The 57,671-nt window shown below is 38.9% G+C and carries 44 protein-coding genes and 1 pseudogene (1 of these 45 running past the window's edge); 8 read left to right on the forward strand and 37 right to left on the reverse strand.

Going from position 1 to position 57,671, the window contains the following annotated elements:
* The 3 genes from G4P69_RS15345 to G4P69_RS15355 form a co-directional block, all read right to left on the reverse strand.
* Positions 1 to 3,855, reverse strand: a 3,855-nt coding sequence (locus G4P69_RS15345; protein WP_208350465.1) for a serine protease, incomplete at its 3' end; no start/stop codon positions are given.
* A 179-nt stretch (positions 3,856 to 4,034) separates the two neighbouring features.
* Complete coding sequence (locus G4P69_RS15350) at positions 4,035 to 8,342, reverse strand: tetratricopeptide repeat protein (protein WP_208350468.1); 4,308 nt, start codon at positions 8,340 to 8,342, stop codon at positions 4,035 to 4,037.
* Between the two features lie 164 nt (positions 8,343 to 8,506).
* Complete coding sequence (locus tag G4P69_RS15355; RefSeq protein WP_208344725.1) at positions 8,507 to 9,052, reverse strand: COP23 domain-containing protein; 546 nt, start codon at positions 9,050 to 9,052, stop codon at positions 8,507 to 8,509.
* A 666-nt stretch (positions 9,053 to 9,718) separates the two neighbouring features.
* Here G4P69_RS15355 and G4P69_RS15360 point away from each other — a divergent pair.
* Both G4P69_RS15360 and G4P69_RS15365 read left to right on the forward strand, forming a co-directional pair.
* Entirely contained in the window at positions 9,719 to 11,011 is a 1,293-nt protein-coding gene (locus G4P69_RS15360) for an AAA-like domain-containing protein (protein ID WP_208344726.1), read from the forward strand.
* Between the two features lie 154 nt (positions 11,012 to 11,165).
* Complete coding sequence (locus G4P69_RS15365; RefSeq protein ID WP_208344727.1) at positions 11,166 to 14,654, forward strand: WD40 domain-containing protein; 3,489 nt, start codon at positions 11,166 to 11,168, stop codon at positions 14,652 to 14,654.
* A gap of 44 nt (positions 14,655 to 14,698) precedes the next feature.
* On the opposite strand, the gene G4P69_RS15370 is transcribed toward G4P69_RS15365, so the two are convergent.
* The 4 genes from G4P69_RS15370 to G4P69_RS15385 form a co-directional block, all read right to left on the reverse strand.
* Entirely contained in the window at positions 14,699 to 14,995 is a 297-nt protein-coding gene (locus G4P69_RS15370; protein WP_208344728.1) for a hypothetical protein, read from the reverse strand.
* A gap of 198 nt (positions 14,996 to 15,193) precedes the next feature.
* Positions 15,194 to 15,391 (reverse strand): hypothetical protein, encoded by a 198-nt coding sequence (locus G4P69_RS15375; RefSeq protein WP_208344729.1) that lies wholly within the window; start codon positions 15,389 to 15,391, stop codon positions 15,194 to 15,196.
* A 104-nt stretch (positions 15,392 to 15,495) separates the two neighbouring features.
* Entirely contained in the window at positions 15,496 to 15,753 is a 258-nt protein-coding gene (locus tag G4P69_RS15380; protein WP_208344730.1) for a hypothetical protein, read from the reverse strand.
* Between the two features lie 505 nt (positions 15,754 to 16,258).
* Entirely contained in the window at positions 16,259 to 16,969 is a 711-nt protein-coding gene (locus G4P69_RS15385; protein ID WP_208344731.1) for an acyltransferase, read from the reverse strand.
* A gap of 761 nt (positions 16,970 to 17,730) precedes the next feature.
* On the opposite strand from G4P69_RS15385, the gene G4P69_RS15390 reads away from it, so the two are divergent.
* Positions 17,731 to 18,702, forward strand: coding sequence for an NAD-dependent epimerase/dehydratase family protein (locus tag G4P69_RS15390; protein ID WP_208350477.1), 972 nt, complete (start codon positions 17,731 to 17,733; stop codon positions 18,700 to 18,702).
* Positions 18,703 to 18,720: 18 nt separating this feature from the next.
* Here the strand turns inward: G4P69_RS15390 and G4P69_RS15395 are convergent, their stop codons facing one another.
* The 19 genes from G4P69_RS15395 to G4P69_RS15485 all read right to left on the reverse strand — a co-directional run bounded on the left by G4P69_RS15395 (position 18,721) and on the right by G4P69_RS15485 (position 43,874).
* Entirely contained in the window at positions 18,721 to 20,991 is a 2,271-nt protein-coding gene (locus G4P69_RS15395; protein ID WP_208345709.1) for a GumC family protein, read from the reverse strand.
* A 49-nt stretch (positions 20,992 to 21,040) separates the two neighbouring features.
* A complete protein-coding gene (locus G4P69_RS15400) occupies positions 21,041 to 22,210 on the reverse strand; it encodes a DegT/DnrJ/EryC1/StrS family aminotransferase (protein ID WP_208350481.1) in 1,170 nt (389 codons plus the stop codon).
* A 14-nt stretch (positions 22,211 to 22,224) separates the two neighbouring features.
* Positions 22,225 to 23,778: a Rieske 2Fe-2S domain-containing protein gene (locus G4P69_RS15405; RefSeq protein WP_208350483.1), complete on the reverse strand. Its 1,554-nt coding sequence runs from the start codon at positions 23,776 to 23,778 to the stop codon at positions 22,225 to 22,227.
* 23 nt (positions 23,779 to 23,801) lie between these two features.
* On the reverse strand, positions 23,802 to 24,581 hold the full coding sequence (locus tag G4P69_RS15410) for a class I SAM-dependent methyltransferase (RefSeq protein WP_208350485.1): 780 nt from the start codon (positions 24,579 to 24,581) through the stop codon (positions 23,802 to 23,804).
* A gap of 15 nt (positions 24,582 to 24,596) precedes the next feature.
* Positions 24,597 to 25,661, reverse strand: coding sequence for a peptidoglycan bridge formation glycyltransferase FemA/FemB family protein (locus G4P69_RS15415; protein ID WP_208350487.1), 1,065 nt, complete (start codon positions 25,659 to 25,661; stop codon positions 24,597 to 24,599).
* On the reverse strand, positions 25,658 to 26,662 hold the full coding sequence (locus G4P69_RS15420) for an ATP-grasp domain-containing protein (RefSeq protein ID WP_208350488.1): 1,005 nt from the start codon (positions 26,660 to 26,662) through the stop codon (positions 25,658 to 25,660). The genes G4P69_RS15415 and G4P69_RS15420 overlap by 4 nt, the downstream gene beginning before the upstream one ends.
* Complete coding sequence (locus G4P69_RS15425) at positions 26,659 to 27,408, reverse strand: PHP domain-containing protein (protein WP_243902968.1); 750 nt, start codon at positions 27,406 to 27,408, stop codon at positions 26,659 to 26,661. The genes G4P69_RS15420 and G4P69_RS15425 overlap by 4 nt, the downstream gene beginning before the upstream one ends.
* A 41-nt stretch (positions 27,409 to 27,449) precedes the next feature.
* Entirely contained in the window at positions 27,450 to 28,097 is a 648-nt protein-coding gene (locus tag G4P69_RS15430) for a sugar transferase (protein WP_243902969.1), read from the reverse strand.
* A 125-nt stretch (positions 28,098 to 28,222) separates the two neighbouring features.
* The gene (locus tag G4P69_RS15435; RefSeq protein WP_208350490.1) at positions 28,223 to 29,440 is read right to left on the reverse strand and encodes a glycosyltransferase; all 1,218 of its coding nucleotides are present in this window, start codon (positions 29,438 to 29,440) and stop codon (positions 28,223 to 28,225) included.
* Positions 29,441 to 29,547: 107 nt separating this feature from the next.
* On the reverse strand, positions 29,548 to 30,498 hold the full coding sequence (locus G4P69_RS15440) for an NAD-dependent epimerase/dehydratase family protein (protein ID WP_208350491.1): 951 nt from the start codon (positions 30,496 to 30,498) through the stop codon (positions 29,548 to 29,550).
* Between the two features lie 36 nt (positions 30,499 to 30,534).
* Positions 30,535 to 32,487, reverse strand: a complete 1,953-nt coding sequence (asnB, locus tag G4P69_RS15445; protein ID WP_208350493.1) for an asparagine synthase (glutamine-hydrolyzing) — start codon at positions 32,485 to 32,487, stop codon at positions 30,535 to 30,537.
* Positions 32,487 to 33,689, reverse strand: a complete 1,203-nt coding sequence (locus G4P69_RS15450; RefSeq protein WP_208350495.1) for a glycosyltransferase family 4 protein — start codon at positions 33,687 to 33,689, stop codon at positions 32,487 to 32,489. Before G4P69_RS15450 ends, asnB begins: the two co-directional genes overlap by 1 nt.
* Before the next feature lie 139 nt (positions 33,690 to 33,828).
* Positions 33,829 to 34,518, reverse strand: coding sequence for a class I SAM-dependent methyltransferase (locus tag G4P69_RS15455; protein WP_208350497.1), 690 nt, complete (start codon positions 34,516 to 34,518; stop codon positions 33,829 to 33,831).
* 129 nt (positions 34,519 to 34,647) lie between these two features.
* Positions 34,648 to 36,144 (reverse strand): hypothetical protein, encoded by a 1,497-nt coding sequence (locus G4P69_RS15460; protein ID WP_208350500.1) that lies wholly within the window; start codon positions 36,142 to 36,144, stop codon positions 34,648 to 34,650.
* On the reverse strand, positions 36,104 to 37,351 hold the full coding sequence (locus G4P69_RS15465) for a glycosyltransferase family 1 protein (RefSeq protein WP_208350502.1): 1,248 nt from the start codon (positions 37,349 to 37,351) through the stop codon (positions 36,104 to 36,106). The genes G4P69_RS15460 and G4P69_RS15465 overlap by 41 nt, the downstream gene beginning before the upstream one ends.
* 42 nt (positions 37,352 to 37,393) lie before the next feature.
* Complete coding sequence (locus G4P69_RS15470; protein ID WP_208350503.1) at positions 37,394 to 39,364, reverse strand: glycosyl hydrolase family 28 protein; 1,971 nt, start codon at positions 39,362 to 39,364, stop codon at positions 37,394 to 37,396.
* A gap of 108 nt (positions 39,365 to 39,472) precedes the next feature.
* The gene (locus G4P69_RS15475; protein ID WP_208350509.1) at positions 39,473 to 40,744 is read right to left on the reverse strand and encodes a lipopolysaccharide biosynthesis protein; all 1,272 of its coding nucleotides are present in this window, start codon (positions 40,742 to 40,744) and stop codon (positions 39,473 to 39,475) included.
* Between the two features lie 19 nt (positions 40,745 to 40,763).
* The gene (locus tag G4P69_RS15480) at positions 40,764 to 41,750 is read right to left on the reverse strand and encodes a methyltransferase domain-containing protein (protein ID WP_208350511.1); all 987 of its coding nucleotides are present in this window, start codon (positions 41,748 to 41,750) and stop codon (positions 40,764 to 40,766) included.
* A 78-nt stretch (positions 41,751 to 41,828) separates the two neighbouring features.
* Complete coding sequence (locus tag G4P69_RS15485) at positions 41,829 to 43,874, reverse strand: nucleoside-diphosphate sugar epimerase/dehydratase (RefSeq protein ID WP_208345064.1); 2,046 nt, start codon at positions 43,872 to 43,874, stop codon at positions 41,829 to 41,831.
* A gap of 389 nt (positions 43,875 to 44,263) precedes the next feature.
* Between G4P69_RS15485 and G4P69_RS15490 the strand changes: the two genes are divergently transcribed.
* The 3 genes from G4P69_RS15490 to G4P69_RS15500 all read left to right on the forward strand — a co-directional run bounded on the left by G4P69_RS15490 (position 44,264) and on the right by G4P69_RS15500 (position 47,234).
* Positions 44,264 to 45,127, forward strand: a complete 864-nt coding sequence (locus tag G4P69_RS15490; RefSeq protein WP_208345063.1) for a hypothetical protein — start codon at positions 44,264 to 44,266, stop codon at positions 45,125 to 45,127.
* A 447-nt stretch (positions 45,128 to 45,574) separates the two neighbouring features.
* Positions 45,575 to 46,090: a response regulator transcription factor gene (locus G4P69_RS15495; protein WP_208345062.1), complete on the forward strand. Its 516-nt coding sequence runs from the start codon at positions 45,575 to 45,577 to the stop codon at positions 46,088 to 46,090.
* Positions 46,091 to 46,754: 664 nt separating this feature from the next.
* On the forward strand, positions 46,755 to 47,234 hold the full coding sequence (locus G4P69_RS15500) for a response regulator transcription factor (protein WP_208350513.1): 480 nt from the start codon (positions 46,755 to 46,757) through the stop codon (positions 47,232 to 47,234).
* A gap of 172 nt (positions 47,235 to 47,406) precedes the next feature.
* Here G4P69_RS15500 and G4P69_RS15505 read toward each other — a convergent pair whose 3' ends face one another.
* The 3 genes from G4P69_RS15505 to G4P69_RS15515 form a co-directional block, all read right to left on the reverse strand.
* Complete coding sequence (locus tag G4P69_RS15505; protein ID WP_208350514.1) at positions 47,407 to 47,616, reverse strand: hypothetical protein; 210 nt, start codon at positions 47,614 to 47,616, stop codon at positions 47,407 to 47,409.
* A gap of 124 nt (positions 47,617 to 47,740) precedes the next feature.
* A complete protein-coding gene (locus G4P69_RS15510) occupies positions 47,741 to 48,763 on the reverse strand; it encodes an AI-2E family transporter (protein ID WP_208350515.1) in 1,023 nt (340 codons plus the stop codon).
* A gap of 141 nt (positions 48,764 to 48,904) precedes the next feature.
* Positions 48,905 to 49,975 (reverse strand): photosynthetic reaction center family protein, encoded by a 1,071-nt coding sequence (locus tag G4P69_RS15515; protein WP_208345424.1) that lies wholly within the window; start codon positions 49,973 to 49,975, stop codon positions 48,905 to 48,907.
* Positions 49,976 to 50,522: 547 nt separating this feature from the next.
* Between G4P69_RS15515 and G4P69_RS15520 the strand changes: the two genes are divergently transcribed.
* Positions 50,523 to 50,843 carry a hypothetical protein gene (locus G4P69_RS15520; RefSeq protein ID WP_208345425.1) on the forward strand — a complete coding sequence of 107 codons (321 nt, stop codon included), beginning with the start codon at positions 50,523 to 50,525 and terminating at the stop codon, positions 50,841 to 50,843.
* Between the two features lie 74 nt (positions 50,844 to 50,917).
* Complete coding sequence (locus tag G4P69_RS15525) at positions 50,918 to 51,904, forward strand: PstS family phosphate ABC transporter substrate-binding protein (RefSeq protein WP_208345426.1); 987 nt, start codon at positions 50,918 to 50,920, stop codon at positions 51,902 to 51,904.
* Positions 51,905 to 52,131: 227 nt separating this feature from the next.
* Here G4P69_RS15525 and G4P69_RS15530 read toward each other — a convergent pair.
* The 8 genes and pseudogenes from G4P69_RS15530 to hypF form a co-directional block, all read right to left on the reverse strand.
* A pseudogene (locus G4P69_RS15530) lies at positions 52,132 to 52,257 on the reverse strand (pentapeptide repeat-containing protein); the annotation flags it as partial.
* Positions 52,258 to 52,260: 3 nt separating this feature from the next.
* Complete coding sequence (locus G4P69_RS15535; protein WP_208350516.1) at positions 52,261 to 52,521, reverse strand: DUF7219 family protein; 261 nt, start codon at positions 52,519 to 52,521, stop codon at positions 52,261 to 52,263.
* Between the two features lie 288 nt (positions 52,522 to 52,809).
* Positions 52,810 to 53,676 (reverse strand): hydrogenase nickel incorporation protein HypB, encoded by an 867-nt coding sequence (gene hypB / locus G4P69_RS15540; protein ID WP_208350518.1) that lies wholly within the window; start codon positions 53,674 to 53,676, stop codon positions 52,810 to 52,812.
* Positions 53,667 to 54,008 (reverse strand): hydrogenase maturation nickel metallochaperone HypA, encoded by a 342-nt coding sequence (gene hypA / locus G4P69_RS15545; RefSeq protein WP_208346472.1) that lies wholly within the window; start codon positions 54,006 to 54,008, stop codon positions 53,667 to 53,669. Before hypA ends, hypB begins: the two co-directional genes overlap by 10 nt.
* 15 nt (positions 54,009 to 54,023) lie before the next feature.
* Positions 54,024 to 55,118 carry a hydrogenase expression/formation protein HypE gene (hypE, locus tag G4P69_RS15550; RefSeq protein WP_208350519.1) on the reverse strand — a complete coding sequence of 365 codons (1,095 nt, stop codon included), beginning with the start codon at positions 55,116 to 55,118 and terminating at the stop codon, positions 54,024 to 54,026.
* Between the two features lie 105 nt (positions 55,119 to 55,223).
* Positions 55,224 to 56,384, reverse strand: coding sequence for a hydrogenase formation protein HypD (hypD, locus tag G4P69_RS15555; RefSeq protein WP_208350520.1), 1,161 nt, complete (start codon positions 56,382 to 56,384; stop codon positions 55,224 to 55,226).
* The gene (locus tag G4P69_RS15560) at positions 56,381 to 56,623 is read right to left on the reverse strand and encodes a HypC/HybG/HupF family hydrogenase formation chaperone (protein ID WP_208346272.1); all 243 of its coding nucleotides are present in this window, start codon (positions 56,621 to 56,623) and stop codon (positions 56,381 to 56,383) included. Before G4P69_RS15560 ends, hypD begins: the two co-directional genes overlap by 4 nt.
* Before the next feature lie 228 nt (positions 56,624 to 56,851).
* Positions 56,852 to 57,671, reverse strand: partial view of a carbamoyltransferase HypF gene (hypF, locus tag G4P69_RS15565; RefSeq protein ID WP_208350523.1) — the final stretch only. 1,532 nt of this gene lie beyond the right edge of the window; 820 of the gene's 2,352 nt are visible here — the last part of the coding sequence; its start codon lies off the right edge, out of view; its stop codon occupies positions 56,852 to 56,854.

The raw sequence follows: 57,671 nt of genomic DNA on the forward strand, positions 1-57,671 counted from the left end.
AAGCTTTTCTCCTTCTGCAATTAGTTTTGTACCCCAAAGATTTTGTTTGAGAACTTCAACGTCAGCTAAATATTTATCTAACCGCAAGGTAGCTTGTGCCATATTTAGAGCCTTTTGTTGCTCTCCTCTGCTATGCAAAACTACTGCAAGTGCTAATTGCGCTCCTGTTAAGTCACTATTAACTTGAACTGCTTTTTGCCATTCCTGAATAGCTTCTTCAACATCTCCCCTTTCGTATTTGATATACCCAATTTTTGCGTTAGCTGCGGCAAATTTTTTATCTTTGGTAAGCGCCTGAGCATATTGAGATAATGCGGCGTTATCATCTCCTTGCTTTTGGTAAACTACACCCCGACAGTAGTAGCCCTTCGCATCATTAGGTTGAAGTATAATTACTTGATTGCAATCTACTAGTGCGGCTTGATAATCGTTTAACTCCTTAAGGACAAAACCCCGCGAGTAGTAGTTGTTAAAATCATTGGGTTGAATTTTAACTGCTCGATTCAAATCTGTTAGTGCTGCTTGATAATCTCTCAACAAATAGCTGAGATCACCCCGCTGGTAGTAAGCGTTGACATTATTGGGTTGAAGTTTAATTGCTTGATTGTAATCTGTTAGTGCAGGTTGGTAATTTTTCAACTCTTTGTGGACATTACCCCGCAAAACGTAGTATCTGCTATTATTGGGTTGAAGCTTAATCGCTTGATCATAATCTGCTAGTGCTGTTTTATAATCGTTCAACGCAACTTGGACATTACCGCGCAAAGCGTAGTTATCGGCATTATCAGATTGAAGCGTAATAGCTTGATTGTAATCGGTGAGTGCTTTTTGATACTTTTTTAACAAAAAGTGGACATTACCCCGCTGCTGATAGGCGTTGGGATAATTGGGTTGAAGCTTAATAGCTTGGTCGTAGTCTGTTAGCGCTGCTTGATAATCCTTTAAATATCGGTGGAAACTAGCCCGCAAAGAATATTTAAGATGATTGGGTTGAAGTTTAATCGCTTGATTGTAATCTACTAAGGCTTCTTTATACTTGTTCAAATTTTTGTAGACACTAGCCCGCAAAACGTAGTAGTTGCTATTGTCGGGTTGAAATTTAATCGCTTGATTGGCATCTGCTAGCGCTGCTTGATAGTCTTTGAGTTCTTGGCGGACAATACCCCTCAAAACATAGCTTTCGGCGTTATCAGGTTGAAATTTAATTGCTTGGTTCAAATCTGCCAGTGCTTCTTGATAATTATTCAACAGATAGAGAACATCACCCCGCAGCCTGTAGGCATTAGCATTATCAGGTTCAAGTTTAATTGCTTGAGTATAATCTGTTCGTGCTTCTTGATACTTGTTCAACTCTTTATGGACAGCACCACGCAAAATGTAGCTATTAGCAATATTAGAGTTATATTTAATCGCTTGATTAAAATCTGCTAGCGCTGCTGGATAATTTTTCAAATCTTTGTGGAACTTACCCCGCCAGTAGTAAGCAAAAGCATTATCAGGTTCAACTATAATTGCTTGCTTGTAATCTGCCAGCGCTGCTTTGTTATCTTTAATCTCAACGTATAAATTACCTCGCGAAACGTAAGCATCATAATTATCAGGTTCAAGATTAATCGCTTGCTTGTAATCTGCTAAAGCTGATTGATACTTTTTTAACCTAACCTGGATATCACCTTGGAGAACGTAGTTCTTGGCGTTATCAGGTTGAAGAGTAATCAATTGATTAGAATCTGCTAATGCTGCTGTATAATCTTTCGACAGATAGCGGATATAAGCGCGCATGAAATAGTTGAAATCAAAACCCTGAATATTAATCGCCTGGTTAATTGCTTCTAGTGCCTCTGGATATCTTTTTAATTGAGTTAATATTCCAGAACGAAGAACATAAAGACTCAAGTCTTTATCTGTATTGTACTCAATAGCTTTATCAACTGCTACTAGAGCCGCTGAATATCTTTTTAAATTATTTAATACACTACTTTTATATTTCCAAGCTTGATAATGATATGGCTTAATAGCAATTGCTTTTTCAAGCGCATCTAGAGCTTTTTCATATTTATCCTGTTCATTCGATAATACTAAACCAATTGCGTAATGAGCTTCATAAGAGTTTTTGTTTAACTTCAGTATTTGTTCTAAAACATCTACCGTTTTTGAATATTTTTTGATTCGCCATAGTTTATTAGCATATTGGAATAAATCATCCTCATTTGCGTTGGGTAGTGGCTCTTTAATAGCAAACAATGGATGTTCCCATAGCGCATTAATTTCTGAATCTTTGGTGTTTAGTGTATCTGTACTGACGAATAATTCTTCCTTTATTCCTGTTTGTTTGGCTAAATTCAAAATACTAATGCTAGGTACACCATACCCAAAACCTATTTCAGTAGAACAGCGTTTTTTTTCTTGGTTTTCTTCATTAGCGCAGGTTATTTTTTCATCGTCAATACCTCCATTAATACCAATGACTCGCCCCATAGCATCCAGTAATGGTCCTCCACTCATTCCGGGCTGGGATAAATTGGAGTAACTCAAAGCTAACCTATAACCATCGTTAAGGAAATAAGTCAATAAATCTTGGTTGTCTATATGTTCAAAGAAATTCTCTCTTATCTGAAGATACCCTGGATTTAATTTTGAGTTTTTACTCCCTGCGGGAAACCCAGATAAAAATACCCAAAATTGCTTCGTTTTTTGATTAATATAATCAAAAGCCGAGCGATTGTACGTAGAAATAGTTGCTATTGGATAAAATTTATTACTGGTAAACTTTATCAGTACTGCATGTGTTCTCTCTGACTTAATTTTTTCTGGTTGTACTGCATATCGCTTGCCGTCTGGGGTAATAATTTGATGTTGATAATCTGATTCTTTGAACAGATGACCTGCCGTAGCTACATAGTAAGTGTTTCCTTGCTTAGCAATTATTACTCCCGATCCATTCTCATTAGATTCCCGATTATGATTATCTTTTTTCGATTTAAAGTCTATTCTTACAGTAATTTGTTGAGCTATGTTATTAATTTTATCCGCTAATGTATTACCTACTGGCGGTTTTTCAGCTTGCTGCCGATTCCGCCACTCAGGAGGAATAACTGCTAAGTTAGGAGCAACTTTTGCTAAAGTTTGAATGGGAACAGCAAAACTAAATTTTTTCAATCGTTGAATTTCTTGTGCATTAGGAACCGTCCCATCTTGATAAGTGTAAGTATCGTTTAAAATCGCATTGTTATTTAAACCATTTATCCCAATTAATTTACCTTCTTGATTTAATAGTGTTCCTCCGCTCATCCCTTGTCGAACTTCATTGGTATACCCGATTTGATAACCACCGATTAATGGTTGAGGAGAAAGCACAGATATTTTTCCATTGGTGATGACTAAGTCTTTGCTATCATCAGGAAACCCAGCAGCAAATACTTCTTGATTTTCTGATAAATTCGAGTTAGTCGCTAAAGCAACAACTTGGTAGTTTTCCTGAGATTGAAATTGCAAAACAGCTAAATCATCACCTGATAAAGAATTACCGCGACTAATAACTGTAGCCCTATGGATATTACCATCAGGTGTTTGGATACGATGAGTCCCTTTAGTACTGATAACATGGGCGTTAGTTAGAATAGTGTATGTCTGTCCTTGTTTGCTAATTAATACTCCACTTCCACCTTTATTATTACTCAATACTTTAACATTGACCGCTTGAGCCAACTGACGAATTTTTTCCGGAGATAGGGTATTATTTGCAAGTATAGAATTGGTTTGATTAGATACTTTCTGAGATATTCCAGCGTAGCTGCTAGCAAACATCAGGAGACTACTTAAGCTAGCGATCGCAACAATCTTGTAGTGTTTCATTTTTTCCATTGCTCAAAAAACCTTGAGTAAACCCATAGATAAAAAATACTCGTAGTAAGCGTCCACCTGTAGGGGAGAACGCCGTACCCTATACCCGCGGGCTCGCTGCGCTAACAGGAACCCCTAAAGGGGAACGCCCCTACACACTCTATCTGTTATGTTATTTCAGGAAATTGGTATTATTTCTTGACTCCCAATGCTTGGATCTGAGGATGAGAGAGAAGCTTTTCTCCTTCTGCAATTAGTTTTGTACCCCAAAGATTTTGTTTGAGAACTTCAACGTCAGCTAAATATTTATCTAACCGCAAGGTAGCTTGTGCCATATTTAGAGCCTTTTGTTGCTCTCCTTTGCTATGCAAAACTACTGCAAGTGCTAATTGCGCTCCTGTTAAGTCACTATCAACCTCAACTGCTCTTTGCCACTCTTGAATAGCTTCTTCAATATCTCCCCTTTCGTATTTGATATACCCAATCTTTGCGTTAGCTGCGGCAAATTTTTTATCTTTGGTGAGCGCCTGAGCATATTCAGATAATGCGGCGTTATCATCTCCTTGCTTTTGGTAAACTACACCCCGACAGTAGTAGCCCTTGGCATCATTAGGTTGAAGTTTAATAGCTTGATTGCAATCTGCTAGTGCTGCTTGATAATCTTTTAACTCCTTAAGGACAAAACCCCGCCAGTAGTAGTTGGTAAAATCATTGGGTTGAACTTTAACTGCTCGATTCAAATCTGTTAGTGCAGCTTGATAATCTTTCAAGAAATAGCGGACAACACCCCGCCAATAATAAGCATTGGCATTATCAGGTTGAAGTTTAATCACTTGGTTATAATCTGCTAGTGCTGCTTGATAATCTCTCAACAAATAGCTGAGATCACCCCGCTGGTAGTAAGCGTTGACATTATTGGGTTGGAATTTAATTGCTTGATTGTAATCTGTTAGTGCAGGTTGATAATTTTTCAACTCTTTGTGGACATTACCCCGCAAAACGTAGTTATCGGCATTATCAGGTTGAAGCGTAATCGCTTGATTGTAATCCGTGAGTGCTTTTTGATACTTTTTCAACAAAAAGAGGACATTACCCCGCTGCTGATAGGCGTTGGGGTAATTGGGTTGAAGCTTAATTGCTTGATTGTAATTTGCCAGCGCTGCTTGATAGTTTTTGAGTTCTCTGTGGAAAAGACCCCTCAAAAAATAGTTTTTGGCATTATTTGGTTGAAATTTAATTGCTTGATTAAGATCTACCAGCGCTGCTTGATAATCGTTCAGCTTAGCAAGGACAATAGCTCGTGAAACAAGCGGTCTGGTATCATTAGATGGCAAGATTTTTAGGGCTTGATTAAAATCTTTTAATGCTGCTTGATAGTCTTTGAGTTCTTGGCGGACAATACCTCTCTCAATATAGTTCTCGGCGTTATCTGGTTGAAATTTAATTACTTGGTTCAAATCTGCCAGTGCTTCTTGATACTTGTTCAAAAGATTGAGAACACTACCCCGCCAGTAGTAAGCATTAGCATTATCAGGTTGAAGTTTAATCGCTTGATTGTAATCTGTTAGTGCAGCTTGATAGTCTTTATGTTTTTGGCGGACAATACCTCTCTCAATATAGTTCTCGGCATTATTTGGTTGAAATTTAATTGCTTGGTTCAAATCTGCCAGTGCTTCTTGATACTTATTCAACAGAGAGAGAACATCACCCCGCAGCCTGTAGGCATTGGCAATATCAGAGTTATATTTAATCGCTTGATTAAAATCTACTAGCGCTGCTGGATAATTTTTCAAATCTTTGTGGAACTTACCCCGCCAGTAGTAAGCAAAAGCATTATCAGGTTCAAGTATAATTGCTTGATTAAAATCTGCTAGCGCTGCTGGATAATTTTTCAAATTCTTGTAGATATTACCCCGCTTGTAATAGGCACCAGCATTATTAGGTTGAAGCTTAATCGCCTGATTAAAATCTGCTAAGGCTGCTTTATTATCTTTGACAACATCGTAATAAGTGCCTCGCCAAAAGTATAGAATTGCTTGCTCTGGTTGAAGTTTAATCGCGTAATTATAATCTGCTAGTGCTGCTTTATTATCTTTCAAACGCTTGTATAATTCACCTCGCGAAGCATAAGCAGTAGCATTATTAGGTTGAAGCTTAATTGCTTGATTATAATCTATTAACGCCGCTTTATTATCTTTAATATCGAGATAGAAATCACCTCGCCGAATGTAAGGATCAGCATTATTAGGTTGAAGCTTAATTGCTTGACTATAATCCGCTAATGCTGATTGATGCTCATTCAATTTAGCATAAATAATACCTCGTGCAATGTAAGCAGTAGGATGATCAGGTTGAAGTGTAATCAATTGATTCAAATCAGTAAGTGCTGCTCGGTAATTTTTTAAAATAATGTGGATATTAGCCCGTATGAAGTAGTTAAAATCCAAACTCTCAATTTTATCAGGATCGTTAATTTTAATTGCCTTGTTAATTGCTACTAGTGCTTCTCGATATTTTTTTAATTCAAGTAATATTGAGGAACGAAACACATAAAGACTAAAATCTTCACTATTAGACTTAATAGCCTTGTCAACTGCTGCCAAAGCCAATGAATATTTTTTCAAATTATATAATACATTACTTTTAAATTTCCAAGCAGTCTCAGAGCAGTGTGGTTCAATAGCAATTGCTTTATCAAAAGCATTTAGAGCTTTTTCTTTTTCATATTTTTCCTCTTTATTCGCTAATATTGAACCAATTACATAATAAGTTTTACAAGATTCTTTGCCCTGCTTCAGTATCTTTTCTAAAGCAGCCAATGCTTCTGAATATTTTTTGACTCGCGATACTTCATTGGCATATTCAAATAACTCATGTTCATTTGCATTTGCTGGCGGCTTTGCGATAGCAAATATCGGATGCTCCCACAGTGAATTAATTTCTGAATCTTTGATGTTTGGTGTCTTAGAACTGACAGCTAACTTTATTCCTGCTTGTATGGCTAAACCTACAATACTACTACTCGGTACACCGTAACTAAAACCTATTGGTAAATCTTTATGACTTCCATTAATCCCGTTTGGTGGAGTTTCAGTACCGCCATTAATTCCGATCACTTGTCCCATAGCATCTAGTACTGGTCCTCCACTCATTCCTGGTAGCGATAAATTGGAGTAACTTAGATTTAACCTATAGCCTCCATTCAGGTAATTATTCAACAAGCCAGGGCTGTCTGTACTTGCAAATAAATTTTCTTTTACCTGAAGATACCCTGGATTTAATTTTGTCTTTTTACTCCCTGCGGAAAAACCAGATAAAAATACCCAAAATTGTTTTGGTTTTTGGTTAAAGTAATCTAAAGCGGATTGGTTATAGTTAGAAATAGTTGCACGTGCGTAATTTTTATTACTAATGAATTTTATCAGTACTGCGTGTGTTCTCTCTGACCTAATTATGTTTTCTGGTTGTACTGCATATTGCTCGCCATCTGGAGTAATAATTTGATGTTGATAATCTGATTCTTTGAACAGATGACCTGCCGTAGCTACATAATAAGTGTTTCCTTGCTTAGCAATTATTACTCCCGATCCATTCTCATTAGATTCCTGATTATTTTTCTTAGATTTAAAGTCTATTCTTACAGTAATCTGTTGAGCTATGTTATTAATTTTATCCGCTAACGTATTACCTACTGGCGGTTTTACAGATCTCTGGTTGTTTCGCCATTCAGGAGGAATAACTGCTAATTTAGGAGCAACTTTAGCTAAAGTTTGAATGGGAACGGCAAAACTAAATTTTTTCAATCGTTGAATTTCTTCTACATTAGGAACCGTCCCATCCTGATAAGTGTAAGTATCGTTTAAAATCGCATTGTTATTTAAACCATTTATCCCAATTAATTTACCTTCTTGATTTAATAATGTTCCTCCACTCATCCCCTGTCGAACTTCATTGGTATACCCGATTTGATAACCACCGATTAATGGTTGAGGAGAAACCACAGATATTGTTCCATTGGTGATGACTAATTCTTTGCTATCATCAGGAAAACCAGCCGCAAATACTTCTTGATTTTCTGCTAAATTCGAGTTGGTTGCTAAAGCAACAATTTGGTAGTTTTCCTGAGATTGAAATTGCAAGACAGCTAAATCATCACCTGATAAAGAATTACCACGACTAATAATGGTAGCCCTATGCATCTTACCATCAGGTGTTTGGATACGATGAGTCCCTTTAGTACTGATAACATGGGCGTTAGTTAGAATAGTGTAAGTTTGCCCTTGTTTGCTAATTAATACTCCACTTCCGCCTTTATTATTACTCAATACTTTAACATTGACCGCTTGAGCCAATTGACGAATTTTTTCTGTAGATAGGGTATTAGTTGCAAGTATAGAAGTGGTTTGACCAGATACTTGCTGAGATATTTTAGCGTAGCTGCTAGCGAACATCAGGAGACTACTTAAGCTAGCGATCGCAACAATCTTGTAGTGTTTCATTTTTTCTATTGATAAAAATAGTGTTGACTAAACCCATAGATAAAAAACACTCGTAGTAAGGTACTTTAGCGGTTATGACGCATCTGTTTTTTGCTAGCACTGAAGCATCTACTACGAGAATATCTACTGACATAGCACCAGCGTGATATGAGCAAGAATTGATATTATTCTTTTTCTACAGGGGCTGTTTCCAGAAACTTCTTCATGTCGATTTTGTAGTATACTTGAGGTCTGGCAGAACTATGCTCTATCGGTTTAGTACTACGTCCTCTCAGGCGGTCTTTGAGTTCATCAAGAATCCGGACGGAATCATCTTCGCTTCGTAAAGTTAGCAATATAGTTTCGCAGGGACCATCTATTTTTTTTGCTGTACAAATTACCGATTGACCATTGGCTGTAGCATTAGTGATGTAAGACAAGCTTTGATTGTCAAAAGCACTTTGAAACCTTGATGATACTTCCTCACAGCGTTTGTCAGGAGTAATAGTTTGACTGTTGAACCAAGGGTACTTCCAACGGATAACTGCTATTTTTCCCCGCGATGTCCAACCATAAGTTGTGGGAAAGCGTTTATCAGCTTTTTGGTCGTAACCCGAAGCACAGATAAAGCGAACTCCGTCATCAGCTTTTGCTTGACTAAGCATAGAAGTCATGCAGATAGCAGTTAGGACGCAGCTGGTAAATAACAAACCTATTGACTTGAAGTTCATATTTTTCTCCTTTAACGCTAATCAAGAAAAATTTGGGGATAATTGCAAACCGGTTATTTCTTCAGAACAGTAAAATTAATAAATACTAAAATTACCGCTCTCGCTTTGTTAATATTCATCTTAAAGCCTGAGTTATAGATCTCTCTTTATTTGAGAATAAGTTCATCAATTTAACTTCAAGAGCTATCTTGGTGAAATTTTCTTCAACATCGTTAATGTCTATCTGGTTGCTGCTAAAGTAAAGTTGATAAGTCAGTTATGGCTTACGTAAATTAACCCGGTGTTTGGTGAAAATCTTTGCTTTAAACACTAGAGAGCCACGAAGAAACCAGTTTTCAAGCTTCCCGTGCATAATTCCTTTTGGTTTATAAATAAGTTCTTAAATGTTGTAAGAATTCAGTTAAGGGAAATCGTAGGTTGGGTAGAGCGTCAGCGAAACCCAACAAACGCTTATAAATTTTGGGTTACCCTGCGGGAAGCTATCGGCAGCACAATAAAAATTCGGTGCGTCATATAAAATCAAGTACTTTAAAAACTGTAGTTATTGAATTTATTCTGTAATTTGTAACAGAAGCCAAAAGATAGTATCATTTATGCACAGGCAAGTCAATAGTCTGTGTAAAATCAACACTAAGTATGTTCTCATGTAAAAGTTTATCATAATTTATGAACAAAGAAGCGTTTGAACACATTTATCAATATGAGTTAACTCCTAAGCAGAAGAAGGTATTGCCATTATTTTTACAAGGACAGACAGATGAACACATAGCCAGAGAACTTGGTGCTACGCATCGTTCTACTGCTAGTCATCAGCTGAGAAATATATCGACTAAATTTGGCTTTCCTCCGGAAATAGAACCAGATTACCGTTGTAATTTGATTGAGATATTTGCAAAATATAAGCCGGAGTTAGTCAGTCTTAAAGCTTTAGGAAAATGCGGGCATATCATTCATCAGATAAGGTTTCCAGAAGGTTCAGAGCCAGTTAATTCTGCCTTTTATCAAGAACGTTCTCCGATTGAATCTCGTTGTTATAGTGCTATCAAAGAACCAGGTGCGCTCATTCGGATTAAAGCTCCTAAACAGATGGGCAAAACTTCTCTTTTAAAAAGAATTAGATCTGAATCTAAAAAGAATGACTATAGCACAGTTTACCTAAATTTCAGCTTAATAGAAACAAATAAATTTACCAATGTCAATGATTTTTTGCGTTGTTTTTATGCTTATGTAAGCAATCAACTATCTTCCGCACCTTCTCTACAAGCCTGGGATGAAGATACTCCCAGTATGGTCAATTGCACTCGAACTTTCCAAAATTTACTCAAAAAATTAGATGGTGTTTTAGTTCTCGCTTTAGACGAAGTTGATAAATTATTTGAGTATCCTGAAATTTATGAAAATTTCTTCCCCATGTTGCGTAATTGGAATGAAAATGCCAATGAATCAGAAACATGGGAAAAATTGCGGTTATTAGTATCACATTCCACGGAGGATTATGGACGTTTAGATATTAATCAATCTCCTTTTAATGTAGGTTTACCGATAAAATTAGAAGAATTTAATGAGGAGCAGGTAAAAAGTTTAGCTATTCGACACGGTTTGGATAGTAAATCTATTCTTCCCATAATGTCTTTAGTTGGAGGTCATCCTTACTTAGTGCGATTGGCATTTTACTATCTAGTACGTCAGGATGTAAGTATTGAGCAATTAATCAAAGAAGCAACTACCGATACAGGAATTTATACTGAACATTTACGCCGACATTTGGAGACTCTTCAAGAAAATCAAGAATTAGGAACTGTCTTTAAAGCAATATTGAAGACTAACCAAATAGTAAAATTAGAACAAAAAAATCGCCAAATCTATCAATTAGACAGCATGGGACTAATTAAAATTAACAATAATATTGTTATACCACGCTGCCGTTTGTATCAGGAATATTTTTGCGAGCGTCTCTAATGAATGCAGCTTCAATAAGTGCTACTCCTAATTTAGGTTGAATTAGACATATTCGTGAAAATTAATTATGTGTTGGGCGAACGGCTTACTCTGCGAGAAGCCGGAGGTTACGCCCCTACATGACTATATCAAAAATTGAACTAGTATAAAAATCATGGAATTTGACAACTATTATAAAGTTGGTGGTAGTTTAAATCCTAATCATCGAACTTATGTATCACGAAAAGCCGATGCACAAATTTTTCAACAGTTGAAAGCTGGAGAGTATTGTTTTGTATTCAACTCGCGACAAATGGGAAAATCTAGTTTGCGAGTTCAAACAATCAAAAAACTCAGAGCAATAGGCATAAAATGTGCTTCTATTGATTTGACTATCCTTGGTAGTCATGTCAGTCCTGAAAAATGGTATAAGGGATTTGCCAATCAGTTATTAAGTAGTTTGGAAATTGATGATATAGATTTTAATAGTTGGTGGTTACAGCATGACTCTTGGACAGATGTGCAGCGATTAAACTTACTTCTTGAGTCTTTGGTATTGAATCAATTCTCAGCGAATATTATCATTTTTATTGACGAAATTGATACTTTGCTCAAAACTCAATTGAAAGATGATTTTTTTGCTTTAATTCGTGCTTGTTACAATCAACGTTCAGAATCTAGCAAATATGAACGTTTAACTTTTTGTTTGCTAGGAGTAGCGACACCAGGAGATTTAATTCAAGAGAGAGAACGTACCCCGTTTAACATTGGTAGTTCTATAGAACTAACTGGATTTAACTTTGTTGAAGCGAAAGATGCATTAATTCCAGGGTTAGTAGACAAAGTAGAGAATCCAGAAGCAATATTACAAGATGTATTGTACTGGACTGGTGGGCAGCCATTTCTAACACAAAAGGTGTGTAGTTTAATTGCTCTAGAAGGAGCAAATAGTTATTTAAATGTTAACGAATTAGTTGATAAATATATTATCAATAATTGGGAAGCTCAAGATGAACCAGAACATTTAAGGACTATACGCGATCGCCTACTGCGGAACGAACAAAAATCAGCTAGATTATTGGGATTATATCAGCAAGTTTTGCAATCTACTGAAACGGTAGTTGTAGATAGTAGCCAAGCGCAAACAGAATTAAGGCTATCAGGTTTAGTAGTTAAGAAAGACAGATATTTGAAAGTATATAATCCCATTTACCAAGCAGTTTTTAATCACGATTGGATTGAAAAAGAATTAGATAAACTTCGTCCCTATAGTGAAGCCATTAATAACTGGTTAAATTCTCATAAACAACCCTCCTGGCTACTACAAGGGAAAGCTTTAGAAGAGGCTTTAATATGGGCAGTTGGTAGAAATCTTAGTAACACTGATTATGAATATTTACAAGAAAGCCAAAAAATCACCACAAAATTACAAATTGAAGCTAATCAGAAATTGACGAAAAGTAATCAGAAATTAGCCGATGATAATGAAATAGCTAGCCAAAAACTGGCAGAAACCAATAAACAAGTAGCTAAAGCTAATCAGAAAGCAATATATATCATTTTCATAGGAGGAATAGTTGCGACTATTATGATTTTTGTAGGACAGTATTTACTACATCAAACAAAGGAAGCTACAAGACTGACACAGGTAGGGTATAAAGCCGAACAACAATCTAAATCCCAGCAAATTGAAGCTTTATTGTTAGCGATGAAAGCTAGTCAAGATTTAAAACAGCTTGTGCAAAATCAGTCTTCTTTAGCAGAATATCAAACAACTACTCCGTTATCAGCTTTACTAAATATTCTCGTCAATATTCGTGAATATAATCAATTTAATATTGGTCAAACAATAGGTGATAGTGCTGTGAGTTTTAGTCCCGATGGTCAGCTAATAGCTTTTGCCGCTGATGACGGTACTATTAAACTATGGAAGCGAGATGGTACTCAAATTAAATCCCTCTATGGGCATAAAGATACAGTGAAAAGCTTAAGCTTTAGCCACGATAGCCAATTCATAGCTTCTGCTAGTGATGACCGTACTATTAAAATCTGGAAGCGGGATGGTACTTTCACCAAAACCCTCTCTGGACATCAACGTTCGGTAGTCAGTGTGTCATTTAGCGACGATAACACTATCGCTTCTGCCAGCAAAGATGGAACCGTGAAACTTTGGCAATTAAATGGAAATCTGATTAAAACTATACCTATGAAAATGCAGAGTCATTTAATTAAAACTGCTGCAATCAGCCCTAATGGTCAAATTATTGCTGTCGGCGGAGAAGAAGAAAATATTGAACTTTGGAACCGCAATGGAAGCTTCATTAACACTCTTTCTGGTCATCAAGGTTTGATAACAAGGATCACTTTTAGCCCGGATGGAGAAACTATTGCTGTAGTTGATAATGACACTACCATTAAACTTTGGAAACTTAATGGCACTTTAAGACAAAATATCAAGGGAGATACAAGAATAAACACCGTTAGTTTTAGCCCCAATAGTAAAATTATTGTTTCTGGCAGCACTGACAAAACTATCAAACTCTGGCAACTAGATGGTACTTTAATTGATACCTTTGTTGGACATAGTGATTCGGTCGTCAGCGTCAATTTTAATTCCGATGGGAAAGCGATCGCTTCTGCTGACAAAGATGGGAACGTTAAACTTTGGCACTTAGATGTATCTCCGGTAACTAAATTAAATGGACATCAAAATATGATTATCAGCCCTAATGCGGATATCATAGCTTCGGGTGGTAATGGAACAGTAAAAATTTGGCAGAGAGATGGAACTTTAATTGATACTGTACAAGGATATATGCAAGGACATCAAGGTTTCGACAATAGCTTCAGTTTCAGCCCTGATGGTAACAGTATTATTGTTGGAATGAATCGAGGTGCTAAACTTTGGAAGAGGGATAAGACGCTCAAGCTAATTAAAGCCCTCCCTGATTATGAAGGTCTGCTAACAAGCGTCAGTTTTAGCCCCGACGGTAAAATTATAGCTTTTGGTACTGATAAAGGAATGATTAAAATCTGGAAGTTAGATGCTCCTACTCTTATTTCATCCCATATTAAAGATATTCATAAAAATTGGGTAAACAGTGTCAGTTTTAGCCCAGATGGTAAAACTATTGCTTCTGGTGGTGATAGTGACGATAGAACTATCAAACTTTGGCGTTTGGATGGAACTTTAATTACTACCCTGAATGGACATAGAAAAGATATTAATAGTATAAGTTTCAGCCCTGATGGAGAGACTATTGCTTCAGGTAGTGCAGATCAAACTATTAAACTTTGGAAACGGGATGGAACTTTAATTACTACCCTAAATGGACATAGCCGTTCAGTGACAAGCGTCAGTTTTAGCCCTGTTGATAAAATTCTTGCTTCTGCTAGTGATGACGGGACTATAAAACTTTGGAAACAGGATGGAACCCCGTTAACTACCCTCACAGGACATAAAAAGCCAGTGAAAAGCCTAATTTTCAGTCCTGATGCCAAGATTATTGCTTCTGCTGGTGAAGATGGCAAAGTAATTTTGTGGAACTTGGATTTGGATGATTTACTAGCACGAGGATGTCAATGGCTTCAAGATTATTTTGCTACTCATCCAACAGAGCGTGATGAGCTACGGAATCATTGTAAAAATGGGTTGCGTAAGTAATATCAATTCTTTAAAAGAACACGACGCTTACGCACGAACCCTGGCTATTGTTCTACTCTCCCTATACCAAGACTGAAGAAAGTTGCTTGAACATCCTCAATACTTAAGCCGCAGTAATAATATTTCTTTTCTTGTAGATTAGCTATGTAGTATCCTGCTAAACCGCCATTAATCCGAAAAAGGGAAACTAGCAGCGATTCAGTAGTAATTCCATAAGATTCAGCATTTTCTAATCCAATTGGTATGTGATTTGGGCTACAAAGCTTGGCTCCCTTAACGTACCACTTGCCACCCTCACATCTAATCACCCGGTAGTAAATTGGATAAATAACTGGACTCATCGCTCATAATTCGATTTAATAAAGTAATGTAGCCCCCCAGGTGCTAGCTGGGGAAGCTAATTGCTAGTTAGTTACGTTTAGGATTTGGTGAATCATCTTCATTTTCATCCATGCTAAGCTGATGCGCAGCTAGATTATATAAAACGAAGATGTGAAATTATTGTAGTGCGGGCATCTTGCCCGCGTCGCATATACAAATTAAATGCGCAACAGCTTATCCGGTCGAATTTCTTCCGGAATCTGTTGGTTGAAAACGATCTCGCTCTCACCAGTTTCTGCATCAGTCTTTGCCCATAATCCTGGATCTAGGTTTTCGTAGATGGATGATGGGTTAGTGTCCTTTGCGTCTCCGTTACGACTATGACTAGCATTGTTTGGTGAGTTGACCAATTGCATCACCTCCTTTTCTCACCTACACCTCATTATCCCATGTTTTCAAAGCTAAATAAGCAAAATGCATTGTTTTTATTGGAAAATAAGGCAAGGCATCGGAACATGATTCAAGAGGATTTTTCCAGATAGGGGGTACGACTTTCAGCGGTTAGCTTCGCTATTGCAGCAGAAAGTAACCAATCAGATAAAGTCTGACCCGAAGCAACGACCGCCGTATCAATTTGCTTTTCTAAAGAAACTGGAGGGCGAAATCCCATCATGCGTCCCTTTGGTTCTTTTCCAGGTTCAATAGTGAAACAAGTTTCATTCTTCTTTTTCGGATTTCTAATTCCTGGGTTTCCTGTCCGTCCTACAACTCCTGCCATCTTTTTTTTTATGCCACGTTTTCATGGCATTATTTTAGCAAATCTGCTCTTGGCTATCTGTAACTCTGTCGCACTACATAAAATTACAATAAGCTCTCGATAGAGCTAAATATTTTTATTTAAAAAGCGACGATCTCTTAAAGTCCAACAGAGAGTGATGAGCTACGGAATCATGTAAAAATAAGTTGCGTAAGTCACCTGGAATAGTACCAAGTATGTGAAGTTTTGTAAAACGACTGAAAAGGTTTGTAGTTGCACTTCGGTGCGCTAAAGCGCAACTACAAACCAAAGACATGATGTAGGAATTAATAGCGGTTCGAATACTGCACGGGTTTTGCCAAAAACTTAAATCTAATGTAGGTTGGGTTGAGGAACGTAGACGCCCTTGGCGGCTTCCCGCAGGGTAACCCAACATTTATCGGCATTTGTTGGGTTTCGCTGTCGCTCTACCCAACCTACAATTTTCCAAAACCCGTGCAGTATTAATAGGGGTTCAATGTTTGATTTAATTCCGTAGAGTATTTGCAGCTAAAAAAGAAGATTCTGTAAGTTGACGACTTTTAATCACTCGTGCTGGTACACCTACAGCGATTGAGTAAGGGGGAATATTTTTAGTGACTACTGAACCTGCACCAATGACACTTCCCTTACCAATAGTGACTCCATCTAATACTCTGACTCCAGTTCCGAGCCAACAATCATCCTCAATTACGATACCTTTGGTACTCACACCCTGTACTCTAAATGGGCGCTTTGGATCATCAAAAATGTGATTGTTTGCGTAAAGTGATGAGTGTGAAGCAATCATACAATCTTTTCCAATCCGGATGAAACCAGGACCGGCCATACAGACGTATGGACCAATGTAAGTATCTTCACCAATAGTGATGTGACCGTTATCCTGGTCATAAGCTCTAATATCTACTCCACGGTCAATTGATACATTATCTTCAAAGCGAATCCGGTTACCTTTATTACTGATATAAGTACCACTATAGATACGAACGTAATTTCCAATCTCAATTGTCCTAGTACCGATAAACCGCACATAGGGTTGAATATAAACCGATTTTCCGACTCTCGCAAAAATCGAGCGATAGGCGAGGTTTCGTAGCACTTTACCAATAGGAGTAGGTATACCTCCAAGTACTCCCGTGAGTATATATTCTTTTGCGTAAAGCTGTATCAATCGAAGAGTTGATTTTTTTCCATTCATGACAACAGTTCAAGTTAGTCCAAAATTTCTGGAGTACGGTTGAGGGGAAGAGGGTTGGAGGGGAAATGTTAGCGTTTCATGGATTAGTCAAGGTTCTATATCGACGCGAATCAAACTTACCAATCCGCAATTGAGTTCTCCTTTGTTACCCTGCTCCCGCTCTAGAAAGCTCTTCTTGCCTTTTATTGAATTACTAACAGATGTGCAAGAAATCAATCGAAGAAGATCCATGAAAAATTACACCTACATACCCAAAAGGCTTGCAAGCTCCTTCTACGCTTGTATTGATTCGATCTCCCTAGCCTTGTTGTGGGAGATAAGTTTCCTGACTTTTAGCTAAATATCGTTTAATAATTTTCTCGTATGATTTCCTGCAGCACGCTCTCTCCTCTAGGGTGGAGTATCACCGACTTCTGCCATGATATTGAAATCTACCATGGGAGCGAACAGGTAAACTCTTCCGCGATTGCCATAACGGCTCATTTGTAGCCTAGTTTTAGATTTTGCCGTTGCAACCATAATGTGTAAAGGTAGCTTGCATTTTTATCAAATTGCTTTTTTCTATATAAAAAGCAAATTTTTAGCCCTACTCATATTAAACAATCAGATAGCGAGGCCTTTTTAAAGTAATTGTATATTTTTAGCCAGAATTATGAATTTTATGTAAAGCCATTAAGAAAATCTCAGAATTCGGTAGTTAGAATGAGCACATAAATTTGTGTAGTTAATGTTAAAATTGTTCGGTTTCGGAAGGAAGTTTGATGAAAGCGTTAGTGACTGGAGCCAACGGATTTACAGGCTCTCACTTGGTGCGAGCCTTGGAACAACGAGGCGATGATGTGAGCGGTTTAGTACGTTCGTCAAGCAACTTAGCACGTCTTACTGATTGCCGTGCAAAATTAGTTTACGGGGATATCACTGATAAGGATGTCCTACGAGCAGCGATCGCTGGAGTAGACACAGTTTTTCATACCGCTGCTTATGTGGAGTTAGGGGTGGTCGATGAAGCTGAGATGGAGCGGGTGAATGTACAAGGAACTCAAGCAGTCTTGGAAGTAGCTTATGAAGTTGGGGTTTCTAAAGTCGTCTATTGTAGCACAATAGGTGTGTTTGGTGATACTAAAGGACAGGTCGTAGACGAAACATTTAAAAGAACACAGACTGACTTTTCCTCTGCGTACGATCGCACGAAATATCAAGCCCAACAATTGGTGGATCAATTTGCTGAGCGTGGATTACCAGTCGTTAGCGTTCTCCCTTCAGGAATTTATGGTTCTGACGATCCTCATTTCGGTCCGGTGATGCAGCAATTTTTGAAAGGACGTTTAAAGTTATGGGCTGGAGGCGATCGCATAACTGGCTTTGTTCATGTAGACGATTTGGCCGCAGCGATGATTCTAGCGGCTGAAAAAGGTGTACCAAAAGAACACTACATTATTTCTGCTGGTGAGTTGTCCACACGCGAAATGTTTGAGATCATTGGGCAACAAGCAAATATTCCAGTTCCTCTCGAAGCTCCTAAACCTTTAGTACGGCTTTTGGGGAACTTACTCGATCCTATCGGGCGCTTACTTAAATGGCAACCGCCCCTCAGCAGAGAGCGAGTTCACTATATTTATGATCGTTGTGTTCGGGTGGATGCAACTAAAGCCCGTCAGCAACTTGCTTGGCGTCACCGTTCAGTGTTAGAAACACTGCACGACATTATCAATGTCAAACAGACAGGTGGGTAGAGGATTGTCGAAGAACAATTACATAGGTAAATCTTTAGCTGGAAGGAAGTCCATAGTACTCGAACACACATTTCCTGCTTCCTCTACTCCGTCTAAGCGATCCTGCTTCTCCGTGACGTTGTTCATCAGATCTGCCCGTTTTTGCTGGTAGTATTCCTCTTTCATGTAGTAGCTGCGGCTTTTCTTCTGAGAAATGACTCCATTAACAACTTGTCCTAGAACATTCTGACCAGATTTTTCTAAAAGTTCTCTAGCAGAAGTAGCATCAACAGAATTAACTACACCTGGACGAACTATGAACAAAACCCCATCAGCCATTTGACCGAGAGTCGCAGCATCAGCTGCAACATTTAAAGACGGAGCGTCCACAATTACGAAGTCATAGTTATCAGTGAAATTTTCAATCAAAGTTGCCATGCGTTTTGAGTCTAGCAAAGATCCTGGACAGGGAGGAAGAACACCAGCCGTCAGGACATCTAAGCTATCCATAACTTTTTTAACAGCAGTTGTGATTTCAGCTTGTCCTACAATCACATTGCTTAAACCTTTAGCGTTAGGTAGTTCCCAAATGTGATGCTGAACTGGGGAGTACAGATCCCCATCTACCAGTAAAACTTTAGACTCCATCTGCGCCATTGCGATCGCTAAATTAGCAGCTACTGTTGACTTACCTTCCTTAGGGACAGAACTTGTGATGACTATCACTTTTAACTTTTTATCCGCCCTAATAAATTTCAAATTCGCCCGCAACATCCGGTAAGCTTCGCTACTCGGAGAACAAGGAGTATCTCTCATAATCAGTTTTGGACTATCAGATTCTGATTCTTCATTATGTTGAGTAGATTTTTGAGACTTACTAAACGAAGGAATAACCCCCAATAAAGTCATCCCCAATAATTCCTTTGCCTCGTCGATAGTCTTGACTGATTTATCTGTTACTTCCAAAATATAGATAGTTGCCAAAGCACCTAAAGTAGCAATTAAGCCTGCACTTAAGAATATAACTATAGGAGAAGAAACAGGGTCTTCAGGAACTTGAGCAGCAGATATAATTCGGGCATTTCCTACATTTTGATTTTCTGCAATACGGCTTTCTTGCAGCTTTTGTAGCAGCATAGAATATGTAGATTGGGCTGCTTGTAGCTTACGTTCTAATTCCCGTTGTTGTTGCTCCAGTTGTGGTAATCGTTTGAGCCTTTGTTTATAATCTGCTTCTAACTTTGATAAAGTACTCACTTCACTCACTAAACCAAGCCTGGTTGACTCTAATTCTGCAAGTTTTGCACTCAGTGTTTGTTGCAATTCTCCAATTTGCAAATTACCTTTCACTTTTGAGTGAGGACTTCCAACAACTTCTGAAATTCGGTTTTTCTGTAATTCTCTTAAGCCTGCTAATTGTGTTTTTAATTTAATAATTTCAGGGTGTTTATCCTGTAAAACAGTTTTTTTGGCTGTAATTTGGGACTCTAAATGTTGAATTTCTTTGAGAATATCTTGCACTCCTTCAGATTGACTGAGGGAAGTCATAGTTATCGCTTGCGGCGAATTCATTTTCAATTGTTTGCGGATGGATTGAGACTGCGCATTAACATCAGCAATTCTAGATTGAGTGTCGCTAATTTTCTTCTCCAAATCAGCAATCATTTCCACGCCTTTAGTTGCTTCCTCAGGCAAAACAACAATCTGGTTTTTTTCTTTGAATCGACGTAATTCAGCGTCTGCTTTACGAACAACTGTTTCTGCCGTTGGCAACTGTTTCTCTATAAATTTACGCGCAGCTGCTACTTCCACTCTATAAAAAGAAATGTTCTGCTCTAAATAGATGTGCATTAAAGTATTAACAACATCCGCAGATGTTTGAGGGTTACTATCCCTGTAAGAAACTTGTAGAACATCGCTTCCTTTAACCTCTTTAATAGTTAGATGTTTAAGAAATTCCTTCGATTTTAGAGTTTCACCTTTGTCGTTCTGCAATTTGAGTTTGTTTATAGTCTTTTGCACAACAGGGATAGAACGTATAATTTCCGCTTCTGTATTTACAGGATTACTTTTATCATGTACTAGTGGTTCTAATTTCCCGATTTCAGTTCCTACCCCAGTGAGGGAAGAAATTGTGTTGTTCCTTTGGAATGACAGTTTTCCTTCTGCTTCATAAGATGGCCTTTTGAGAGATAAAAGAAATAATGATATTACGAAAATGTGGATAAAGATTCCTAAAGCAGATAAACCATGGCGTTTGAGTAAATGCCAATATTTATCAAAATTTACAACAGGTGGTTGTGTTTCCATGAATAAATTCCTTCTGCCTTTTGCCTTCTGCCCTCTGCCTTCCCCTCTGTTAGCGATGACTCATGACCAGGGAATTATGTTTACTTTTATTGTTTTGGTGAACTGCATAAATTGCACTGATGACTCGTTCTAAGTCTTGAGTTGTAAGATTAGAACCAGAAGGTAAACAAAGACCGCGTGTGAATAAGTCTTCTGCTACTGCGCCGCCAATACATTCACAGTTCGCAAATACTGGTTGTAAGTGTAACGGCTTCCAGACAGGACGAGTTTCAATTTGCTGTTTAGCAAGTGCTAGACGGACTTGTTCTCGATCTGCACCAAACAATTCAGGGTCGATTGTCAAGCAAGTAAGCCAGCGTGTAGCACGTCCGAAAGCCGCTTCTGGCATAAATTCTACTCCTGGCAAATTTCCCAAAGCAGCAGCGTAAATTTCAAAGTTGCGTCGTCTAGCTGCTACTCGGTCATTCAACACACGTAATTGACCGCGACCAATACCAGCCAAAACATTACTGAGACGATAGTTGTAGCCTATTTCTGAATGTTGGTAATGAGGTGCGGGATCACGTGCTTGAGTTGCTAAGAAACGAGCTCTTTCAACTAGTTCTGGCTCGTTTGAGACTAACATCCCGCCGCCAGAGGTGGTGATAATTTTATTACCATTAAAGGAGTAAATACCAATGCGTCCCAAAGTTCCAGGAGAACGCCCTTTGTAGGTAGCGCCTAAAGATTCAGCCGCATCTTCAATTAAGGGAATCTCGTAGTAATTGCATATCTCTAGGATTGGATCGATATCAGCACTTTGACCATACAAATGTACTAGTAGAACGGCTTTAGGCAAATTGCCTTTTTGTATGCAGCGAGTTAATGCTTTGTAAAGCAAGTCTGGGTTCATGTTCCAGGTTGCGCGATCGCTATCAATAAAGACTGGTTTTGCTCCTAAATAAATAATTGGGTTGGTACTAGCAACAAATGTTAGGGTTGAACACAAAACTTCATCCCCAGATTCAACGCCAACTAATCGCAAAGCTAAATGTAGCGCTGCTGTACCAGAACTCAGAGCTGCTGCATAACCTGCACCAACCACTTGGCAAAATTCTTGCTCGAAAGCATGTATATGGGGACCAACAGGAGCAATCCAGTTAGTGTCAAAGGCTTCTCGAACAAATTCTAGTTCGCGATCGCCCATGTGAGGTGTTGACAGGAGAATTGGTTTATCCATTGTTTTTTTTGCAGTTATTGTGTCTGAAGTACTTGAGTTGGTTGGCTATTGAGTGATTTGCATTTCCCATTAAGGCATTTTCCAGTTTCTAGATCAAACTCGTAGTGATGACCCAAACACCGTAGTATACCTCCAGGTAAAATCTCTCCTACCTCTTGTAAATCCAGACCTGCATGTGGACAATAGCGCTGTATTTGATAAGTATGTCCCTCCGAATAAATGGTTATTTGCTCGTTTGAATTCATAGAAGTTTCGTAATCTTCTACAGCTTTGAGAGAATTAGGACAAGCAAATTTCAGCAATCCCAGAAGATGGTCGTTGTAGGTATCTGGGTTTCGCCAAGCTTGAAATCGCGCAGACAGAAAGAAATCTTCCCAAGGCAGTTCATCATTTAAAATGGGAAGAAGCCAACGAGATGCAAAACGATATCTGTAGCTACATTCCCCCATCTCTTCAAACACAGCTTCCAAGCCTGGTCGAAAATCCACCGCCCATTTTCCACCACCTGCTCCAACAATATCAAAACCTACTCGCATTCCAATTTTGCTGTTAAAGTAGGGACTCATTGCCAACAGACGTTGGAAATAATTTTGAAATGGTTTCCAAAGAGACTCGGTTGGTTCAGGATAGCGAGCTTTGAATGCTGTAATATCGTGAGCTTTTGCGAGAGCATACTTTTGCAAATAAGAGTCGCGGTCGCTGAAGGAAAACTCACTCCAAATCGGATCTGTTTCTTTCTTGTTTGTGGTGATATCAAAAGCATCCCCTGGTAATAGAAGCAGGGTGTTTTGAATTCCCCGTTTTGCCAACCAGTCTATAACTTGCTGCTGATCTGGAAAAATACCGTCTTCCATTTCAGTATTTACCCACGCCAGATCTGGATCTAAGAAACAAGGAGGACCAGCAAATGGAAGAACTTTTATTGGTTCTATAGTAGTCAGTACCCGCTCCAAGTATTTGAGCTTAGCAATACGCTTTCGCTTAGAGAGTTCCGTTTGTTTCTCTTGAGGGTATTCGTAGCACATTGGATACCAGGAAGCTCCTGCTCCTTGGATTGCTAGCAGATCAATCATTCCACCCACTTTGGTACTTATAGTGCAAAGTTGTGTTGCAGACAACCGCGCATCGTTAAGGTTAAGCAGTACTTCTCCATCACCAACAATTACCATAGCAGAGTCATGGTTCATGGGCGACTCTTCCGACACAAAAAACAAACTGATCCCCTCTGCGAGTTGTACCAATTCCCATTGGGGAACTTCGATAATTGTCTTTATACCTGCAGTGGCAATTTTTTTTCTTAATATCGGTGATGGATAATGAGGGATGATAACAGGTATGTCTTCTGGGACTTGGGCGAGGAACCAAGGGTCAACGTGATCTAAATGCTCGTGAGAGATTGCGATCGCCGTTGGGTGCAGTAGTGAAGGTGTCATTAAATGATGGTTATCAGGGTACTGAAACCATGACGCCAAGAAAGCTCCTTCTGGAGAAAGCCACGGATCGACAAGTATTGTCGCATTTTGAGTTTCTATCTTTAGACCTGCGTGACCGAGTGAAGTAATCTTCATAGTTATTTACCTGATATGTTCAATTATTTTTGACAAACAAAATACAACATTCCCTGATTTGGTTCCTGTTTGAAACTTTCAAGGCTAGTATGCATTTTTCCTTGATTTATCTGAAAATTAGAACCAAGTGCAACTATTTCAAAATTTGCTTCTTTGAGAATTTGATATGCTTCTTCTGGCTTATACCAATACATATAAGGTGGGCTATCAAGCAGTGATTGCCAGTTAGTCTTGTCCCCATATTTAAGCTGAGGAAGATATTGAATTGAGCGTTGAGTATTAGTAAGGCTCCTCAATAAATGTATATATATTACATACGGTATGTAAAATGGGATTTTTGCTCTGCTGTCAAAATTTAGAAAGGAAAATATCGCTGTTCCACCTTTCTTCAAAATACGATATGCTTCTTTAAAAGCGTTTAACCTTGCGGCTCCATCTACTATAGTACAAATAATTTGATTGAGATAAAGTAATTGCTCGAATTGACAGTCTTTGTATGTTAATGAAACTGCATCCTCAATAGCAAAATATATCCGTCTTGTTATATTTTTCTTTTTTGCTATCTCAATAAATCCCGGTACATAATCAAAGGCGTAAAGGTGTTTAAATCCGATTTTTTCTAATGATGAAACAATTCTTCCTCCACCTGTTCCAGCTTCAATAGTTGTTGCATTTTTATCTAAATATTTTTCTATTAAGAATTCTTCGTCAGGTGATAATGACTCTTCCTTATATGCCCAAAAATTAAATTCTACACTGCTGTACATCTCCCTAGAAGTATATATTGTATTGCTGTTAGCCATGGATAGAAATTCCTCTTATTTATAACGGTACGCAGGGAAGAAACCACAATTAAGAATCTTTTCGGTATCAGAATCTAAAAATTTTGCTCTTTGCTCAACTAAGTAACGATATTTTTCTTGATCTATAATCAGGCGCATTGTTAGAAAACTATGCCGGAGTTTAGAGAAACTAGCTTTGAAATGATAAAGACTAGTTTGGGCACCTCCAACTCCACCTCCTAAGTGAAAAAATTTATTCCCACGTTCTTTAGCCCACCATCTGACGTAATCAATTTCTAAAGAACTAGGGGAAAAGTGAACAAACTTGTTTCTTGTTCCACGAAACAGACTTTGCACTATCCCACGATACTCTGTGTACAAGCCTACAGAAGTGATTTGATTGTCAATTTCAACTATACATAAATACAGTTTTTCTCCTAGTAATTCTTTCATTTCTGAGAAATATTGGTAATTAAAAGAATAATACCAGTCTGCCGAACTTACTCGGTCCATTGTCTCTGTATAAATTGCAGAAAATTCTTCAATGTACTCGGCAAAAATAACCATCCTTGCTTTTAATCCGATTTGCTTACAATTATTAATTATTTTTCTGCGATCTGGCTTAGTCTGATACCATATTTGATTCTCAGAAAGTTCTAAATTTACAGAGACTGTTTTCCCATTAACTGTAAAAATCGAACTTTGTAAATTGTGACAAAGATTCTGATTTATTATGGGATGCAGTCTAAAAAAAGCCGAACATATTCCTTTCTCCTTTAATACATGTTTTAACTCCCTTATCGCAAGATCTAAAAATTCGGGTGTACTGATAGCTGCCTCACTTAACAAAATTCCTGGGTAGCCATAGGGCGAAACCACATCAAAAATTTCTTCGTTAGCACCTATGTCATCACAACTACGCAGCAAATAGGGTACAAACAAAAACCGATTACCATCAACCAACAAAATAGCTTCAGGAATTGTTCTTGTTCTTGTTGCCTCTAAAACAAAATAATCAGGTAATTGATAAATATCATGCCAGGTTTTTTGTAGTGTTTCTATCCACAAATAATTCGAGACTTGAATGAATTCAGCATTCATAAAACCACCGAATCTAAAAGTCCTGAATTGTTTGCTAATTCGGTAATTTGTTCTGGTTGAACTACAATTTCATTCCAATATTTGAAAATAGCGATCGCTCGCACATCGGGTGCTGGTATAGGCTCACCAAGAACATAATGTCGAACGATGTAGTCCACCTCGTTGAATCCAGCATGAGCACGCAAAGGAGTAGTACCAGAAAAACGGGCATTGATCTCAAATATTTTAGGGAGTCCTTGATCAACTCTGAATTGAAAATTGAGAGAACCAATTCCTCCAAGTTTTTCAGCAATCTTTGCTAGCAAGAAGTTAAAAGGAGCATCAGGTTCCACATACGCACGATAAGTATTACCATCACGCAAATCACGGCGCATGGTGACTACAGCCTTCGCAACTCCCTCCTCTAGGACCACTCCACTGGTATACTCTTGCTCAGGATTAGCAATACATTCTTGAATAACAGGATTTTCCACTTGGCTTAATGCTTGATGCAATTCCTCCTCATTCTTTACCAAATGAACACCAATAGAACGAGCACCAGTTCGAGGTTTAACGATTAATGGAAAATCGCATTCCTGTAACAGATCAAAAACCCCACCAGGTAAAGCAGATTTAGGACAAGGAAATCCATTCGCTGCTAAAAACTCATAAGTTAACCATTTATCATCAGCAATCTTAATCACATGGGGTGGGCTAACAATGACTCGCGTTTGATAAGTAGATTCGATATCTGACTTATGAAGAGCATAAACTAACAATTCTATATCTGTCCCAATCAACACCACATCAGGTCTTTCACGATCAATAATGCGGCGCACAACATCCAAATACGATGGATCTACAACTAAGGGAACTAAATATGCTCTATCTGCCCAATACAACCCTACAGCACGAGGATCAGGATCTACAGCAATGATATGGTAAGGAGTACTAGCCATCCGTAGGCTCTTGATAATACCCTGACCCAATACAGCACCCGCTCCAGTCACTAGTACTTTCATCGTGTTCCGACTCCTAAACCATATAATTGATCCCGACAATTCGCGAGTTGTTCTAAACGATGGACATCTGAACCAATTGAAACAAAGGGATTGACTTCCGCACACAATTGCAAGAAATTGGGTAGGTTCCTGACGTAGGAGGTATTAATTTCTATAGCAATTTTTCGCTCTAGACTAACCTTCATTAACTCGCGCATTAACTCTGCTGGAAACTCACCGTGAAGTCTAGAATACATCCCACCAGGATGAGCTAACACATTCATGGGGGCATATTTGAGTAAACCGAGAGCTAACTCAAATTCGATTTGGGCAAATCCCTCTGGGGTCAGTCCACACACATTGATGTACCCTCCCTGATTATTTGGAAACCGATGAACACTACCTAAGACCAAATCGCACTCAGCAAGAATTTCCTCTGACACATCAAATCCACCAGTTGCATTGAGTGCCTTAGCTTCACAACCTACTAATACTTTGAGTTGAGGATAAACCTCTGCATATGACCTGACTTCTTGAGCGAACTCTGAAAACCAAGTTGTATCTTTGCGGACATGCTCTGTGAAAGCTACGCAATTCAAACCTTGATTTACAGATAATTGGAGAATTTGTGGAATTGTAGCCTTCCCATCTGTTTGAGATGTGTGCATGTGCAGATCACAGTTAATATCAAACCATTGAAGGTCAAGAAAGCGTTTAAAGCGATAGGTTTTGTCTGTACTATTGTGATTAACCACTGTACTTATCATATGGCCTCCTGTGTATTGATTTTCTGTTTGATTAACGATTATTAACGATTTCCTTTGAATTCAAACATGGTTGCAGCCTCTGGGTGGTTAATACCTTCACGTTTGAGGATTTTCCATATTGTCAAAACCATGATCCACAAATCTAACTGTAGAGATTGATGATCTACATACCAAACATCTAAAGCAAATCTTTCTTCCCAAGGGATTGTATTGCGACCATTAACTTGAGCCCAACCTGTGATTCCTGGTGTAACTTCATGACGGCGAGCTTGTTCAGGTGAGTAGCGCTCTAAATATTGCACTAATAAGGGACGAGGTCCAACAAAACTCATGTCCCCTTTGAGTACATTCCAAAGTTGAGGAAGTTCATCCAAACTAGTTTGTCGGAGAAGTTTGCCTAGAGGTGTTAAGCGCCGTTCATCAGTTAGTAAAGCGCCATCACGATTTTTGTCATTCGTCATAGTGCGAAATTTATAAAAGGTGAAAATACGACCGTTTTTACCCGGGCGGCGTTGACAGAAGAAAATTGGATGCCCCATATTGCTGTAGATGGCGATCGCAATTATTAGGATCACAGGAGACAGAACTAACAAGGTAATTGCAGAAGCAATGCGATCGCATGTAGGTTTGATAAATTTTCTGTAAGGTTTAAAGCCAAAATTTTTATTTTGCAATTCTTTAGCGTTCATAGGTAGATGCATCCCTGTATAATCAATGACAAAACTTTAAGATTTGAGTTTGTCAGTAAACATTAAGACCCTGTAGGTTGCTTGTAGCTTGCTTCCCCGTAGGGGTACGGACTGAACGCCACATGCTACAAGCCGGGGAACCCGTCCAACGCAGTGGCTCCTTCTGAGTTCTGACTCCTGAATTCCTTTGCAAAAGAAAACTCTCTACGCGATATAGCCTCGGCATATAAAGCCTCGTATTGCTCTAAAATACGTGGCACTTCATAATCAGCAATCCGTTCTCGTCCTCGCTCACCCATAGATTTAGCTGCTTGTGGGTTATCTAAAATCCATGCCATAGCTGCTGCTAGTGCTTCTATATCTCCCACTTTAAAGAGCAAACCACAACCTCCTTCTAGTAAGTCTCGAGTTCCTCGAATTGATGTGCCGATGACTGGAGTTTGCATAGACATAGACTCCATGACACAATTTGGTAGTCCCTCTTGTTCAGAGGCAAGCACAGTAGCTACAGCAGCACGCATTAAAGTGGGAATGTCTCGCCGTACCCCCAAAAAGCGAACTTGATTTTGTATGCCCAGTTGGTACGCTAACTGCTGCATTTGAGCCATCAGTGGTCCATTACCGGCAAAAGCCAAATATGCTTCCGGTCGACCGAGACGAGCAAATGCTCTTAAAACATCTTGAGGATGTTTACGTTTAATGAACTCAGCGACCGAGAGAAACAGTGGAGTATCAGGAGGTAAACTTAACTCTTCGCGCAGATGAATAAGCTCAGATTCAGCAATGGTATGACGATGAAAACGTTCAACATTCAAGCCTGTTCCTGGGATATAACGAATCTGTTCAATAGGAGCAAGACGATAACGTTTTGCTGCTTCCTCATCTTCGTGATTAACTACTACTAAATAATCTGTCCAAGATTTAGCTAAGCTTTCCAGTCCGAGAAAAATCGAGTTTTTGATTCCTGATGCTCCACGGTAGAAATGGAACCCTTGAGCAGTGTAGATGACTGTCAGTTTAAAATGCTTTATCAAATCATTAAGAGCATATCGCGTTACAAATGAAGCTACTGGTGTGGTTACGTTGACTATGTCATACTCCTCTTTTGCAAAAACTTCTCGAATTTGTTGTGGAACAACAATAAGATTTTGTGGCTTGAGAGGATTCCGTGACCAATCTACATCCCAAACTTGATCAAAAAGTTCCAAGCATTTAGCGTCGCTGGAAATTCCAGTTGCCATACCATCGACACGCCAGCCTTTAGCTTGCAAGTGGCGTGTAATGTAAGGGAAAAAGCTGCTTAAGGTAAGTGGAATCGTAGCGACTATTAAAAGTTTCTTCATAGTTAATCGATAATTTCTAGTGCTGTCAGTATTGATATCAATGAATAGTTGGAATCACATGAATTGAAATATTAGGCAATAAATTGGAAAATAATTTTCCTAATTTGTTATGTATACAAATTTCTAATCCACTGCCATTCTTGAGTTAGACCTTCGCGCAAAGAAACTAGCGGTTGATAGCCTAAAATTTTTTGTGCTTTGGATATGTCTGCTGCGGTGTGACGTGCATCTCCCATTGAGTTTTTAATGTGGTTCTTTTGTATAGAAGTTCCAACAATTTCCTCCATCATTTCTAGGACTTCGGATAACATCACCCTGCTACCACCACCAATATTGAAAATTTCACCAACTGCTTGAGGTACGGTAGCAGCGGCTAAATTAGCTGCTAGCACATCACTGATAAATGTAAAGTCTCGCGTTTGATATCCATCGCCATAAATGAAAATTGGTTGACTCTGCAAAATTGATTTAAAAAACTTATGAAATGCCATATCCGGACGCTGTTTGGGTCCATAAACTGTGAAATAGCGTAACGCTACAAAAGGGACACCAAAGTTTTTGTGATACAGCCCACATAACTTCTCAGCTGCTAACTTAGTAATACCGTAAGGAGAAACCGGTTGTGGACACATACCCTCATGAGTCGGTAGAGTTTCGGCATCACCATATAAGCTAGACGTAGAGGCAAAGACGAACCTTTTTAGGTTTTTGGCATCTTTTGCTGCTTCCAGTAACACTTGTGTGGCATTAATATTTCGTTCGGTGTAAGCCCGGAAACTTTGACCCCAACTTGCTCTGACTCCTGCTTGTGCTGCTTGATGGTAAACTACCTCAGCATCTGCTAAAAGCGTCTGCCAGTCTAAAAACTGAATATCTCCTTTAATTAATTTAAATTTGGGTGAGGAGTACAAGTGTGCAATATTCTTGCGCTTTAAGAGAGGACTGTAGTAATCGTTAAATTCATCAACGCCGATGACTTCTTTTCCTTGTTTCAATAACACTTCTACAAGGTGAGAACCAATAAACCCTGCCGCTCCGGTTACAATGTTAGTAGCCATAAGTTTACAATTTTATTGATAAGTGTCTATGCATATTTAGTAATGCTGGTTTAACCACGCCTGAAACATCAGTACATCCCAAAGATGATTCTCCCAGTTACGAACCCCGGTTAGATGTTCTGTCCATTTCTGGCGAATTAATTTGGGATTTAAGAACCCTTGTTGATGTAAGCTGTTTTCATTGAGTAAATCTTCTGCCCACTCACGCAACGAACCGCGCAACCAGCTATCGAGGGGTATGCTAAAACCCATCTTGGGACGCTCTATAAGTTCTTGTGGTACATATTTGTACAAAACTTGACGCAATAGCCACTTACCTTGATTGTTACGGATTTTCATCGATAGTGGTAAGCGCCAAGCAAATTCAACTACACGATGATCTAAGAATGGGATTCGCCCTTCCAAGCTTACACCCATAGTGGAACGATCCACTTTGACCAGGATGTCGTCTGGTAAGTATGACACCATATCTTGGTACATCATCCATTGACTGAATTCTGGCAAATTTGACCAAGATTGGTAGTTGTTGAAAGCCTTCACCAGTTCAGAGCAACCGATAACTACTTGCTCTGGGTTCTTCCAGTGTGACATAAGATTAGCATACATCGTTTCCGAATTAGGAACCGTTAAAATTTCTGACAATGTATGTAATTTATCTCCATAATTGCCTGGCTGTTTGAGTTTCCTTGGCAGTAGAGTACTCAAGGTTTCAAAACCAAGATCCCAAGTCTTTGGAGATACACTCCTCAAGGTATGAGCAGCAATATGGCGCATTATTCGAGGCATCCAGCCAACTTTTTGCCAAATATTACGACACAACCAATAGCGTTTGTATCCACCAAACAATTCATCGCCAGCATCCCCACTAAGACTGACTGTTACATGTTGTCTAGCGAGCTGAGATACTAAAAAGGTGGGAATTTGCGACGGATCGGAGAAAGGCTCATCATATAAAGTTGGTAGTCTAGGAATGACTTGAAGCGCCTGTTTTGCAGTAATGTAAAGTTCTGTATGGTCTGTACCCAAGTAACGTGCCACTGCTAAAGCGTGCTGGGCTTCATTATATTTGTCTTCATAGAAACCGATAGTAAAGGTTTTTACTGATTGACTACTTTGAGATTGCATTAAGGCTACAACTGTAGAAGAGTCAATCCCTCCTGAGAGAAACGCTCCTAAAGGTACATCAGCAATTGTTCGGAGCGCTACAGCATTCTTAAGTAGAGTCTCTAGCTGTTCTACAGCTTCAACTTCTGAGCCTGTGAACGGATCAGTAATACCTGATTCTACTATTTCTTTTGCAGACCAATAGGGGAAAAGCTGAGGCTCACGAGTTTTGCCATTCCAGCTCAAGAGAGTTGCTGGTGGTAATTTATATAGTCCTTTGTAAATACAATAAGGTGCAGGAATATAGTTATGGCGCAGAAACAAAGCCAACGCATCACGGTTGATTTCTGGATGAAAATCTGGATGGGCTTTAAGAGCTTTTAATTCTGAGGCAAACACAAAAGTATTACCTAACCAGCCATAGTATAAGGGTTTTTCACCTAGGCGATCGCGTCCTAAATGTAAAACTCGCTCACTCACATCCCATAAAGCAAAGGCAAACATGCCATTGAATAGCTTAACCGCCTGCTTCACGCCCCACTGGCTAAAGCTTGCTAGCATCACCTCAGTATCGGAATGACCTCGAAAACGGTGACCTAAATTTTCTAGTTGACTTCGTAATTCTAAAAAGTTATAAATTTCACCGTTAAACACGACGACATAACGACCATCAGCAGAAATCATAGGCTGATGTCCTTCTGGGGAGATATCAATAATAGCAAGTCGTCTATGTCCCAAAGCAATACCAGCCTCAGTATCTATCCATATACCGCTATCATCTGGGCCACGAGCATGTAAAGCAAAAGACATTTGTTCTACGACAGACCCAATTCTCTCTGTAGCAATTTGCCTACGAATATCAAAAAAACCAGTAATTCCACACATTATATTGCTTTACCCTGCAAAATATATTGTTCTGTTTTTTCTCTTACATAGCGGTAGAAGACAATCCTGCGATCGCGAAGAATTTTTTGTCTGTAATCTTTTGCTTTTTCCAAGTTACGGGCAGACATTTGAGCCATCCGCTCTGGGTTATTTACCACCTCACGAATCTTGTTTGCTAAAGCAACTACATCACCAGGCGGTACCATATCTTCAGGAGGTAGTAGTTCAGGAATTCCACCGACAGTAGAGCCAATGCATGGCAGTCCTCTGGCCATTGCCTCAATCATCGCCCTAGGCAAGCCTTCTTGGTAAGACGGTAGGATAAACAAATCAGCTTGATCCAACTGAGTACGCACGGCATCACCAGCAGGCAATTGACCCAGAAAATTAACCCGTGTTCCTAAACCTATATTTTTAGTTAGCCTCTCCAATTCTGGTCGATGCTTGCCATCTCCAATCAAGATTAACTCAAGATCTAATCCTTCTTTGACACAAGCAGCGACAGCTTTGATCAATATATCTGGAGCTTTATATAGTTGAGCTAGTGTACCTACGGTAATCAAAGTCAACCTGCTCATCTCCTGTTGAGGTGAACGAGCAAAAGATACAAAAGCTGTATCAAGCAATTCAACACTTGAATAGTGAGTTGAAAAAGCTTCTTTTGCTGGGGGATACCGGTGCTGAAGGGCGTATTGAGTTACATAAGCAGCTGCACAAGCCTTCACACACTGATTCTGCAATTGGCGGGGAGATAGCCAACGAAAAAATGGGCGTAAAGGATGTTTGACAGAACCTGGTGCAAAAGCATCATAGGGATCGGCTACAACTTCTACACCATAGGGATGACCACTTCTGTGTAAGAAGGGTTGAATTAAAGCCGCGATCGGTGAACCCACACGTAGAATCACGGCATCTTCTGCACCAACTGCATTTTTGGCAACACGTTTGACCTGGTGAAACCTCTGCAAATATTGCCAGGGTCCAATATAGTATGGCACAGATGCAAACGAAACTCCCTCGCCGTCCGCACGTTTAAAGTCGGATGGTACGGAAGAAACTTCTCGTAGACGTGCTATCACACGCACGTGTTCAAAAACGTCTAGATACCGTTTCCAGAAGGAATATGGACAGGTGGTATATGTCCACACTTTACCATCCGGTGTGCGGTCAAAACGGTGTTCAATAGTAATTACAACTTTCATTTAAAATAGTTGTTTAATTTTTGACAAAAGCCTGTACAGGTTTACTTACCTTCAAAGCAGTTACCTACCTCTACTTTGTAAGTTGAGACATCAAACCGGATTGGTATAGTAGGAGGAGATGATTAATACCACAAATTGCTTATTCATTCTTAGTCGCAATCAGAAGAATCTCGTCTGCTGGAATGAGTTTTCTGATTACCCACAGTCCTAAATGGTAGGTGGAGAGTCCGTATTTAGCAAGAAAAGCCAACCGTTGTTCATATCCAAATGGATGTACTTTTGCGGAGTTTACACTAAAACCAATTGAGGAAACCAGGTTACCAAGAGTTAGTGCATTCCAAGAAAATAAATGTTGATTCAAATCACCAGTATAGAAATGTCGATAACGACGATCAATTTCAAAAGGCACACAGAGAATCAATTTTCCTCCAGGTTGGAGAAGCTGCCAAATCTCTTCCAAACAATCATAAGGGTCAGGAACATGTTCTAGCACATGATGACACAGCACTACTGAAAACTGCTGTCCAGTTAATGATGTATTATCATTAATAAACTCTATGCCAGCAGAAGTGCATATTTCACGTCCAGCAATACTCACATCATATCCTACCCGACGTTGACACTGGAGGTACAGCAAATTTAATCCTGTACCAACTCCAAATTCCAGAACTGTATCATCAGCCTTGAACAATGGTTGTAACTTACGTGTACGCTCTCTTGCCACGACTTCTTGTACGTATGGATCACGAGAATGTCTTGCAGCATGATAATTTGTACCACGCTCACCAATATAGTATTGACGTATATTTTCTTTTTGATTTGTTTGCATTGTGTTTACCTCTTGACTAAGATTTCATTACTAGTTAGCTTTTTTAATTTAATTATTAAAATCTCCACTAAACAGAATACAAGTTGTTATTACAATAAAATTACATTTTTAAAATCATTTTTTGATTTCCTACTTTTTCAGATCGTTAGAAATTTGTGGTGACACATTTTTTTGAGAACTAAACAAAATAACTAGAGTAGGAAGACCACTATTTTTCATCAAAAAAAAGATATCGAGATAAAGGTCACTGACGAGAACTACAAAACATAAATTGACCAACATAGGTAACAGAATTAAGCGACTATCTAAAAATTTCCAAGTAAACAAACAGCGATGAACCCAGCCGACCAGAATCCCTAGCGGGATGAATGCTAAAGGCACAACAAAAGGTCCAAAGTTAAGCATAAGTTCGCCTGTCATACCATGTACTTTTGAAGACACCCATTCTCCGGTATTGAAAGAACCTCTCCCAAATAAAAGTTCTGTACTTTCCTTAGAAGTTTGAGGCGGCTTCTGTGGCAAAATTCCTCCAGGTAATAAGGTAGCTATTGCTGCTGTATAAGTTCTGCCCCACGCATATTCGTAGTCAGTATTAGAAAGCATAAGTTTGTACAGCATATAAGCTTGAACATCACTGCGTCCAAGGTCTGCTAGAATTAAGTTTTGCCACGTTCGCCCCGACTTATCTTCCAACTCAGTGCGAGATTGCTGAGTGTCTAAAGCAGTCTTGAGTCCATCCACACCTCCGGATTTATAGAAACCATATAAGTACATAAAGAAGAGAAGAAAAACTAATCCAATAGCAATTTCTTTTTTAGTAATTGGACGAATCATGAAATGAATCATACCTGTTACCCAAAACAAAGCCCAGATTGTGTTAGAACGGCTCCCCCGAAGACCACCAAAAAATATCTGCAGTACTAGAAATAGCAGCAAAACTACGATCAATACTGGCCAAGTTTGCAGCCGTTTATTTCCTCGCGCATAGACAGTGAATGCCATCATTGCCAGAATTGGGAAACTTTCTGAAAAAAGAAATACAACTCCCATACCCTCAAATTTAGTTAATTCCTCCACATCAGTGGCTGAGGCAATATAGCTCATGATTCCGCCAAACTCTTGATAGACTTTGAGTTGAAGTACAGCAGAAAGCATCATAGCAAAGCTGACAATCCAGCGAAATCGCTTTGGTTCGATAAGCCATAAGTTCTGCCCCGACTGATTATTTGGCTTTTTTACCAGTAAATTTCTACAAAAGCGATATACAAAAAGACCCAATAAATTTAGAATTGCCATACCACCTAACCAGGGTCGCCAGTCTGGAGGATACTGATACCAAGGCTCTAACCAACTGTCCCAACTAACATGAAATATGGGTGCTAAGAAGAAGAAATGGAAACCTAGTATACCTATAATTCCAACTGGATCAAAAATATTTAGGCGACCGCGAAACCAGTTAACAGTATCGATACCAATCACAATCCCACTTAATGTGATGGGAATCAGAAACCAATGCTCGAACTGATTTGAGGTTTGAAGACACCACAATACTATTAGGCAGCATACAAAAACGGAGATAATGGCACTATCTAAATAAATTTTGGAGTAAACGTTTTTCTGAATCATCGGAAGACTTCTTTTTGGCGAACTGGGCTTGATAAAGCTTCTCCAACTGCTTCACCGAAGTTTCAATATTGAAAGGGCTAGCTTCTACAAGTTTAAAAGCGTCAGTTTGAAAATTTTTAGGTTTTCGATTCTGCCAAGCTAAAAGCTCATTCGCCCATTCTGAAATTGGCTGTGATAGAGATAGTCGCTTCAAAAGCGGCTTGACCACATCTGCTTCTTTTGGAACTACATCAGAAAAGATACAGGATAACCCTGCTGCTTGGGCTTCAATTAAGACCAAGCCCAATCCTTCACAGAGGGAGGGAAAGAGGAATAGATCCATCGCACCCCGCATAAGTCTGGGAACATCAGAGCGACTACCTGCAAAGATAACCCTATCGGAAATACCGATTTCCCAGGCTTGTTGTTTTATTTTTGGTTGGAGAACGCCCTCACCGACCAACAAAAGGTACGCTGACGGTACGAGTCTTGCAACCTCAGCAAAAATTTTTAGGAGAAATTGATGGTTCTTTTGTGGATCAAAGCGGCCAACATGACCAATCACAAAGGCATCTACAGGAAGGTTAAATTCAGAACGAACTTTAATTGCATCAATAGGCTCCTGGAAAGGAGTAAGATTAATGCCATAGTAAAGAACTTGCCATCGGGGATCGGTTTTCCAGTTGACACCAAATAAATCTGCGTTCGCAACTTGGCTACATCCTAAACCAAGGATAGCATAACGAGCAATCAAAGATTTCATTAAAGTTAGATATAAGTGGCGATACCACTCTCTGTCTGCTTCCAACGCTGAGCTATCTAGATGGCTGTGGGCAATGCGGATTGGGACACCTGCTTGTTGGGCAAGATGTAGGACATAACCATTGAAATGATGAACATGGCTGTGGACAATGTGGTAAGGGCCATATTCACGCAAAATCTGCCGGAAATTAAGAGCATACAACCAAGGTTGTGATGGCTTTAAGCATGGGATAATTTGACTGCCTAGAGAGAGAATTTCTTCATCGTAAGCACAAGCTACAGTAGTATGAACCACGAAATCCATTTGAAAGCGATCGCGGTCAATATGGCGCAGGATGTGCATTAACCAGGTTTCGATCCCACCCCGATTCATCCCGCCAACAACATGGAGGATACGCAGGTGTTCCTGATTTTTCAATGGCGTGTTTCTATTTTCCTTTATATACCTATTAAGTTGCTGAAGCATGTTATCTATCTCACCCACTAAAAAATTCACTACTTACAAATTTCATAACTGTCCAATGTTGACCACTGCATGGAAGTTGGGTCCAAGCATATATTGAGTGCTGTTAGGCAGATTATCTAAACTTATAAAAACTGTCTTTAGTCCTTTATTTTTGTGATTTTGTATAGGTTGAATTGAGATTTTTGTAGAAGCCGCACCAGCAGGAATTGTCACAGAATTAGAAATTTTTTTATAATCACTTCCACTTACAGCAGTTCCCTTAATACTGTAATTTATCTTTAAAGCTTTATTCTTGTCACCTGTACGAGTTACGAGAAATTCACCAATATCCCCTATTTTAGATACATACATCTTGTTTGCTGTAATATTCACAGTTGTGGGATTACTTTTGGTAAAGTTTAATTTTACATAGGGTTTACTATCTTTGTAACTGGGCATTAAATTGAAGAAGCCGTCCTTAGGTGTAGTCACTAGCTTTCCTTGAAGAAAGAAATTATCAAAAGTGATGTTGCTGATATCTCGTTGTGAATCATAGCCTTGAAAAATAGACTCTTTTTTACCTTTATTGTCTACCATCAGGTTTTGAAGATATACATTTGTGATCCGACCCAAGTTGTTAGGAGATGATGTAGGTTCCCATTGGGGGCTTACTAACTTTATCTGGAAGTGAAATAAAGCAGCAGAATCATCAGGACTGGTGGGTTGACGAAGAATGTCCTCTACACGTATGTTTTTAAAGTAAATATTATCATAGGTAGCTCTTGTCACTGCCCAAAAGTTTGCGATACTATTCGTGTAAACCAGATCTACATTTTCAAAATTAATATTTCTGACAAAGTCCTGATTAGTACTTGCACCAATTGTAAAACCGCTACTACCGCTACTATCAGAATAAAAGACGGAGTTTCTAACATTAATATTTTCATTATTTTGTATAATACCCTTCTTGTCGCCACCCTGAGACGTAGCATCATCCGTACTCTTGTAAAGAACATTATCAACAGTAATGTTTCTTGAAGACCAGAAATCAAAACCATCCGCATTGAACCAAGTTGGTTTCGGATCTGTTAAAATTTTGACGTTATATACAATAATATTTTCTGAATATTGGATCCAAACATTGTTAATAAGTGAATCCAGAATAATGATGTCTTGTAAAAGTACATTATTAGTATTTAACATTTTGATCAAGCTGTACCATCCTCCTCTTGGTCGCCAATAGGACCCATTGCCTTTGAGGACTCCACGTCCCATGATTTTCACATTACTGACGTTCTCGAGTTGTAGAACTCCTTGACCATAGGAAGGATTTATCTCTTTAGTGGCTTCTAGTACAGATCCTTCTGCTAGATATAGAGTCATGTTACTTTTCAAGTTTAGTTGCTTAGTTTTATAAACTCCTGGTGGAATATAAAGCACTCCTTTACGAGCAGAAACTTCGTTGATGGCTTGTTGAATCTTGTCAGTAACATCGTTTGTACCAGTGCTATCTACACCGTATTTCAGGAGGTTGGTGACGTTATCATCACTTAATTTCGGCGAGTTGTCTTCCAAAGGGTCTGCCAGAATATATAACTGTTCATCCAGTTCATTGACTTTATGAAGAATAAGTTTTCTAGGGACATTTAGGGAGAAGGAAATTATTTTGCCGTTTTTGCGAGATGGAATGTTGATGCTTTTAGGACTCAGAGTGTATGATTTTATCCGGTCTTTATAGCTAACTTCCAGTTCAGCAATGCCAGCAAAGGCAAAATGAACGTAATTGATGGAGTTGTATTTATGCACAAATACAGGCTTACCGTTAACAGTAACAGCATAAGTGCTACTTTTTTGAGCAGTCTTAGGTGTAGGGAACACTTCTAAAACTCTATCTTGGCTGACTACAAACGAAGCTTTAACAACCAGTGTCAGTGTTAGGACTAAGAATATTAGCAGAAACAAAACGAACTTAGTTTTAGCTAATCTACGACTGTGATTGTGTTTTCCGATATTTTTAAAGTTGATATGGCGCATAAATAATTACTTTTATAATATTAGGGCTTTCCTGTTAAACAAAGCTCTTTTTTTTACATTTTTGGTAGTTGATTGTAATTTCAATTCACATAAAATTTTGATTTTTTTTCATAATGATGACTGCTTAGTTGTTGATATTTTGAGCTTGTGTATTGCATGTACAACAACTCCTACACTAATTACAGCCTGGACAAATGTGCCTATTAACAGTGCAATTACCACTCCTAAGAGTCCCATGCTAGGAATTAACCAGAAACAAGCTATAGCCGATATACTTGTAACTATTGTAAACAAAGGCATTTGGATAAAGAAGTATCTAGCCGATGTCATTCCATACCCTAGGAAAGAAGACACATAACTAATTACCGCTACTATCATCAACCAGACAAATAAATCTGCCCGTTGAGCATACTCAGGTCTATACAAAAGAGTCAAAATCTGTGGTCCAGCAACGACAGATACCAAAACACCAATCCCACCTAATAAAGCACCAATTCCTACTAGCTTAAGCAGGAGAATACGGAAGGCGATATTGTTTCCCGTTGCATAATATTTAGCTAGCCTATGACTAGCTGACTGTCCTAGCGCATCGACTACTATATTTCCTGCCACTATCAAGTAGGCTAAAGCCGCAAAAATACCCAATTCTCGCTCGCCCAAATACCGCTCAATAAAATAACGAGGGATGTTAGTATTAAGTGAGATTAGCATCATCACAAATCCCAGAGGCAAAGAGAGCCATAGAAGGTTGACTAGCTTTTTCGGCTGCCAACGAGGTTGCAGTTTTGCTACCTGGTTTAGCATTAATGCACCACTGTGAAAGTCGTAACCAACCAAAACTATAGCCCATGCAACAGCTAACCCCACTACACCCCAAATGACACTACCTGATAGGTAAATTCCTAAACCTAATAGCAACAATGATAGAGGACCTTTAATCATCAACGATATAGCAATGCGATCCATCTGTTCGTTTTGCTGGATTAGCCCATAAAATACATCACTAATAGACTCAAATGCCTTTGCTAAACCCATCACCAAAATAACTAGCGAAGTCTCCCATCCATATCCAGAGATCGCAATAATTGCTGCAATGATCAACATTGCTAATCCTGTTCCGCACAGCCTCAACCCAAGATAATCGCTAAAAAGATACTGTCGTTTAGTGTCTGTTGCTTGGACAGTTCGTAATTGCAAATTAGTAAACATAATTATGGGTGCTGTGACAGCCAGCCCCAAAGTGAACTTCCCAACCATTTCAGGACTGCCGAGTTTCGCTAGCACCATCAGCATCCCCCATTGGCATCCTGCATAGACAGCATTACCAATAAAAGTCCAAAAAAAATTGTGACGTAGTGTTAGTGGTTTAGTAGGGGGCATTGGTTAAAATTTCCTATTTTTAGCAAACACCTTTGTACAAATTCACCAATTTTTTATCTGAAAGAATTTGATCGCTTTTCTTGCCAATGAAGTAATATGCTGACGCAGCATCAAGAGTACCTGGGCGATTAATCAATAAGTAATCAAGATACTTTAAAGGAAATACTGTTAGCCTGACAAATAATCCAATCAGCTTTCTCAAAAATTTTGATGTCGTAAAACTCAACAGCAAATAGTTATAAGCCCAGGCCAATGCCATTCCTGGCCCACATGTTGCGCCACTATCAATTTCCTCAAATTTTCTAAATAGACGCCGATGACCCAAGTGAGTAAATCGAGTAAAGTCATAGCATCCTGCGTGAACTTGCTGCATAAATGGCGTTTCTGCATAGACTAGGCCATCATCTTTTAGTACTCTATAAATTTCCTCTACACACCGCGACGGTTCGATGACATGTTCAAGTACCGCTTGTATAATCACACCATCAAATGAATTGTCAGCAAAAGGTAGGCTATGGCCATCACATATTAAGGTTGTACGAGGACCAAAAGAAACATCAGTTTCCACTAATTCAATATCAGGATCTTTGACAATAACTTCTGTTCCTTTACCCAATATACTCCCACCAACAACTAGGACTTTTGGGTTTGTTGAGCGTGCAAGTAAGAGCTTTATTAACCGATGATAATTTTCTGTAGTTTTGATATTGATACTAATGCTTGGAATTAAACGGTTAAGAAATTCTATGAATTTATTTTTACGAGATAAATTAAAGGTAGTATTGCGATGATATAGAAAATCCTTAACAGAAAATATACTTGAATTTTCATCAATTAATATTGGTATACCATTGTTGATAGGAAAAATAGCTTTGCATTCTGTACAATTGCAGTCCTCTCTACCCAAATCTAGATGATTATGACAGATGGGACAAACTAGGATTTCTTGAACTCTTTTAGATAGTTTAATTTGAGGTTTACTAGATTGATTGATTTGAACTTGCATAAATATCTCCTTTTCTAAGACAAATGTTATAGATCCGATATTTTCAGCTTAGTATTGTCTTCAAGTCCATTAGTTTGTTTACACAATTCTCGGTTCTATTTTGGCTAATACATTTACATTTTGTTTTTCCACAAAAATCATTTTTTGATTAGCCTTTTCTGTTGAATTATTTGGCAAGTATTTTGGGCTATAGCCAGGCACTAATTGTTCTAAGATAAATAGGATAGTATTCACATCATTTTTACCTGCTGCATGGCACAATGTTTCTACAAAGATATCTAAATTTTGAGGAACAATCTGACTAGCATTTTTCACTAAAAATAGCTTTTCGTGTTCTGTGGTTTCGTATTCTTCTCCAGCAATAAATAGCTCCTCAAATAACTTTTCCCCCGGTCGTAACCCTGTGTACACAATTTCAATGTCTTTGTTTACTTCGTATCCCGAAAGGCGAATAAGTTCCTTTGCTAAGTCAGCAATTTTGACCGGTTCGCCCATATTCAGCATTAACACTTCACCACCACGACTCAGTACTGAGGCTTGTAAAACTAGTTGAACTGCTTCTGGAATGGTCATGAAATAACGACAAATATCGGGATGAGTAACTGTTACTGGACCTCCTACTGCAATTTGTTTTTTGAAGGTAGGAACCACACTACCCCGACTTCCTAAAACGTTACCAAAACGTACAGCGACGTAAGGCTTACCATTTTGTCTTGCAGCTTGTAACACCAACATTTCAGCAACTCTCTTACTAGCTCCCATGACATTGGTAGGATTAACGGCTTTATCTGTGGAGATCATCACGAAATTGTTCACACCATATTCCTGTGCCAAGTCGAGCAAATTTTTTGTTCCTATTACATTGTTGGTGATTGCTTCTGGTGGATTTAATTCCATGAGAGGGACATGTTTATGAGCCGCCGCATGAAAAATCACATCTGGTTGGAATCGCTCGAAAGCGTATTTTAGTCGATGCAGAAAACGAATATCAGCAATAAAGGTAAAAATCTGAGGGATCTGATCTTGTATTTTGTCATCATTTTTGATGATATGGGCTAGTTGTTCTAGTTCTTGTTGGATATTAAATACAGAGTTTTCTCCGTGTCCTATCAATATAATTTGAGCAGGACAACATTTAAAAATTTGGCGGCAAAGTTCACTACCGATTGAGCCGCCAGCACCTGTGATTAATACTTTCTTCCCTTTGAGAAATCGAAAAACTCGTTCAATATCTGTTTGTACTGGTTCCCGTCTGAGCAAATCTTCAATCCGTACATCCCGAATACTATCTACCCGCACACGACAGTTGAGGATTTCATGTATTCCTGGTAAAGTACTTGTTTGAATTCCTGTTGCTTTGCAAATATCTACAATTTCCCGAATCACTTGTCCTGAAACTGTTGGCATTGCAATAATCACTTTATGAACGTGTAGAGATTTGACAACTTCAGGAATTTTGGAGCGATCGCCAACTACAAGAATTCCGCGAATACGTAAGTTTAATTTATTGGGATTATCGTCAATAAACCCAACCGGCTCAAGACCAATTTGAGGATTTCTCTGGATTTCTTGAACTAGTGAAACCCCTGCACTACCAGCACCGACTATCAATACCCGCTCTCTTGGGTGAAATAATCCGGGTTTATGAGTAACTCTTTCTATAGCACCAATACTGAAACGTAATCCCACAATGAAAATACAAGAAATCAATCCGTCAAGAAACGGCAACGATTGTGGTAGCTGATTTCTAGTTAGAGGAGATATGTAATAGAAAGTATCAAATAATAGACTTTCTATGATTACCCCAGCTATCGTGGCCATAGCTATAAATACTAGATCGTCAATATCAGCGTAGCGCCAATAATGTCTATAAAAACCGAAACCCCAAAATACAGTTAATTTGACTGTTAAGAACAGTAGAATCACGAGGATTAACTCTGGTTTGTACGCTTCTAGGGTAAGGTTACCATCTAAATAAACATTCAGAGCTAATAATGGTGCTATTGAGAAAAAAATGGTATCAAATATAAAGAAATGCCGATTTCTCAAATGCAGAAATTTACCCAATAGGGGGTTCAAAAATTTTCCGGTGAGCCAGTCAGAAACAAACGATAAGAAATTCATAACTGGGCATTACGTAAATAATGGTGTAAATTGGACCTAAATCTATCTTCATTAAGCAGAGTTGCTTTGTTTATAGTAATATCGCTGTTCAATCTGCATTACAAGTCACCTGTTCTGTCTCGATCATCTTAAGTAGTTAATTTGAGCTAGTCTGGTGATGTAACTTCATTTATGTGACTTTAATGGAAGTATCGCCTGAACTATTATGTTGTCAGTATAGGATATGTAGCGGTCCTAATTGTTTTTAACCGGAAAAACTCGGTTTCTTCAAGAAACCGAGTTTCTGGCGATTTGTATATAGACTACTTAAATAAATAGGATTGGTATAGATAGTTGTTCTTGGAGAAGAACTCCTGTGGTCTAAAACATAGTTAAGAAATGTAAACTCTATGGTCCTACCACAAAATTTGATAGCGGTCGTCCCTCGTCCTTCCCGTACTTGTGTTATTGATCCAACCCTTGTACTTTCTCGATATGGTGTCCCTCTAATTAAGCGATTAGGACAGGTGATGGAATTGTGGATGGTGCGCGAACTCAGGCACATCCTTGAGAACTCAGCCTTTTACCTACAACAACCTGAAGTGATCACACCCAGAGGCTTAACTCCAGAAAAAACACCTGAGCAACAACGTCACGCACTGGAAGAGACACTCTGGTCATTGAAAGAATGGGAGAAGTTTCGTCTACAAAGAGATATGGCGGGGCTAAATCTCTTTTGGCTCGGAGATACTCCCGAAGAATCCTTGTTACCGAAACATAGAAACCTAGATATATTCTGGCACTGGGAAGCGATCGCTAACACCCTGAACGATCAACTGAATTTGCTTCAAACTACAGATTATCTCTTACCTCTAGCTTTTCGAGATACGGCAGCTTTAGCAGCAAGTTTGGAGTCTGCCTTCATTCTAACTCACCAACCCCACGCAGATTTTGAGCGTAACCTTCCTCCAGAAATTTGTCAAACATTAGAAAGTTGGGGTATTTCCTGCCAATTCCTTACCTCTGAAAATTCCGTCGTTGCTTTGGAACGAGACTACCTACATCAATTGTTGATAGATACAGACACTGCTAAATTTTTATGGGCAGGAGCTCATCTTGCCGTTGTGCATCTCATCTTCCCTCTCAGGGCTGAAATTCATCAGCAATCACAACAACTTCTGACGAACCGACTCTCTCCTAACGAATCAGTTCATGCTCCAGAATCTTACGATAACTCCTGGATAAATACTAAAGGGTTTTGGTACTTAATATAATTTAACCAAATAATTTTACCAAAACTTAAAAATCTTGACGAATAAAGCACTCAAGGTTCAATTAAAATCTAGTTGTAAAAATGATCATAATTGATGTTTTTTTAAACTATTAAATAAAATAATTTACATTTTTATGCATTTTTACTGTATATAGGAGAGTAGAAAAAAGCTAGCGTCTAAAATAGATAAAGAATAAGTACAAAGCTTGTAGAATAAAAGCAAGTACCTTTTTGTACTAGTAATGATTACAATGTTGTCTGTTTTCTGATCAAGGTAGAGATAAATTAAATTTCTCGAAAACCTTGTAACAATAAGTTAAGTAACTTTGCCAATAAATTGGATAAAGCAACCCTATTATCGGTAAAATTACAGGCCGATTATTCTTACAAGCTACCTTCGTAAAAAAAACTCAACCTCTTTTAATAGTCCATTTCCCAGGGGAGCATCATGCAGACGAACATCAGATCGGTTTCTTCAGATACCAAACAGCTGAACCAAACTTCTGACTTTAGCCCTGTTAGCGAGTTTTTTATCAACAACTCCCATTTTTTAATCATTTCTGTTTCTGAATCTACAGATAAGAATAACCAATTTGTCTCTGCTACATCTAATCCAGACAAATCTTTATCCATTATAGGATATTTTGAATTCAATGGAAATCCTTACGCGGTTGCAGTTATCCAGACTCCCAATCCTTCAGAAGTTATAGATTCCACACTCACTAGTCGTTTAACAGGTCGAGAACTACAAATTGCTGCACTAGTTGCATTAGGTTGGTCAAATAAGCAAGTTGCAAAGCAACTCCACATTAGTGAATGGACGGTCTCTGCTCATCTGCGTCGTATCTTTATTAAACTTGATGTAGATAGCCGTGCAGCGATGGTTTATCAATGTGCATCTTTGATTAATCGATTGCACCAGTTAGGAGTCTCACCGACATCGCTCATGCAGGTAAATAGTTGAAAGCTTCAAATCGCGGTGAAACACAAAGCTCTTTTATGTTTTGGTAATTAATACTGTAACTAGATAATCTGGATTTATCCTATCCAACCTCACATTTTCCTCACAATTAATCGGTATTATCTAACTCAGTTGAAAACCGATTGTAATTTGTACATGTGATGCAAATACCTCATTGTCGTGTCGTAAAACTTGCGCGGATACTGATACGACTACTGTCAAGGAGTCGCTATCTTGTGGAAAGCGCCCTTCTTTGTAGTCTATAAGTTACCCAGTAAGCACAGTTATGACCGTAAAGCTTTATAACATTGCAACACTGGAGTTACCAGACTGGTGCAGAAGATCCCCTTCTTCCAGAACTGGGTATCCAATGTGCTGCTTCCTGTACAGGTTGGCACAAACTAAGTTAGCATCTACAATAAGTACAAAGCTTGCAGCATAAGAGTTTTATCTTGATGACTGCTTTTTTGTGCTAGTGATGATTACAATCTTATCGGTTTTGTAATCGAACTAAACATAGATTTCTTGAAAATGTTGTAACAATAATTCGAGTAACTTTACCATTTAATTAGATAAAGTAACCTTAGTTAAGCATCAATTTTTCTTAAAAGCTACTTGTGTTGAAAAAGCTCAATCTTTTTGAGCAATTATTTCCCAGGGGATCATCATGCAAACAAGCATCAGATCAGTTTCATCAGATACCAAAGAACCAAACCAAACTTCTGACTTTAGTACTGTTAGCGAGTTTTATATCGATAACTCTCGTTTTTTAATCATTCCGCTTTCTGAATATACAGATAAGAATAACAAATCTATCTCCGCTACATCTAATTCTAAAAAATCCTTACCAGTTTTAGGATCTTTTGAATTCAAGGGGCATCCTTACGCAGTTATCCATACGCCCAATCCTTCAGAAGTTATAGATTCTACACTCACTAGTCGTTTAACAGGTCGAGAACTACAAGTTGCTGCATTAGTTGCATTAGGTTGGTCAAATAAGCAAGTTGCAAAGCAACTCCATATTAGTGAATCAACCGTTTCTGCTCATCTACGTCGCATCTTTATTAAACTTGATGTAGATAGTCGTGCAGCGATGGTTTATCAATGTGCACCTCTGATTCATCGATTAAGTAAGTCCGCACAATAAAACCAACTATATTCTGAGTTTTGTAAAAACTTTAGCAAGATTCATCTTGTTCATAAGTTCTTTAGTTTTGTAACGTTCACTTACTTAACACGAATGGGGCTGTTCTGAATTCAGAATAGTCCCATTTTAGCTTGATTCAAGGCTTCAAGCCTCTTCTGACAAGCAAGAATAATTATACACGGCTACCACTCAATTGAGTCATTAAGCGGAAAGCCCAAACACTCAACAACACACCGATTACAAGTCCTAACCAAGATCCCCACAACGGAACACTAACAGCGCCAATTTGAAGTGTCCAATGATTAACGAGTCTCGCAATATGCAGTATAGCCACTGATGCAAAAACAGTCGCCGAGATCAGAATGTATGCTTTTTCATTCATTTTCCAATTCTCCCTTGTTTCATCGTTGATAAGGAAGACTACCTTGCTGGTTCTAATGTCATATTAGGATAACAATTTGAGGAACTTGTGAGGAAAAGCTGTTATCAAAATGTAAATAAATATTTCAATTCGCTTGCCAACGATCAAGCACATCTTTAATTAAGACTTCCTGTATCCAAATTAAACCTACAATCACTAGTGGAATTGCTAGAAACAAACCTAAGAAACCAAAAAATATCGCGAAAATGACTTGAGATATCAGCGTAACAACTGGCAATAGAGATAGCTGCTTTGACATAACAAAAGGTACTAGCAAGTATTGTTCAAGTTGCTGGATAACAATATATGCAATCAAAACTGCTCCAGCTTTCCAAGGGTTATCGAGGAGCGCGATCGCCATTGGTGGAATAACACTTAAAGTTGGTCCCACATTAGGAATTGCTTCTAACAATCCTGCCAGTAGCGCATTTGCGAATACCAGCGGTACTCCTAAAATCCATAAAGCAATCCCACTCACAACTCCAATAACCAGCATATTGATTAAAATGCCAGTGATCCAGCTAACCAGTGCCACTTCGCATCGACAAAGGATTTCATCAACCCGCCTGCGATAAAAACCAGGAAATAGTTGGATAAATCCCTGGCGGTAAGGCAAAGGATTAATCAAAAACATAACTGTTAAAACTAATACAAGCAGTAGATTTAAAGTAACCGCTAGAATATTGGAAAAAAAAGCAAAAAATCTGCTTGCCAGCTGGACAGTAGATGGTTGAAGTTGTTCGAGTAAATTCTCTAAGCCCGGAATGTACTTCGATGACCATGGCATTCGAGTTTGGAGATATTGAAACCATACCTGTAACTTATCCAATCCTTTGGGTATGAGTTGAATAATTTGTTGAAATTGATCTACAAAAGGTGGTATAATTACCCCGATAAAAATAACGATAAAAACTGCAAGGCATCCTAGAGAGAAAGCTATACCGATACCTCGTTTAACTCCAGACCGCTCAAGACGTCGAACGAAACTGTTTAACGCTGTTGCAAACACCACTGCCATAAATACCAATAACAGCACTTGGTGTATTTGCCAAAGAATGTAGAGTGAAATTGCTAAAGCAAAATAGCCAATCCATTTTCCATTTCTCACAAACCCCACTCCTTTCGGTGTCTCCTCCCAGCTAGGATAACATTTAAAACAAATAGACATTACATAAAAAAGAGAGCCTAGCCCCCAAATTGAAGGGCTAAGGCAAATCAAATCTTACTCAAGTGTAGATGAGAATATTGATTAACTGATTGAAATAGATCCACCACTAGAAAGGACAAGAGGGAAATTATGAGTGTTAGGAGCATGCATTGCTTGAATTCCAAGGCTGGCTCGATTCAGCAAATCTGCCATTGTGCTAATCACTGCACCTTGGCTATCTAAGATGGAATGGTGAAAGTTAAACCCATTCAAATTAAATGCCATTACACCCACACCGAGCGCCGCGAACCAAATACCTATGGTTGGCAAGGCGACTAAAAGTAAATGGAAAGTGCGATGGTTCTGGCTAGCGAAAGTAGGAATTAGCAAACGTCCTAAGAAACCATAGTGTCCTGCCAAGAAGTTGTATGTCACATCAGGTTGACCAAACTTATACTTAGCGTTAATTAATTCATCATCACCGGGTTTCCGAATGAATGTTGAGGTGACTAGAGATCCATGTAAGACACTCAAGAGTGCGCCGCCAAATACTCCAGCAACCCCTAACATGTGAAATGGATGCATTAAGACATTGTGATCTGCCTGAAATGCCATCATAAAATGGAAAGTACCTGCAATTCCCAAAGGAAGACCATCAGAAAAGCTACCTTGACCGATGGGGTAAATCAGCAAAACTGCGGTTGCAGCAGCAGCCGGTGCAGAAAAAGCAACAGCGATCCAAGGACGTAAACCCAAGCGATAGCTTAACTCCCAAAGTCGACCCAAATAGCACCAAATACCGATAAGAAAATGCAGCACAATTAACTGGTAAGGGCCACCATTATATAGCCATTCATCGATAGAAGCTGCCTCCCAAATTGGGTATAAGTGCAGACCGATCGCAGCTGAGGTTGGCACAACAGCAGCTGTAATCAAATTGTTGCCATCTAGAAGAGAACCCATTACTGGCTCTCGAATGCCATCCATGTCTACACTGGGAGCTGCGATAAAAGCCAGGATGAAACAAATGGTTGCAACTAGCAAGGTAGGAATCATCAGAACGCCAAACCAGCCTATATAAATGCGATTATCAGTGCTGGTAATCCACGCGCAAAAACTATCCCACATCTTGAAGAAATCAAATTCCTTCCGACGTTGAACGATGCTACTCATCGTAATATTCCTCCTATATGTTATCTCCTTTGATTATTTGGCACTCTTGTTTTATACAAAGTACGATGGAGAGAGAGCCAATCAATTAGAGACTGCTAATAAAGTATGTCAAGGCATACTTTAAAGTTAGGCTGAAAATTTGATGAATTTCTGAGGCATAATAAACTTTTAATGAAAGTCTTTATTTGAGAGTTTTGACAGAAATATTCAACAATTAGTAACGAATAAAGAGCTTTTATACGACTTTTTTAGACTGATTGTTTGAATAACAACAATATTATTTTTGATAATACTAATTATGCAAGACAATTTTAACTCTGTTCGCTTGCTAATTCATTTCATTGACTAGTACTGAAGAGTTAATAGAGAACAAAAAACAGGAACTTTCCTTAAATTAAAATTAAGAAATGTAAATTTTGTTTGTTACTACTTAAAAACGAAATTCTATCAAAAATTCTCACAAGTTCCTCATAGTTATCTTTTAACATTAAAATTAGAGATATGAAGAAGACAAGTTCTCTCATATCCCATCAAGGGAGGTGAGATTATGTCGATCAATAAAAAGCTTTTGACTTCTTGTATTGCTAGCATAGCAGTATTAGCTAGCATCTTAGGTACTGCCGGTCGAGTTCAAGGCGTGCAAAGCTTAGTGAACGTCAGCACAGATAGGGAAAACACTGTAGCGCAAATTAGTCGCGATTATCGTCCTTATCCTACGCCCAAATACTTGGCAGAATCATGGGAAAGGAGACGGTGGGCACGTTACAACAGATGTATTCACCGCGTTCACTTTCATCACCAATGGCGCTGCGATTATATTCTCCAAGAACGGAATCCTTTTATGAGGCACGACAGATATTATCAATAGCATCGGGAGTTCAAGCTTGATAGTATGGTGGAAAAGTTCTTTAATCTTTTGTGCAGGTTAGAAGCTGTCTATCTATGTCCCAGAAAAACGAAACGGCTGTTCTGGTTTTGGCTACACTCCTTACACTGGGATTAGTGGGAGCCGGTGCTTGGTGGTTGATGAAAAGCTCTGGCGTTGATTTGGGGCGTTTAACTAACAATCGATTATCGTCGCCAGAGCAGTCTAACCTCAAAAGCTTTTCACAGGTGCAGAATGTTCCCTCTGGGGTGTTTAATTATGGTGGCAGCACAACCTGGGTATCCATCCGCAAAGAAGTGGACCCGGTTATTGAGAGCGTATACCCTAACTTTCGTTTACGCTACACTGACCCTGATCGCGGTGCACCTAGTTCTGTGACAGGTGTCCGCATGTTATTAGATAATCAACTGTCATTTTCTCAAACCTCTGTGCCGATCGCAGATGACGCATATCAGCAGGCTCAAAAGCTTGGTTTTTCCCTTCAAGAAATACCAGTGGCAATTGATGGTGTTGCGATCGCTGTCAACCCAAGTTTAAATATAAAAGGTCTGACAGTAGAGCAATTCAACAGTATTTACGCAGGCAAGATTACCAACTGGAGTGCTGTCGGTGGCCCCAACCTAAAAATTATACCCTACGGTAAAAAAGATCGGGACACTAACCCTGCTGTAAAATTGATTCCAACAACAACCGAAGCGCTGCGGCTAGTGGCAGCGACTCCAGGAGGTATTTACTACACCTCAGCACCATTAGTCGTTTCCCAGTGTCACGTTAAACCGTTGCCACTAGGCCGAAACGTGAATGAATTTGTTCCTCCTTATAAACTGCCTTTTGTCCCACTTTCAGAGTGTCCACAAAAGCGGAACCAAGTCAACACCGAAGCTTTTTTAAGTGGTCAGTATCCCCTGAGCCGCCGGTTATCCGTGGTTGTAAAACAAAATAATCAAGTTGATCAACAAGCAGGCGTTGCCTATGCTCAATTACTGCTCACCGCTCAGGGTCAGGAATTAATTAAAAAGGCTGGCTTTGTGAGTCTCCGATGAAGTTTGCTAGTGCCGATCATCTTCGGTGGTCCCTCGTCAAAAAAGTCCAACAGCATGAGCTACAATTATTGAATTTACAGGCAGTAGATACTCCTATTGTTGAATTTTGAGCCAGTGGAACTGCAAGGGGTAATTGAGCAAGCGATCGCTACTGTGCGTCAATCCGGAGAAACTGAAGCAATCCGCCATCGAGGTGGCAATCCAGTCCAGGCATAGCTGAAATTAGCACCTCTCAAAATGGTATTAGTAAACTTTGCCCCTCGGATATCTGCGTGGCTAAAATTTGCCCCTGTAAGATCAAGACCAGAAAAAGAACATCCTTGCAAATTTTGGTAAGAAAAGTCTTGGCACATATTCTAGAGCGCCTCTGGCGGATTTCTATTAATACCAAGTTCTTTTGTACTACTTTTAAATTGTTTCCAAAGTGCCTTAATATTCCTGTAAGCTTCATCAGGGGAGATTTTACCAGAAGTTTCTAGCGCAGAAATATAGCTAACTTTTTGACTAAATTCTTGAAGATTGGCGTTAAATACCAGGTTCTGAGGCGTCAATTGACCATGGTATTGAGCACGAGGTAAGAAAAAACCGTCTCTATCTACGGGATTATCCTGTTCCAATTGTTTCCCATCCTCTTATTAATCTTTTGTTAACCATTAGTTAACCATAACTTAACTTAATGATTATACATATTATACTAAGATTTAGGGATTAACAGGAATCTTTATGGCTCTTCAGCGCTAACCAATACATCCTTGGCGATATTGTATAAAAATGTAAAGATTTCTTAAAATATAAGGCCATACTGTCGAAACAGTATGGCCTGTGGTTAATTATAGTGATTTTTAAATTAATCAGTTATGGATAGAACTACAACACCAATTTCCTCGATTCCGGACAACCCCCAGTTAAGATACAAAACTTGCCACTTTTTGTTTTATCCACCCGTACCAATTCTGTAACCCAACTCCCGTAAGAGCAGAAACCTGAAAAATCTTAATTTGAGGATTAACCTGCTGAGCATATTCTATGCAGCGTTGAACGTCAAATTGCACGTAAGGTAGCAAATCAATTTTGGTGAGCACCATAATCTCACTAGCACGGAACATATGGGGGTATTTGATTGGCTTATCATCTCCCTCTGTAACTGAGAGAATCACGACTTTTGCTTGTTCTCCCAAATCAAATAAAGCTGGACAAACCAAATTACCAACATTCTCAATCATTACCACCGAGTTTAGCGGGGGTTTGAGTTCTTGCAATCCCCGTTCTACCATTGCTGCATCGAGATGACATCCTGTCCCAGTGTTTATTTGCACAACTTTGCAGCCTGTTTCTTGAATTTTTTGTGCATCGTTACTAGTTTCTTGGTCGCCTTCAATAACACTAATAGATAATTGATGCTTTAAATCATTAATAGTTCTTGTTAAGAAAGTTGTTTTTCCTGATCCTGGAGAACTCATTAAATTTAAGGCGAGGATATTTCGACCTTTAAACCATCCACGATTTTGGGCTGCGATTAGGTTGTTTTTCGCTAAAATATCTTGCTCTAAAGATATAGTCGTGCTATGTATTTTTGCATGAACATGAGATGCTTCAGTTATAGAATCATGGCTATGGGAATGAGTAATTACAGTACCATCTGGTAACGCGTGAGTATGAGTGTGTTCGTGGTCATTAGTATGACCTTGAGTATTTATTGCTATGGCTTGATTAGTGTCAAGATTAGCAATTTTAGTTTCACCATTATCAGAACAACCGCAGGTTACACACATATTTCTTCTATTTCTATTTCTTTAATTTTAAGTTCTTGACCAGCTATTAAATCAAGTTGAGTGCTGCCGCAGTCACAAATACCAAAAGGCTGCTTTAAAGCAATTTTTTTACTGCATTTACGACATTGCCCTAAACCTGGAGTTTCTAGAATTTCTAGTGTTGCACCTTCTAAAACTGTGCCTTGAGCGCAAATATCAAAACAAAATCGTATCGCATCTGGCATAATTGCTGAAAGCTGACCAATTTCTAATAAGACTCGTTTGACTTTTACCCCTTTAGCATGTTCAGCGACGATCGCTACAATATTTTGAGTAATTCCTAGTTCGTGCATAAGCTAAGAAGATATTTAACAAATTCGTGGTAACTGTTCGCCAACAAGCATATCGAGGATGCGTTCAGCACCAAACGTTGTTTTTAATAAAACTACACCAGGAGGAGAGGAAAGTGCTTCGCCGATTATACAAGCATTTTTTCCAGATGGGTGAGATTTCATCGCTGATAAAACGGTTTCGGCATTTTCACGTCCAACTACCACAACTAGCTTGCCTTCGTTAGCCAAATATAATGGATCTAAACCAAGAATTTCGCAAACACCCTTGACTTGTTCCCGAATTGGTATAGACTGCTCATCAAGGCGAATCCCTACATTAGAACTAATGGCAAATTCATTTAATACTGTGGCTAAACCACCTCGTGTGGCATCTCGCATAGCGTGAATATCAGGACACACACTGAGGATAGTTTCCACTAGACTATTTAACGGCTGACAATCACTTTCTATATTAGTTTCTAATGCCAGTTCTCCACGGGCAATTAAAATAGCTGTGCCATGATTACCTATCTCGCCATTGAGAATGATGGCATCTCCAGGTTGAATATTCTGGGCAGAAATGTTAACTCCTGGTGGTATAACTCCTATACCAGTGGTATTAATAAATAATTTATCTGCTGCGCCTCGATGCACAACTTTTGTGTCACCCGTAATAATTTGGACACCTGCTTTTTTGGCTGCGGCTTGCATACTTTCAGCAACTTGTCGCAAAGTGTCTACAGCAAGCCCTTCTTCTAAAATTACGCTACAACTAAGGTAGAGAGGTTTAGCACCACTCACAGCTAAATCATTGACTGTTCCATTTACAGCTAATTCCCCTATATTACCACCCGGAAAAAATAAAGGGTCGACAACATAGGAGTCAGTAGTAAAAGCAAGTCTGTCTCCTTGTTGCATGAGACTTGCTAAATTAAAACTTGCTTGGTCTTCTAGTTGAGAGAGAATAGGATTATCAAAAGTATTGACAAAAATATCATCAATTAAATCGCGCATTGCTTTACCACCGCTACCATGCGCAAGAGTGATGTGAGTATCTTGCACTTTATTTCGTCGGTTGCGATTTTTTGAAAATAAAGGATGCTCTATTGGGTTATTATTGTGGACTGCCATTCCTGAATTCTGACTCCTAACCGATGCAAAAAAGGGATACAGAGCAAGTAAATTTATTTATGGAAGATGAAATACTACGCCCATATTTCAAGCCGCTGAGTTTATTTATGGGGTTGTTACTTTTGACTTTTGACTTTTGACTTTTGACTTGGAGCGACGCGACTGGCCGTATTTATAGTAAGCTGCACAAGCACCTTCAGAAGATACCATGCAAGCACCAATAGGTGTTTGTGGGGTGCAAGCTGTACCAAATACTTTACATTGCCAAGGTTTCATGACTCCTTTGAGGATTTCGCCACATTTACAAGCTTTATGGTCAGCAATTTTCTGATTAGGAATGGTAAATTTTAGTTCTGCATCAAATTGGGCATATTCTGGTCGAATTTTAAATCCTGATTCTGGTATATCACCTAAACCACGCCAAGCAAAGTTTTCTCGCACCGTAAAAACTTTGTTTATGGCTGTAAGCGCGACACGATTTCCTGCTTCTTGTACAACTCGGTTATATTGGTTTTCTACTTCACAACGATTTTCTACTAGCTGCTGTAATAACATCCAAATGGATTGTAAAATATCTAAAGGTTCAAATCCTGAAACAACAATTGGTTTATGATATTGCTCGGAAATAAACTTATAAGGGTCAGTACCAATAACCATGCTGACATGACCAGGGCCAATAAATCCATCGAGTTGAAGATCAGGATTATTTAGTAGTGCTTTAAGTGCAGGAATCACGAGGACGTGATTACAAAACATACTGAAGTTATTGAGTTTTTCCGATTCTGCTTGTAGGATAGTAAAAGCTGTACTGGGGGCGGTTGTTTCAAAGCCTAAAGCAAAAAAAACAACTTCTTTTTTAGGGTTGTCTCTAGCAATTTGCAGGCTATCTAGGGGGGAGTAAACCATGCGAATATCTGCGCCTTGTGCTTTGGCTTGCAGTAAGCTGGTTGTGGAACCAGGAACCCGCATTGCATCGCCAAATGTCGCGAAGATGACGTTGGAATTTTGAGAGATGGCGATCGCGTCATCTAATCTCCCTTTTGGCATCACACAAACAGGGCAGCCAGGACCATGAATCAGTTCTACAACATCTGGTAAAATTTCTTCGATACCATATTTAAAAATAGAATGGGTATGACCACCGCATACCTCCATTATTTTAATAGGGGCATTATGATTTTTAAGAGAAAGCGTACTTAATTTTTCTATCTCACGGAGTATAGCTTTAGCTTTTTCTGGTTCGCGGAATTCATCAACGTATTTCATATATTAGCTATCTCTTGCAATAACTGTAATGTTTCAGCTGCTTCTTGTTCGTTAATGCGATTCATAGCAAAGCCGACATGGACTAATACCCAATCACCAACACAAGCCTCGGGGGGATGCTGTTCGTCAACGATACAAGCTATATTAACTTGACGCTTCACACCACCTATATCGACGACGGCTAGTTTGTTTTGAATATCCGTTATTTCTATAATTTGACCGGGAATTCCTAAGCACATTTTATTTTTTAGAAAAAAATACAGAACTAATAAGTTAAGGAGTCAGAAGTAAAAATCGGAGCATCCTAATAGGTGTCCGAAACCTTTGTACCCTCACCCCTAGCCCCTCTCCCAAATATGGGAGAGGGGAGAAATAATTCTAGTTCCCCTTCTCCCAATCTTGGGAGAAGGGGTTAGGGGAGGAGGGCTATCAAGGTTTTTGCACATTTGGGATGCTCCCTTAGACGATTACGTTAATTGAGCAGCTGCAATAATAGCTTGTCCTAGTGATAAACCGCCATCATTAGCTGGAACTAAGCTGTGAGTCAGTACGTTGAGTCCTAAAGCTTGTAAGCGAATCTTGACTTGCTCTAATAAAATACAATTTTGAAAAACTCCTCCCGTCAGAACTACCTGATTTATAGCATGTTCTTGACAAAGATGCTGTGCCATTTTTACAATATAAACTGCCAAACTTTGATGAAATTTAGCAGCTATGATCGGTTGAGTAATTTGCTGCTGTAAGTCATCGAGTAAATCTTCCCACATAGGGTGTGAGTCTATACAGTAAATGCTATCGTATATCTCAATATTAAAAGGATAAATTAGCGTTTCTTTATAAGAATTAAAGATACTTTGCTCGACTATGGCTTCCATTTCAATTGCTGCTTGCCCCTCATAGCTAGATTCTTCAGGGCAAATACCGATAGCAGCAGCTACAGCATCAAATAATCGTCCAACCGATGAAGTTAGGGGAGAGTTGATTTTTTTTGCTATAATCTGATTAATAAGGTTAATTGGTTTTTGTTGTAGAAATTTCAACAGATCTAAACCAGAATATTTATTCTGTAAATCTTCCCAAGTAAAAGCTGAGATTAATTGAGCATAAGTGTTCCGCCAAGGTTCTTTAATTGCTTGTATTCCTCCAATCATTGCCACTGGCTTAAATGTTGCCAATCGCTTAAAAGATCGGTAGTCTGTTAAAAGAAATTCTCCACCCCATAATGTTCCATCTTCACCGTAGCCTAATCCATCTAAAGCGATTCCTAAAACAGGTGGTGAATTGAGA

This window comes from Aetokthonos hydrillicola CCALA 1050 (assembly GCF_017591665.1).
Lineage (GTDB): Bacteria > Cyanobacteriota > Cyanobacteriia > Cyanobacteriales > Nostocaceae > Aetokthonos > Aetokthonos hydrillicola.

What these genes read in the sequence shown, in the direction of transcription:
- G4P69_RS15355 (WP_208344725.1), bottom strand. Translation starts at nt 9,052, where the DNA reads ATGAACTTCAAGTCAATAGGTTTGTTATTTACCAGCTGCGTCCTAACT.
- G4P69_RS15495 (WP_208345062.1), top strand. Translation starts at nt 45,575, where the DNA reads ATGCAGACGAACATCAGATCGGTTTCTTCAGATACCAAACAGCTGAAC.
- G4P69_RS15415 (WP_208350487.1), bottom strand. Translation starts at nt 25,661, where the DNA reads ATGAATGCTGAATTCATTCAAGTCTCGAATTATTTGTGGATAGAAACA.
- G4P69_RS15380 (WP_208344730.1), bottom strand. Translation starts at nt 15,753, where the DNA reads ATGGCAGGAGTTGTAGGACGGACAGGAAACCCAGGAATTAGAAATCCG.
- G4P69_RS15505 (WP_208350514.1), bottom strand. Translation starts at nt 47,616, where the DNA reads ATGAATGAAAAAGCATACATTCTGATCTCGGCGACTGTTTTTGCATCA.
- G4P69_RS15485 (WP_208345064.1), bottom strand. Translation starts at nt 43,874, where the DNA reads ATGAATTTCTTATCGTTTGTTTCTGACTGGCTCACCGGAAAATTTTTG.
- hypA (WP_208346472.1), bottom strand. Translation starts at nt 54,008, where the DNA reads ATGCACGAACTAGGAATTACTCAAAATATTGTAGCGATCGTCGCTGAA.
- G4P69_RS15460 (WP_208350500.1), bottom strand. Translation starts at nt 36,144, where the DNA reads ATGATTCAGAAAAACGTTTACTCCAAAATTTATTTAGATAGTGCCATT.
- G4P69_RS15360 (WP_208344726.1), top strand. Translation starts at nt 9,719, where the DNA reads ATGAACAAAGAAGCGTTTGAACACATTTATCAATATGAGTTAACTCCT.
- G4P69_RS15455 (WP_208350497.1), bottom strand. Translation starts at nt 34,518, where the DNA reads ATGCAAACAAATCAAAAAGAAAATATACGTCAATACTATATTGGTGAG.
- hypD (WP_208350520.1), bottom strand. Translation starts at nt 56,384, where the DNA reads ATGAAATACGTTGATGAATTCCGCGAACCAGAAAAAGCTAAAGCTATA.
- G4P69_RS15395 (WP_208345709.1), bottom strand. Translation starts at nt 20,991, where the DNA reads ATGGAAACACAACCACCTGTTGTAAATTTTGATAAATATTGGCATTTA.
- G4P69_RS15435 (WP_208350490.1), bottom strand. Translation starts at nt 29,440, where the DNA reads ATGAAGAAACTTTTAATAGTCGCTACGATTCCACTTACCTTAAGCAGC.
- asnB (WP_208350493.1), bottom strand. Translation starts at nt 32,487, where the DNA reads ATGTGTGGAATTACTGGTTTTTTTGATATTCGTAGGCAAATTGCTACA.
- G4P69_RS15560 (WP_208346272.1), bottom strand. Translation starts at nt 56,623, where the DNA reads ATGTGCTTAGGAATTCCCGGTCAAATTATAGAAATAACGGATATTCAA.
- G4P69_RS15385 (WP_208344731.1), bottom strand. Translation starts at nt 16,969, where the DNA reads ATGAATGGAAAAAAATCAACTCTTCGATTGATACAGCTTTACGCAAAA.
- G4P69_RS15375 (WP_208344729.1), bottom strand. Translation starts at nt 15,391, where the DNA reads ATGCAATTGGTCAACTCACCAAACAATGCTAGTCATAGTCGTAACGGA.
- G4P69_RS15475 (WP_208350509.1), bottom strand. Translation starts at nt 40,744, where the DNA reads ATGCCCCCTACTAAACCACTAACACTACGTCACAATTTTTTTTGGACT.
- G4P69_RS15465 (WP_208350502.1), bottom strand. Translation starts at nt 37,351, where the DNA reads ATGCTTCAGCAACTTAATAGGTATATAAAGGAAAATAGAAACACGCCA.
- G4P69_RS15515 (WP_208345424.1), bottom strand. Translation starts at nt 49,975, where the DNA reads ATGAGTAGCATCGTTCAACGTCGGAAGGAATTTGATTTCTTCAAGATG.
- G4P69_RS15420 (WP_208350488.1), bottom strand. Translation starts at nt 26,662, where the DNA reads ATGAAAGTACTAGTGACTGGAGCGGGTGCTGTATTGGGTCAGGGTATT.
- G4P69_RS15500 (WP_208350513.1), top strand. Translation starts at nt 46,755, where the DNA reads ATGCAAACAAGCATCAGATCAGTTTCATCAGATACCAAAGAACCAAAC.
- G4P69_RS15370 (WP_208344728.1), bottom strand. Translation starts at nt 14,995, where the DNA reads ATGAGTCCAGTTATTTATCCAATTTACTACCGGGTGATTAGATGTGAG.
- G4P69_RS15470 (WP_208350503.1), bottom strand. Translation starts at nt 39,364, where the DNA reads ATGCGCCATATCAACTTTAAAAATATCGGAAAACACAATCACAGTCGT.
- G4P69_RS15440 (WP_208350491.1), bottom strand. Translation starts at nt 30,498, where the DNA reads ATGGCTACTAACATTGTAACCGGAGCGGCAGGGTTTATTGGTTCTCAC.
- G4P69_RS15365 (WP_208344727.1), top strand. Translation starts at nt 11,166, where the DNA reads ATGGAATTTGACAACTATTATAAAGTTGGTGGTAGTTTAAATCCTAAT.
- G4P69_RS15350 (WP_208350468.1), bottom strand. Translation starts at nt 8,342, where the DNA reads ATGAAACACTACAAGATTGTTGCGATCGCTAGCTTAAGTAGTCTCCTG.
- G4P69_RS15525 (WP_208345426.1), top strand. Translation starts at nt 50,918, where the DNA reads ATGTCCCAGAAAAACGAAACGGCTGTTCTGGTTTTGGCTACACTCCTT.
- G4P69_RS15520 (WP_208345425.1), top strand. Translation starts at nt 50,523, where the DNA reads ATGTCGATCAATAAAAAGCTTTTGACTTCTTGTATTGCTAGCATAGCA.
- G4P69_RS15400 (WP_208350481.1), bottom strand. Translation starts at nt 22,210, where the DNA reads ATGGATAAACCAATTCTCCTGTCAACACCTCACATGGGCGATCGCGAA.
- G4P69_RS15390 (WP_208350477.1), top strand. Translation starts at nt 17,731, where the DNA reads ATGAAAGCGTTAGTGACTGGAGCCAACGGATTTACAGGCTCTCACTTG.
- hypB (WP_208350518.1), bottom strand. Translation starts at nt 53,676, where the DNA reads ATGTGTGTAACCTGCGGTTGTTCTGATAATGGTGAAACTAAAATTGCT.
- G4P69_RS15410 (WP_208350485.1), bottom strand. Translation starts at nt 24,581, where the DNA reads ATGGCTAACAGCAATACAATATATACTTCTAGGGAGATGTACAGCAGT.
- G4P69_RS15405 (WP_208350483.1), bottom strand. Translation starts at nt 23,778, where the DNA reads ATGAAGATTACTTCACTCGGTCACGCAGGTCTAAAGATAGAAACTCAA.
- G4P69_RS15450 (WP_208350495.1), bottom strand. Translation starts at nt 33,689, where the DNA reads ATGAAAGTTGTAATTACTATTGAACACCGTTTTGACCGCACACCGGAT.
- hypE (WP_208350519.1), bottom strand. Translation starts at nt 55,118, where the DNA reads ATGGCAGTCCACAATAATAACCCAATAGAGCATCCTTTATTTTCAAAA.
- G4P69_RS15425 (WP_243902968.1), bottom strand. Translation starts at nt 27,408, where the DNA reads ATGATAAGTACAGTGGTTAATCACAATAGTACAGACAAAACCTATCGC.
- G4P69_RS15480 (WP_208350511.1), bottom strand. Translation starts at nt 41,750, where the DNA reads ATGCAAGTTCAAATCAATCAATCTAGTAAACCTCAAATTAAACTATCT.
- G4P69_RS15430 (WP_243902969.1), bottom strand. Translation starts at nt 28,097, where the DNA reads ATGAACGCTAAAGAATTGCAAAATAAAAATTTTGGCTTTAAACCTTAC.
- G4P69_RS15490 (WP_208345063.1), top strand. Translation starts at nt 44,264, where the DNA reads ATGGTCCTACCACAAAATTTGATAGCGGTCGTCCCTCGTCCTTCCCGT.